The 57,671-nt window shown below is 44.1% G+C and carries 53 protein-coding genes and 1 tRNA gene (1 of these 54 only partly in view); 43 read left to right on the top strand and 11 right to left on the bottom strand.

Annotation, left to right across the window (positions count from 1 at the left end):
• The 4 genes in view from ACYQ0Y_RS04400 to whiA are tightly spaced (at most 50 nt apart) and all read left to right on the top strand, a layout consistent with a single transcriptional unit that may run on beyond the window.
• On the top strand, nt 1-245 hold the 3' end of the coding sequence (locus ACYQ0Y_RS04400) for a YibE/F family protein (RefSeq protein ID WP_407883917.1). The gene continues 559 nt to the left of window position 1, outside the view; 245 of the gene's 804 nt are visible here — the last part of the coding sequence; its start codon lies beyond the left edge, outside the window; its stop codon occupies nt 243-245.
• A gap of 50 nt (nt 246-295) precedes the next feature.
• Nucleotides 296-1,186, top strand: a complete 891-nt coding sequence (gene rapZ, locus ACYQ0Y_RS04395; RefSeq protein ID WP_407883915.1) for an RNase adapter RapZ — start codon at nt 296-298, stop codon at nt 1,184-1,186.
• Nucleotides 1,183-2,190 (top strand): gluconeogenesis factor YvcK family protein, encoded by a 1,008-nt coding sequence (locus ACYQ0Y_RS04390; protein WP_407883913.1) that lies wholly within the window; start codon nt 1,183-1,185, stop codon nt 2,188-2,190. Before rapZ ends, ACYQ0Y_RS04390 begins: the two co-directional genes overlap by 4 nt.
• Nucleotides 2,191-2,206: 16 nt before the next feature.
• Nucleotides 2,207-3,151 (top strand): DNA-binding protein WhiA, encoded by a 945-nt coding sequence (gene whiA, locus ACYQ0Y_RS04385; RefSeq protein ID WP_407883911.1) that lies wholly within the window; start codon nt 2,207-2,209, stop codon nt 3,149-3,151.
• 108 nt (nt 3,152-3,259) lie between these two features.
• Here the strand turns inward: whiA and ACYQ0Y_RS04380 are convergent, their stop codons facing one another.
• The gene (locus tag ACYQ0Y_RS04380) at nt 3,260-4,171 is read right to left on the bottom strand and encodes an SDR family oxidoreductase (RefSeq protein WP_407883909.1); all 912 of its coding nucleotides are present in this window, start codon (nt 4,169-4,171) and stop codon (nt 3,260-3,262) included.
• A gap of 118 nt (nt 4,172-4,289) precedes the next feature.
• Here ACYQ0Y_RS04380 and ACYQ0Y_RS04375 point away from each other — a divergent pair, with 118 nt between their 5' ends.
• Nucleotides 4,290-4,865 carry a TetR/AcrR family transcriptional regulator gene (locus ACYQ0Y_RS04375; RefSeq protein ID WP_407883907.1) on the top strand — a complete coding sequence of 192 codons (576 nt, stop codon included), beginning with the start codon at nt 4,290-4,292 and terminating at the stop codon, nt 4,863-4,865.
• Between the two features lie 214 nt (nt 4,866-5,079).
• Here ACYQ0Y_RS04375 and clpP read toward each other — a convergent pair whose 3' ends face one another.
• Nucleotides 5,080-5,673, bottom strand: a complete 594-nt coding sequence (clpP, locus tag ACYQ0Y_RS04370; protein WP_407883905.1) for an ATP-dependent Clp endopeptidase proteolytic subunit ClpP — start codon at nt 5,671-5,673, stop codon at nt 5,080-5,082.
• Between the two features lie 190 nt (nt 5,674-5,863).
• Here clpP and ACYQ0Y_RS04365 point away from each other — a divergent pair, with 190 nt between their 5' ends.
• Nucleotides 5,864-6,781: a prenyltransferase gene (locus ACYQ0Y_RS04365; RefSeq protein ID WP_407883903.1), complete on the top strand. Its 918-nt coding sequence runs from the start codon at nt 5,864-5,866 to the stop codon at nt 6,779-6,781.
• Between the two features lie 593 nt (nt 6,782-7,374).
• The gene (locus ACYQ0Y_RS04360) at nt 7,375-8,805 is read left to right on the top strand and encodes a Na+/H+ antiporter NhaC family protein (protein ID WP_407883901.1); all 1,431 of its coding nucleotides are present in this window, start codon (nt 7,375-7,377) and stop codon (nt 8,803-8,805) included.
• A 95-nt stretch (nt 8,806-8,900) separates the two neighbouring features.
• On the opposite strand, the gene ACYQ0Y_RS04355 is transcribed toward ACYQ0Y_RS04360, so the two are convergent.
• On the bottom strand, nt 8,901-9,854 hold the full coding sequence (locus tag ACYQ0Y_RS04355; protein WP_407883899.1) for an aldo/keto reductase: 954 nt from the start codon (nt 9,852-9,854) through the stop codon (nt 8,901-8,903).
• A 305-nt stretch (nt 9,855-10,159) separates the two neighbouring features.
• Here ACYQ0Y_RS04355 and ACYQ0Y_RS04350 point away from each other — a divergent pair, with 305 nt between their 5' ends.
• The 5 genes from ACYQ0Y_RS04350 to ACYQ0Y_RS04330 all read left to right on the top strand — a co-directional run bounded on the left by ACYQ0Y_RS04350 (nt 10,160) and on the right by ACYQ0Y_RS04330 (nt 15,152).
• Nucleotides 10,160-10,312 (top strand): hypothetical protein, encoded by a 153-nt coding sequence (locus tag ACYQ0Y_RS04350; RefSeq protein WP_407883897.1) that lies wholly within the window; start codon nt 10,160-10,162, stop codon nt 10,310-10,312.
• 262 nt (nt 10,313-10,574) lie between these two features.
• The gene (locus tag ACYQ0Y_RS04345; RefSeq protein ID WP_407883895.1) at nt 10,575-11,789 is read left to right on the top strand and encodes a YhgE/Pip domain-containing protein; all 1,215 of its coding nucleotides are present in this window, start codon (nt 10,575-10,577) and stop codon (nt 11,787-11,789) included.
• Nucleotides 11,790-11,974: 185 nt separating this feature from the next.
• Nucleotides 11,975-12,163, top strand: coding sequence for a hypothetical protein (locus tag ACYQ0Y_RS04340; protein WP_407883893.1), 189 nt, complete (start codon nt 11,975-11,977; stop codon nt 12,161-12,163).
• Entirely contained in the window at nt 12,163-13,626 is a 1,464-nt protein-coding gene (locus ACYQ0Y_RS04335; protein WP_407883891.1) for a multicopper oxidase family protein, read from the top strand. The genes ACYQ0Y_RS04340 and ACYQ0Y_RS04335 overlap by 1 nt, the downstream gene beginning before the upstream one ends.
• Nucleotides 13,627-13,751: 125 nt before the next feature.
• The gene (locus ACYQ0Y_RS04330; RefSeq protein WP_407884025.1) at nt 13,752-15,152 is read left to right on the top strand and encodes an MFS transporter; all 1,401 of its coding nucleotides are present in this window, start codon (nt 13,752-13,754) and stop codon (nt 15,150-15,152) included.
• Nucleotides 15,153-15,372: 220 nt separating this feature from the next.
• Here ACYQ0Y_RS04330 and ACYQ0Y_RS04325 read toward each other — a convergent pair whose 3' ends face one another.
• The gene (locus ACYQ0Y_RS04325; RefSeq protein ID WP_407883889.1) at nt 15,373-15,831 is read right to left on the bottom strand and encodes a Fur family transcriptional regulator; all 459 of its coding nucleotides are present in this window, start codon (nt 15,829-15,831) and stop codon (nt 15,373-15,375) included.
• Nucleotides 15,832-16,130: 299 nt separating this feature from the next.
• Between ACYQ0Y_RS04325 and ACYQ0Y_RS04320 the strand changes: the two genes are divergently transcribed.
• Entirely contained in the window at nt 16,131-18,446 is a 2,316-nt protein-coding gene (locus tag ACYQ0Y_RS04320; RefSeq protein WP_407883887.1) for a glycoside hydrolase family 65 protein, read from the top strand.
• Between the two features lie 116 nt (nt 18,447-18,562).
• Here ACYQ0Y_RS04320 and pnuC read toward each other — a convergent pair whose 3' ends face one another.
• Together pnuC and ACYQ0Y_RS04310 are read right to left on the bottom strand one after the other, a co-directional pair.
• A complete protein-coding gene (gene pnuC, locus ACYQ0Y_RS04315; RefSeq protein WP_407883885.1) occupies nt 18,563-19,330 on the bottom strand; it encodes a nicotinamide riboside transporter PnuC in 768 nt (255 codons plus the stop codon).
• Nucleotides 19,331-19,664: 334 nt separating this feature from the next.
• Complete coding sequence (locus tag ACYQ0Y_RS04310; protein WP_407883883.1) at nt 19,665-19,886, bottom strand: hypothetical protein; 222 nt, start codon at nt 19,884-19,886, stop codon at nt 19,665-19,667.
• A 167-nt stretch (nt 19,887-20,053) separates the two neighbouring features.
• On the opposite strand from ACYQ0Y_RS04310, the gene ACYQ0Y_RS04305 reads away from it, so the two are divergent.
• The 18 genes from ACYQ0Y_RS04305 to smpB all read left to right on the top strand — a co-directional run bounded on the left by ACYQ0Y_RS04305 (nt 20,054) and on the right by smpB (nt 39,776).
• Nucleotides 20,054-20,125 (top strand) — tRNA-Arg (locus tag ACYQ0Y_RS04305).
• Between the two features lie 342 nt (nt 20,126-20,467).
• Nucleotides 20,468-21,523, top strand: a complete 1,056-nt coding sequence (locus ACYQ0Y_RS04300; RefSeq protein WP_407883881.1) for an aldose epimerase family protein — start codon at nt 20,468-20,470, stop codon at nt 21,521-21,523.
• A gap of 313 nt (nt 21,524-21,836) precedes the next feature.
• A complete protein-coding gene (locus tag ACYQ0Y_RS04295) occupies nt 21,837-22,082 on the top strand; it encodes a hypothetical protein (RefSeq protein ID WP_407883879.1) in 246 nt (81 codons plus the stop codon).
• Between the two features lie 73 nt (nt 22,083-22,155).
• The gene (locus ACYQ0Y_RS04290; protein ID WP_407883877.1) at nt 22,156-23,589 is read left to right on the top strand and encodes a glycoside-pentoside-hexuronide (GPH):cation symporter; all 1,434 of its coding nucleotides are present in this window, start codon (nt 22,156-22,158) and stop codon (nt 23,587-23,589) included.
• An 18-nt stretch (nt 23,590-23,607) separates the two neighbouring features.
• Nucleotides 23,608-24,780: a galactokinase gene (locus ACYQ0Y_RS04285; protein WP_407883875.1), complete on the top strand. Its 1,173-nt coding sequence runs from the start codon at nt 23,608-23,610 to the stop codon at nt 24,778-24,780.
• Nucleotides 24,781-24,801: 21 nt separating this feature from the next.
• Nucleotides 24,802-26,274: a UDP-glucose--hexose-1-phosphate uridylyltransferase gene (locus ACYQ0Y_RS04280; protein ID WP_407883874.1), complete on the top strand. Its 1,473-nt coding sequence runs from the start codon at nt 24,802-24,804 to the stop codon at nt 26,272-26,274.
• A gap of 1 nt (nt 26,275) precedes the next feature.
• The gene (locus ACYQ0Y_RS04275; RefSeq protein WP_407883872.1) at nt 26,276-27,268 is read left to right on the top strand and encodes a LacI family DNA-binding transcriptional regulator; all 993 of its coding nucleotides are present in this window, start codon (nt 26,276-26,278) and stop codon (nt 27,266-27,268) included.
• A 205-nt stretch (nt 27,269-27,473) separates the two neighbouring features.
• Nucleotides 27,474-27,974, top strand: a complete 501-nt coding sequence (locus ACYQ0Y_RS04270) for a phosphatidylglycerophosphatase A family protein (protein ID WP_407883870.1) — start codon at nt 27,474-27,476, stop codon at nt 27,972-27,974.
• A gap of 162 nt (nt 27,975-28,136) precedes the next feature.
• Nucleotides 28,137-29,153, top strand: coding sequence for a type I glyceraldehyde-3-phosphate dehydrogenase (gene gap, locus ACYQ0Y_RS04265; RefSeq protein WP_407883868.1), 1,017 nt, complete (start codon nt 28,137-28,139; stop codon nt 29,151-29,153).
• 193 nt (nt 29,154-29,346) lie between these two features.
• Nucleotides 29,347-30,546: a phosphoglycerate kinase gene (locus ACYQ0Y_RS04260; RefSeq protein ID WP_407883866.1), complete on the top strand. Its 1,200-nt coding sequence runs from the start codon at nt 29,347-29,349 to the stop codon at nt 30,544-30,546.
• 254 nt (nt 30,547-30,800) lie between these two features.
• Nucleotides 30,801-31,562, top strand: coding sequence for a triose-phosphate isomerase (gene tpiA, locus ACYQ0Y_RS04255; RefSeq protein ID WP_407883864.1), 762 nt, complete (start codon nt 30,801-30,803; stop codon nt 31,560-31,562).
• 90 nt (nt 31,563-31,652) lie between these two features.
• Nucleotides 31,653-32,972: a phosphopyruvate hydratase gene (eno, locus tag ACYQ0Y_RS04250; protein ID WP_407883862.1), complete on the top strand. Its 1,320-nt coding sequence runs from the start codon at nt 31,653-31,655 to the stop codon at nt 32,970-32,972.
• Nucleotides 32,973-33,189: 217 nt separating this feature from the next.
• Nucleotides 33,190-33,852, top strand: coding sequence for a TetR/AcrR family transcriptional regulator (locus tag ACYQ0Y_RS04245; RefSeq protein ID WP_407883860.1), 663 nt, complete (start codon nt 33,190-33,192; stop codon nt 33,850-33,852).
• A gap of 21 nt (nt 33,853-33,873) precedes the next feature.
• A complete protein-coding gene (locus ACYQ0Y_RS04240) occupies nt 33,874-35,448 on the top strand; it encodes a ClC family H(+)/Cl(-) exchange transporter (protein WP_407883858.1) in 1,575 nt (524 codons plus the stop codon).
• A gap of 264 nt (nt 35,449-35,712) precedes the next feature.
• On the top strand, nt 35,713-35,955 hold the full coding sequence (secG, locus tag ACYQ0Y_RS04235) for a preprotein translocase subunit SecG (protein WP_407883856.1): 243 nt from the start codon (nt 35,713-35,715) through the stop codon (nt 35,953-35,955).
• 144 nt (nt 35,956-36,099) lie between these two features.
• Entirely contained in the window at nt 36,100-36,864 is a 765-nt protein-coding gene (locus ACYQ0Y_RS04230; RefSeq protein WP_407883854.1) for an alpha/beta hydrolase, read from the top strand.
• Nucleotides 36,865-36,905: 41 nt separating this feature from the next.
• Entirely contained in the window at nt 36,906-39,275 is a 2,370-nt protein-coding gene (gene rnr / locus ACYQ0Y_RS04225; protein WP_407883852.1) for a ribonuclease R, read from the top strand.
• Nucleotides 39,276-39,305: 30 nt separating this feature from the next.
• Nucleotides 39,306-39,776 carry an SsrA-binding protein SmpB gene (gene smpB, locus ACYQ0Y_RS04220; RefSeq protein ID WP_407883850.1) on the top strand — a complete coding sequence of 157 codons (471 nt, stop codon included), beginning with the start codon at nt 39,306-39,308 and terminating at the stop codon, nt 39,774-39,776.
• Nucleotides 39,777-39,863: 87 nt separating this feature from the next.
• On the opposite strand, the gene apf is transcribed toward smpB, so the two are convergent.
• Nucleotides 39,864-40,496 carry an aggregation-promoting factor gene (gene apf, locus ACYQ0Y_RS04215; protein ID WP_407883848.1) on the bottom strand — a complete coding sequence of 211 codons (633 nt, stop codon included), beginning with the start codon at nt 40,494-40,496 and terminating at the stop codon, nt 39,864-39,866.
• A gap of 386 nt (nt 40,497-40,882) precedes the next feature.
• Entirely contained in the window at nt 40,883-41,455 is a 573-nt protein-coding gene (locus ACYQ0Y_RS04210; protein ID WP_407883846.1) for an LURP-one-related/scramblase family protein, read from the bottom strand.
• Nucleotides 41,456-41,587: 132 nt separating this feature from the next.
• Here ACYQ0Y_RS04210 and ACYQ0Y_RS04205 point away from each other — a divergent pair, with 132 nt between their 5' ends.
• The 4 genes from ACYQ0Y_RS04205 to ACYQ0Y_RS04190 all read left to right on the top strand — a co-directional run bounded on the left by ACYQ0Y_RS04205 (nt 41,588) and on the right by ACYQ0Y_RS04190 (nt 44,393).
• Nucleotides 41,588-42,292 (top strand): uracil-DNA glycosylase, encoded by a 705-nt coding sequence (locus ACYQ0Y_RS04205; RefSeq protein WP_407884023.1) that lies wholly within the window; start codon nt 41,588-41,590, stop codon nt 42,290-42,292.
• Between the two features lie 41 nt (nt 42,293-42,333).
• Nucleotides 42,334-43,311, top strand: coding sequence for a phosphate acetyltransferase (gene pta / locus ACYQ0Y_RS04200; protein WP_407883844.1), 978 nt, complete (start codon nt 42,334-42,336; stop codon nt 43,309-43,311).
• Nucleotides 43,312-43,411: 100 nt separating this feature from the next.
• Nucleotides 43,412-43,885 carry a tRNA (adenosine(37)-N6)-threonylcarbamoyltransferase complex ATPase subunit type 1 TsaE gene (gene tsaE / locus ACYQ0Y_RS04195; protein WP_407883842.1) on the top strand — a complete coding sequence of 158 codons (474 nt, stop codon included), beginning with the start codon at nt 43,412-43,414 and terminating at the stop codon, nt 43,883-43,885.
• Nucleotides 43,878-44,393, top strand: a complete 516-nt coding sequence (locus ACYQ0Y_RS04190; RefSeq protein ID WP_407883840.1) for a GNAT family N-acetyltransferase — start codon at nt 43,878-43,880, stop codon at nt 44,391-44,393. The genes tsaE and ACYQ0Y_RS04190 overlap by 8 nt, the downstream gene beginning before the upstream one ends.
• Before the next feature lie 73 nt (nt 44,394-44,466).
• Here ACYQ0Y_RS04190 and ACYQ0Y_RS04185 read toward each other — a convergent pair whose 3' ends face one another.
• The gene (locus ACYQ0Y_RS04185) at nt 44,467-45,000 is read right to left on the bottom strand and encodes a 3'-5' exonuclease (RefSeq protein ID WP_407883838.1); all 534 of its coding nucleotides are present in this window, start codon (nt 44,998-45,000) and stop codon (nt 44,467-44,469) included.
• A 128-nt stretch (nt 45,001-45,128) separates the two neighbouring features.
• A complete protein-coding gene (locus ACYQ0Y_RS04180; protein ID WP_407883836.1) occupies nt 45,129-45,890 on the bottom strand; it encodes an exodeoxyribonuclease III in 762 nt (253 codons plus the stop codon).
• Nucleotides 45,891-46,027: 137 nt separating this feature from the next.
• On the opposite strand from ACYQ0Y_RS04180, the gene murB reads away from it, so the two are divergent.
• From murB to ACYQ0Y_RS04145, 7 genes are all read left to right on the top strand, one after another.
• Complete coding sequence (gene murB, locus ACYQ0Y_RS04175; protein WP_407883834.1) at nt 46,028-46,954, top strand: UDP-N-acetylmuramate dehydrogenase; 927 nt, start codon at nt 46,028-46,030, stop codon at nt 46,952-46,954.
• Nucleotides 46,955-47,052: 98 nt separating this feature from the next.
• Entirely contained in the window at nt 47,053-49,197 is a 2,145-nt protein-coding gene (locus ACYQ0Y_RS04170) for a cation:proton antiporter (RefSeq protein ID WP_407883832.1), read from the top strand.
• Between the two features lie 101 nt (nt 49,198-49,298).
• Nucleotides 49,299-50,138 carry a diadenylate cyclase CdaA gene (gene cdaA / locus ACYQ0Y_RS04165; protein WP_407883831.1) on the top strand — a complete coding sequence of 280 codons (840 nt, stop codon included), beginning with the start codon at nt 49,299-49,301 and terminating at the stop codon, nt 50,136-50,138.
• Nucleotides 50,135-51,247 (top strand): CdaR family protein, encoded by a 1,113-nt coding sequence (locus tag ACYQ0Y_RS04160; protein ID WP_407883829.1) that lies wholly within the window; start codon nt 50,135-50,137, stop codon nt 51,245-51,247. The genes cdaA and ACYQ0Y_RS04160 overlap by 4 nt, the downstream gene beginning before the upstream one ends.
• Before the next feature lie 28 nt (nt 51,248-51,275).
• Complete coding sequence (glmM, locus tag ACYQ0Y_RS04155; RefSeq protein ID WP_407883827.1) at nt 51,276-52,628, top strand: phosphoglucosamine mutase; 1,353 nt, start codon at nt 51,276-51,278, stop codon at nt 52,626-52,628.
• Nucleotides 52,629-52,891: 263 nt separating this feature from the next.
• Nucleotides 52,892-54,709, top strand: coding sequence for a glutamine--fructose-6-phosphate transaminase (isomerizing) (gene glmS, locus ACYQ0Y_RS04150; protein ID WP_407883825.1), 1,818 nt, complete (start codon nt 52,892-52,894; stop codon nt 54,707-54,709).
• A 193-nt stretch (nt 54,710-54,902) separates the two neighbouring features.
• The gene (locus ACYQ0Y_RS04145) at nt 54,903-55,610 is read left to right on the top strand and encodes a glucosamine-6-phosphate deaminase (protein WP_407883823.1); all 708 of its coding nucleotides are present in this window, start codon (nt 54,903-54,905) and stop codon (nt 55,608-55,610) included.
• A gap of 399 nt (nt 55,611-56,009) precedes the next feature.
• On the opposite strand, the gene ACYQ0Y_RS04140 is transcribed toward ACYQ0Y_RS04145, so the two are convergent.
• The gene (locus ACYQ0Y_RS04140; protein ID WP_407883821.1) at nt 56,010-56,345 is read right to left on the bottom strand and encodes a hypothetical protein; all 336 of its coding nucleotides are present in this window, start codon (nt 56,343-56,345) and stop codon (nt 56,010-56,012) included.
• 550 nt (nt 56,346-56,895) lie between these two features.
• Here ACYQ0Y_RS04140 and ACYQ0Y_RS04135 point away from each other — a divergent pair.
• Nucleotides 56,896-57,609 (top strand): nuclear transport factor 2 family protein, encoded by a 714-nt coding sequence (locus tag ACYQ0Y_RS04135; protein WP_407883819.1) that lies wholly within the window; start codon nt 56,896-56,898, stop codon nt 57,607-57,609.
• Nucleotides 57,610-57,671: the final 62 nt, after the last annotated feature.

Here is a 57,671-nt window from a genome sequence, read left to right as displayed (position 1 = left end):
TCTTTGGTTTTTTTGGTGGCTTTCTAGCACTGTTCATCTGGTTTGCGGGTCTGCACTATTCATGGGGCATGATGCTTAATGATAAAGTGTTCGTCGCCCAATTGACGACGGTCTTATTATCATTTGTTGGTGTGTTAGCGACTGTTCCCATTACTGCAGCTGTTGCAGGCTGGCGATGGGATCATCGCTCAGTGGAAGTAAAGCGAACTTTAAGCGTACAGCCCAATCAGGAAAAGGAAAAATGACACACCCGGTATGTTATAATGTTAGAAACAGTGAAAGGGAAGGATAACGCATGGCCCAACAGCTAGACTTAGTGATTATTACAGGAATGAGTGGTGCTGGTAAAACGGTTGCCATGCAAAGCTTTGAAGACTTAGATTATTTTGTGATGGATAATATGCCACCGAAATTGTTGCCAAAATTTTGGGAATTAGTGAGACAATCCGGTAAGGTTAACAAGGTCGCGTTAGTTGTTGATTTACGTTCTCGCGAGTTTTTTGATGACTTACAAGAAATGCTGGCGATTTCGGCCAGCACAGGATCGGTGCGCACTTCGGTTCTGTTTTTGGACGCGTCTGATGGTGAATTAGTGGCCCGTTATAAAGAAACTCGGCGCGCGCATCCACTGGCAATGGAAGGTCGCGTGCTTGATGGCATTCGTCAAGAACGGGCATTATTATCAGAATTAAAAGAACGCGCCGATCTGGTGATTAATACTGATGCTCTGACACCGCGGCAATTACGAGAAGAGATTTTTAGCCAATATGCAGATGAACAGGGACCAGCCAATGAATTTCATATCGAAATTCTGTCTTTTGGTTATAAGTATGGGTTACCAATCGACGCGGATATTGTAATGGATGTACGTTTTTTGCCTAATCCGTATTACGTGGCTGCGCTGAAACCACTAACTGGCCTAGATCAGCCAGTTTATGACTACGTGATGGCTCAACCGGCGACCACGCCTTTTTACCAGCAATGGTTAAGCTTATTACAACTTGTTATGCCAGACTATCAACGGGAAGGCAAGACGAGTTTAACCATTGCGATCGGGTGTACGGGAGGTCAACATCGTTCAGTGGCGATCGCTGCTCGGCTTGGCAAGGATTTGGCCGCGGATCATCGCGTTCACGTCAGTCACCGAGATATCAATAAACGAAAGGAAACGGTGAATCGATCATGACGCAAGCTAATCAACGCCGGCCCCGCGTCGTTGTCATTGGTGGCGGCACAGGTCTACCAGTGGTATTGGATTCCTTACACAAGCAAGATGTTGATGTAACAGCGGTGGTGACAGTTGCTGATGATGGTGGTTCTTCAGGAATTATTCGCAATTATATTAACGTCGTGCCACCTGGTGATATTCGTAATGTGATGGTGTCCTTATCGAGCTTATCTCCGTTAGCCTTGCGGGTTTTTCAATATCGTTTTGAAGCTAATGACAACTTTTTCTCTGGTCACGCGATTGGTAACTTAATTATTGCCGCGCTGACAGAAATGGAGCACGGAGTATTTGGGGCGGTTCAAGAGTTGTCACAGATGATGGCCGTGGATGGTCACGTTTATCCAGTCGCCAATGAGCCGTTAGTGCTGCATGCGGAATTTGCCGACGGGGCAACGGTTGCTGGGGAAGCGGAGATTACGGCGGCTCATCGCCAAATTAAACGCGTCTGGGTGACCCCACAGCCTGACGCTGGTACCACTGTTGCAACAGCAATGCCAGCGGTTGTTGACGCCATTTTGGCTGCGGATTTAATTGTCCTAGGTCCGGGTAGTTTATTTACGAGTATCTTACCGAATCTGATGGTCAGTAACGTCGGCCAAGCCATTAAGACCACGACGGCTGAAGTCGTCTATATTTGTAATATCATGACCCAAAAGGGTGAGACGGATCACTTTACCGACGCTGATCATGTGCGGGTGTTAAATGAACATGTCGGTGCCAATTTTGTGGATACAGTATTAGTGAACACGGCTAAGGTACCAGAAGATTATATGGATTGGAAACGGTGGAACGAGGTTTCCACGCAAGTGACGTCTGACCCGGAGGCGCTGGAAAAGATGGGGACAAAGGCAATACGTGCCAATTTGTTGAAGCTGCGTGATGCGGGAGCCTTTCACGACGGTGCCAAAGTTGTGGCTGAGTTAATGAAGTTATTAAAGCAAAAAGATCTGAGTGAAATTTAGGAGCGGTGGTAGCCAAATGTCATACGCAAGTGATGTCAAAAAGGAACTGACCGGGTTAACGGTGCATGCTGCCAATGGCAAGGCGGAATTGATGGCATTAATTCGCATGAACGGAGCCGTTAACCTAGTGAATCATGCGTTTATCTTAAATGTACAGACAGAAAATCCGGCAATCGCACGGCGAATTTATTCGCTTTTAAAACAATTTTATCGATTAGAAGCAGAATTGATTGTGCGGAAAAATGTCAAGTTGAAGAAGAATAATATGTACGTTGTTCGGTTACGAACGGGAACTCAGCAAGTGTTACATGATTTACATGTGATGGGAACCGCGGGTATTGAAGAAGTGGTGCCTGAGGGGACACTAAATGATGATAGCGAATTTCGTTCATATTTACGTGGCGCCTTTTTGGCCGGTGGGTCTGTCAACAATCCTGACACAAGTCGCTATCATCTAGAGATTTACTCTTTATATGAAGAGCAAAATGAACAAATATGTGATTTTATGAATCGCTATGAACTCAATGCCCGGATGACAAATCGGCGCAGTGGCTTTATCACATACCTTAAAGAAGGCGAGAAAATTTCCGATTTCTTGACTTTAATTGGGGCCACCAACGCGATGTTGAAGTTTGAAGATGTGCGGATCATGCGAGATATGCGCAATTCGGTTAATCGATTAGTGAACTGTGAAACGGCCAACATGGAAAAGGTGGCAACGGCTAGTTCAAAGCAAATCGAGAATATTGAGTACATTCAAGCTCGGGTAGGATTAGGGCAACTTCCTGATAAACTGCAAGTGATGGCCGAAACACGGCTTGCCAATCGAGAAGTGAGTTTAAAGGAATTAGGCGATTTAATTCCGGGAGGCCCGATTTCCAAGTCAGGCGTTAATCACCGACTACGTAAAATAAATGAGTATGCTCAAAAACTACGTGACAACAATGACCTCTCAGCCTAGATTTACTAAGGCAATACTAGTTGCTACCAATCAGAAAAGGCACCATTTCCACAAAATTGGAAATGGTGCCTTTTAATCAATCTGGACAAGTCATTCATGTGTTTTTATTTAGTGCGCAGTCAGATGGGCGACGTTTTCAGGATTATTTAAGAATGTTGCGAGATCAGCTAAGAGACCAGGATGAGTCGGATGCCAATTGAGCGCGTTTTGAGTCCAGTCACTACTAGTTGGATTATCTTGCTGAATTCCATTAGTAAACCAGCCAAAGTAAGCCTCAGCATCGGCTGGTGTTAAAGCGGTAATCGGAAGTTTCAAGGATTGACCAATCGTGGTTGCGATCGCTTTAACCGTAATCCCAGTTTCAGCGGCTGCGTTGTAAACGGCGCCAGCTTCGCCATGTTCTAACGCAGCAACAAATAAATCAGCAGCATCCAATCGATGAACCGATGGCCATCGCGTCGTTCCTTCGCCGACGTAAGCTGCTTGACCGTGTTGGACGGCTAACCCAGCAAGTAATGTGCCAAAGCCCTGCCGATGCTCATCGTGAACCGTTGGCGACAAACGAACAGCCATGCCTCGGACACCTTCCTGAGCTGATTGGCGTGCCAAACTCTCTGACACGGCCCGACCAGTTAACGGAGCAGTGTCCTGTTCTGTTGCACTGCGTCCTAAATCAGTAACCATTAAAGTTCCTGACGTGTTCACAAATGGTTTATTACTGCCAGCTAATGCAGCAAGCATGGCTTTAACTGCAGCAAGATCTTGTGCCACTGCTTCGTCGTAGTGGTTGAAGTCATTATTATAGCCTAGGTGGAGAACGCCATCAGCCTGTTGCGCGGCTTCAGCTAGGGTTGTTAAATCATCCAAAGTTCCGCGTAATGAGGTAGCGCCTAAGCCAGCTAATACTTGATCACCGTGTGTTGATCGAGATAAACCAGTAACCTCATGTCCGTGTGCAATGAGCTTTTTTACAACAGCCGATCCGATAAAGCCTGTACCACCAGTCACAAATAATTTCATTTTCATGTACCTTCTTTGATTTAATTTTAAATGATAAGTTTATCGGCAATGATTATAAACGATAGATCTATCATAATCAAGCATTGACTTTCAAATAAATCCTAATTATATTCAAAACATGAAAAAGAAAAGTCAGAAAAAGTATGAGGCGATTTTGGATGCGACGGCTCAATTAATCCTCAGTAAAGATGTTGGCGATGTTTCCACAACCGCAATTGCGCAGGCCGTGGGAATTCCTCAATCTAGTATTTATACCTACTTTGATAACCGAGCTGCATTATTAGCCGCATTATTTCTTCGAGAAATAAAAGCATTATATCAAGCTGATTATGACGTTGCTTTGAATCAACCAATCGCTTCGTTATTGCAGCATTATTTGACGAACTTATTTAAATTCGCGTTAGAACACCCAGATAGCATGACCGTGATTGAAAAGCTAAAGTCTGAAATGTGGATTGATGTAAAGACAGTTGCACAAGTTGAAGAGTGGGTGAGCCAAACGCCAATTCAGCAGCTACTCGCAGCTAATTTACATAATGGGACTTTTAGATCGGTTGATATTTCATTGGTGCGCAATTTGTTGTTTTCGACGATCAAGATACATGCCGATAATATTTTAAACGGAGTGTACACCCAAAACGAGCGACCGTTTAGTGAAGTGTGCGAGTTATTAATCGCAGCCTTAATGAAATGAAGTTAGCTGTGGAACGCTGATTGACAGCACTGACTAAAGCACAAAACCCGTGTTTCCTGAAAATGGAAACACGGGTTTTGTGCGTGTGGCGAGCTACACCAGCCCGTTACCTGTGCCTAGCCTAGCCCGATCAATTGGCAAAGATCGCCAACTGCTCAGGCTTAGCTAGTGCTCGATAACACCCGGCAGGTTTCGCTCTGAATTATTAAATGAATTACTTCATTTCACTGGAGTTCGTCATGATGTGATCAATCAAGCCGTAGTCTAAAGCCTGTTGAGCCGTCATGTAATTGTCGCGTTCTGTATCACGGTTAATGGTTTCGATGTTCTGACCCGTCTTTTCAGCCAGTAATTCGTTAATCATCTTCCGCGTCTTCAGAATTTCTTCTGCGACGATTTCAATTTCAGTCTGTTGACCTTGTGCACCACCAGAAGGTTGGTGAATTAGGATCTCTGAGTGTGGCAGAGCGAATCGCTTGCCCTTAGTCCCAGAGGTGGCCAGAATGGAAGCCATTGAAGCGGCCATTCCCATGACAATTGTTTGAACGTCGGATTTAACGAAGTTCATTGTGTCATAGATCGCCATCCCAGAAGTAATGACACCACCAGGAGAGTTAATGTACATGTAAATATCTTTATCTGAGTCTTGGGCATCTAGGAACAACAACTGAGCGATAATGGCATTGGCCATGTCGTCTTCAATTGGCCCAGAAACCATGATGATCCGGTCCTTTAACAACCGGGAGTAAATGTCATAGGCGCGTTCACCGCGGCTGGACTGTTCAATAACAGTTGGAATTAAAGCCATGATTGAGGCCTCCTTGTAATTTGCGTTGTGAGTTAGTCAGCGTTAGCACTTGAATGCTTGCTCTGCTAATCAACGTAACTGTAGTTTAAACCTTTGGTCAAAAAAGGTCAAACAAAATGCGAACAAACTAACTAATTTTTTTTGATTAGTTGTGGTAGCCTTAATACATCAAGGGTTGAGGAGTAAATTGATGAATAAAAAATGGTTAACTTGGTCGGTATTTGTCGAATTGACGGAAATTTATACCGCGCCGTTGAATATTGTCTGGTTTGTCTTAGGAGCAGCGATTGCACAATATCATTATGGGGTCGTCAATTGGATTAATGTTTTGTTGTGTCTGATTGATGTCTTTATCTTTGACTTGGCAGTGAATGTTTCGGATAACTATTATGATTATGTCCATGCTACAGATCGAGAAGGATATGCGTTACATACGAATCCGCTAGGCCGGCTTAAATTGCCATTGAAAGGTGTCTGGTGGTTAGGAACCATCCTGTACTTAATCTCAGCGATTCCAGGATTAGTTCTGGTCACGCGCACTGGCTGGCCGGTCCTGATTTTTGGGCTCATTGGTTACACCATTGGTATTTTTTATACAGCCGGACCGTGGCCTTTAAATGCTATGCCAATCTGTGAAGCGGTAGTGGCGTTGTCGATTTCTTATTTGATTCAACTAACCTGTGTCTACGTTAGTATCTTCGGGCAGCGTCCATTTAATTTCAGCGTGATCGCGACGACATTTACTTTATGTCTACCACTGACTCTAATTTTCTTTTTGGTGCAGCTCGCCAATAACACCGCTGATTTAGATGAAGATATTAAAAATCATCGACACACACTAGCTTATTTTATTGGTCGTGGTAACGCGGTTAGTCTGATGCGAGTGTTGTTGGTCCTTGGGTCCATTTGGCCACTTGTTAACTTTTTCGGACACTTGGCACCATGGGAAACATTATTGAGTTTGCTTTTATTACCAGTCATGTGGCGGGGAATGCAACCGTTTTTTGCGGTACAAGATAAACGCAAGACCTATATGAGTGTCATCAAGAGTACTTCATTGTTCTTTTTAGGTTATACGTTGTTGTTTGCTGCCGGAGTCTGGTTATAAATTTTGCAGGAACCCGCCCAATTAGCCTTGTCCGTTGTTGCTCGGCCTCAAAACGGTCTGGTTCACACTCTTTCTTAAACGTGCTCGCCAGACCTGAGTCCTGCGCCCAACCAACAACCACAACCGGGCAAAATACGCCCAATTGCGCTTGTCCGTTGTTGCTCGGGCTCACACTCTGATTAATAAAAAAACATTGACAAGGAATTAAAAAGCTGGTATCTTTCTAATCAACATTTAATCATTTGTTTTCATTCCAAGTAGGGACTCGTCTGGGCGTCAGGAAGTCGGTGGTTGCTGCGAACCGATCAGGGCTAGTTTACGAAATACTTGAAAACCACAATGAACGGGCAACTCTGGACCGTTATCCCAGTGAGAGTGAGGCTTTTTGGTGGCGCCATCAAAGAACCTAAGCTGGGTGGTACCACGGTTAAAAAATCGTCCCTGTTATGCAATTGCATAACAGGGACGATTTTTTTGTGAAAAGGGGGCTGCCAAAATGAATGTTGGGCATTGTGGGGGTAATCCGCGATATTAGCGCTTTACAATCAAAATTAATGGTTGGAAGCTAGTTAGTCAAAAGCGGGGTTAATCAAATGAAAGAACAAACAGCCTTTAAAGTAGGTCGCAACGAAGCACTCATTGTTTTAATCATCATGTTAATTATTATGGGAACTGGGGTCATTGCCTTTGGTTTATCACCACAAGTTCCGGTGATGCTGGTGATGGGATTATTAATGGCTTGGGGGGTAATCCATCGCCTGCCTTGGTCACATATTAACGATGGTATTAAAGATGGTATTCAAACTGGAATCGTGCCGATTTTTATTTTTATTCTTGTCGGTGCCTTAATTAGTACCTGGATCGCAGCAGGAATCATTCCATCATTGATGGTGTTTGGCTTTCATCTGATCAGCGTGCAATGGTTTGTACCCTCGGTTTTTGTGGTATGTGCGTTAGTTGGGAGTGCGGTTGGGAGCGCCTTTACTGTCATTTCTACAGTGGGAATTGCTTTCTTCGGTATGGGGGTCACGATGCACGTTAATCCGGCTTTGGTCGCTGGTGCCATCATTTCTGGAGCGGTTTTTGGTGATAAATCATCACCATTATCTGAATCTACTAATCTAACCGCTGCGGTGGTGGACGCGGATCTGTTCAAACACATTATGAATTTAATGTGGTCCACGATTCCAGCATTTGTGATTTCACTGATTGTTTTTGGCATTATGGGCAGTGGTGAAAAAGGGACGAGTTTGGCCAGTATCAATCGGGTCATTAATGTTTTAGGTGCGCATTTTACCATCTCTGCATGGGCCATTGTCCCGATTGCTTGTATGTTTATCTGTGCTTGGCGTCGGGTACCAGCAATTCCAACGTTATTCTTAAACATTGGCGTTTCACTAGTAATGTTGCTCATTGAACATCCAGGGACGAAACTCACACAGATCGCAGCTATTATTGAGACCGGTTTCGTGTCGCACACTGGCAATAAGGAAGTCGATTTACTGTTATCTCGTGGTGGGATCGCCAGCATGATGGGGACTGTCTCATTAATTGTCCTGACCTTGTCGTTAGGGGGGATGCTCATGGAGTTTGGCTTGATTGATGCAGTAATGATTCCATTTTCTAAGCATCTAAATACGGATGGTAAGCGAATTACAGCAGTTGTCTTATCTGGGATTGGCGTTAACCTGTTCATCGGGGAACAATTTTTATCTGTTATTTTACCTGGTAGAGCCTTTAAAAAGACATTTGAGGATGCAGGTTTAGCTCCGGTGGCCCTAGGCCGAGCACTTGAAGATGGGGGTACCGTGATTAATTACTTAATTCCGTGGGGGGTTGCCGGAGTATTCGCGGCCAATACCCTAGGGGTAGCGACGATGGCTTTTCTGCCTTTTACCTTGTTTAGTTTGCTATCGCCGGTCTTTTCAATCTTAAGCGGCATAACCGGAATTGGACTAAAGCATCAAGTTATCGAACCTTCACCGACAAAGTCCTCGACAGAAGCAACCTCGGCAGCCAACTAATTTTTCTTTCCAAATCAATAATCAACGCCTCAGCAAACTTAGAGTTGAACGTTTGCTGGGGCGTTAAATAATTAGTTGGTAGATTTAATGAAACATTATGGTAAATCGTTACCAGCAGCTAAATAAAGATCATACCATTCTTGAGCCGTGAGCTTAACTTGCTCAGCAGCGACAATTTCCTTGAGCCGATCGGGATTCATAGAACCCACGATGACTTGGATATTGGCCGGGTGCCGCAAAATCCAAGCGGTTGCGATAGCGTTTTTGGTCACTTGGTATCGGTCCGCAACTTTTTGCATCATCGCATTTAATTCAGGAAATTTCGGGTTATCAATAAATACCCCAGCAAACATACCATACTGATAAGGTGACCAAGCCTGAATTGTTATGTTGTGGAGTCGCGTATATTCTAAAATGCCATTGTCGTGATTGATACTCCGGTCATCAGCCATATTAACATGCATGCCAGCATCAATCATGCCTGTGTGCATCAAAGAAAATTGTAGCTGGTTAACCAATAGCCTTTGATGAACGGTATGCTGAAGTAGTTCGATTTGTGCCGAATTTTCATTAGAAACACCGAAATGACGGGCAGTTCCATCTGTTTGTAAGGTATCTAAAGCAGAAGCAACCTGGTCTGGTTCCATCAGCGGGTCAGGTCGATGGAGTAATAAACTATCAAAATAGTCAAGCCCCATTCGATTTAGTTCTTGATGAGCCGCGTCGACTAAATGATCCCGACTAAAGTCATAACGGGCCCCAAATACGAGGCCATCGTGAGAGCGCTGTGGATCAACTACAATGCCGACTTTGCCTTGAACATAAATATCAGCCCGGTTAATGCCGACCTCTTTTAAGGCCTGCCCAAAAATTGTGTCGGACTTGCCTTCTCCGTAAATATCGGCACCATCGAAGAAATTAATGCCTAATTCAATAGCCGTTGATAACACTTTGGCGGCTTGTGAAACGGACAATTGATTCATACGCATAATGCCAAGACCGATGTTCGATGCGTGCAAATCACTGCGGCCTAAGTTAATATAATCCACGCTGATCACTCCTTTTCCTTTAATACCATTAGTGTAGCACGAATTAAGGATGCCTGACTTTGGCGTGATTCTGAAACTTGGTGTGGCCATTTCAAAGGTGGGATGATTTGTGGGAAACATCCGCGAAAGTCACGATTTGTGTGAATTAATCAGTCATTATTGCTGACCAGGCTTACCTGGGCTTGTTCGCACACTGATTTATTGGCGAGTGATTCTTGTGCTGCACTGATTTTTACCTTGCTCACGTCTGATAAAGCTGGTATAGTGTTACGTGTTATGAACACAGTATTGAGAGGAGAAGGACCATGGCAGAAAAGAAACCATTAAATTCATTCGCCGGTACCCGTCCCGTTGCTAAGCGTCAGCGGCGGATTCGTCGCGAAAAAGAAATTGCCGCAATCCAACGTTGGGCTGCTGGCAAGACGGACACGATCGAAGCAGCGCCAAAAGCAAAGTAAGTTCAGTTATGAACGCTTTTCTGATTGGCTCTCATTTTTACATCAAGAAGCAGTTAGTTTCGCAACGTCGTTATGGCGTTGCTTTTTTTGTGCTGGCGTTCTTGACTGAGCTGAGTGAGGCTTCGTAAGCGTTGATGTATTTTTGAGCTAATTTAAGAAATTTGGTACAAAAGGTGCTGATCTGTTTCAACCACGTTTACAATTGGACAGGCTGATGAAATAGTAGTAGTTCATTTTGTTTTGGAAAAAGGAGACTAGGCAAATGCTACTAAAGAAGATGCTGCAAAATCGGTTTGTTTGGGTCGCCGTGATTATGGCGATCATTTACCAGTTGGCAATGGTCGGTTGTTATGTGTGGGGATTTAGCCAAGTCTCAAAAAAGTCAGCGCAAATTAACACACAAATTGTGAATCAAGACGCTGGGCCGTTGGGTCAGCGAGTTGGCCATGAACTAGTTAAGCGTCTATCGGCACAGTTAACGCGGGATAGCTTGACAAAAATTCGGCAACAAATGCGGGATAATCAAGTAGATTTGGCCATTATTATCCCGAAACATTTTTCTAATCAGATTACTCGGGGAAAAGTTATTGAATTAACCGAACTCAAGAATCAAGGGACGCAAATGATTGTCGCTGGGACGGTGCGTGGAATTACGGATACGTTGCCAGAAATCTTAGCCACGACGTTAACTGAACAAAGGACGCAGCGAAGTTTAACCCAATTGGTAACGCCTATTGTCCGGAAACGATTAGCTGATCAAGGGCTGCCCGCATCAGCACAAGTCACAATGGCTCAACCCATTGTTAAAAAACAGGTGCACCATATTTTTAAACAGATAAATGCACAAGTCCAGGTGAAGACTCACCGCCTTGATCGTGGCCGGAATCAAGCTAGTTGGCAAATGGCGCCGATGTTTTTGACAATGGCGGTTTATCTTGGCGGCATGATTGCGACGATGACTTTTGTCAATGTTTTCAATGGATTTCGGGTGCATTATTCGAAATGGCAAACTTTCGCAGCTGTTGTGGGGTGCCAAGTTGTGATGGCTGTGACCTCGACAATTGCTGGCGTGGGATTATTAATGTGGTTGCTCAAGTTTTCATTGCCAATTTTTGCTCAATTATATCTGCAAATGATTCTCTTACAGTTGGTCGCAACCAATTTTGCACTCATTCCTAGTATGTTGTTTCAGCCGGCCGGCTTGTGGATCAACATCCCGTTATTGATGGCAGGGGCAATCACTGGAACAGGGACGTTACCACTGCCAATGTTACCAACCGGATTGAGCTGGTTTCATGCCATCACGCCGTTGTATCCTGCGGTCAAAGCGACGAGGCATGTCTTATTTCAAGCCGGTCCTGTGCTAGACTTTGATCGACAATTGTTGGTGATTGGCCTAGTTTCAATAGGAATTTTACTTTTGATCTTGCTGTATTTACCAGGGGAACCTGAACGGATCGACCCTGAGCATGCTTAAAATTGGCCCGTACTAAGTGAATTTTGTTCAAATTATGGCGGATTTGGGATGGTTACGAGTGCATAGAGCCGTTTTATGATGTTAGGCCGTTTTAACCAGCGGACCATAAAACATGGCTAAATTTTCTGAGAATCGCCGTGACTTTTTAACTTAGAATGAATACAATGTAGCAAGGGGGTGAAGAGATGGGAACTGGGTCAAAGTCAATTTCATTATTCTTTTTAGTCGTATATGGTTTTTTGATTTATTTGGTCTTTACCATGCAAAATATGTTAGCTATGGAAGTTATGGCTGCTGGCATGTTTTTACAAGCATTGATTGATTGTTGGTGTGCGTTTAGAAAACCAAAAGTACATATTGAGGAGGAGTCATAATGGCTGAACAAAAAGTTTACTCCGATTATTTTTTTGATGAGCCCGTTTTTGATTTACATGATGGTGGGTATGTACCGCTATCACTTCCAGATGTCCCGGAAAAGCCGTTAACGATTCCAGCGGTCTTGCAACCAGATCGTGTTGAAGGCAATGACGTCTGGTATACCGTGACCGCTCGCGCCGGTGAAACCCAGATCTTGCCCGGCGTTAAGACCAAGACCTGGGGTTACAATGCTGATTTATTGGGAACAACCATCGTTTTAAAAGACGGTGTACATTATCACGTGCATATTGAAAACCAACTGCCAGAAGTCACCACATTACACTGGCACGGGTTAAACGTTCCTGGACCAATCACGGATGGTGGTCCCCATGCACCGGTTTATCCAGGTAAAAGTCGTGACATTGACTTTACGCTGGATCAACCAGCGCAAACTGACTGGATTCATCCTCATCCTTGTCCAAATACGGCGCGCCAAGTGTGGAATGGGTTGGCCGCTGCGGTGGTCGTCCAAGATGAGATTGAAAGTCAATTGCCATTTCCACGAAACTATGGGGTGGATGATATTCCAGTGATCCTCCAAGATCGTACTTATCACGAGAATCAACTCGATTACGAGGCTGATTACGATGTTGATGGAACCTTAGGAAAATATCCACTGGTTAATGGCACGATCAATGGGGTTTTCCAAGTTACGACACAGCGCGTTCGCTTACGCATTTTAAACGGTGCAGATCGGCGCGAATTTCGGCTCCACTTTGGCGACCAGCATCAATTTACTCAGATTGGCTCTGATGGTGGTATTTTACCAGCCCCAGTGCACTTAACTAAATTGATGTTAACTGCCGCAGAGCGGGCCGAAGTCATCGTTGACTTTGGTGAGTATAAACCTGGCGACCGTGTCCAATTATTCTCTGATGATGTGCCATTGATGACGTTTGAAATCGGGACCTTTGCGCCAGATGATACGGTATTGCCAGAACACTTAGTTGATATTGCCGATTGGCAACCGACATCTGGATTAGCGATCGAAAAGACGGTTATGTCTGGGATGGATGATGAAGTTCGTCTAGATGGCAAGTTGTTTGATATGCAACGAATTGATCGCAAACAAAAGCTCGGTGATGTGGTCGACTGGGAAGTAACGAATACCAATGAAATGGATGGTGGAATGATTCATCCATTCCATATGCATGGTTGTCATTTCTTAGTCTTATCACGTAATGGGCAAGCTCCGTATCCCAATGAGCATGGGTTTAAGGACGTGGTTGGAGTTAATGCGGGTGAAACAGTGAAAATCCGCGTCCTCTTCGATGTACCGGGTGTCTTTATGTATCACTGCCATATTTTGGAACATGAAGACACAGGGATGATGGCCCAAATTGAAGCCTACGATCCGGATCATCCACAGACTTATCATTTATTAAGTATGGATGAGATGAATCATCCGCATCAAGCTTAAACGTTAATGATGGCCAACGAAAACGCGGCGCTCAGAGCATCGTGCTCGGCACCGCGTTTTTACTTGGCGCAAATTTAGAATTGAACGAGAGCGGAAGTGAATGAAAATTGACAGTAAATGCAGTTATGTCCATGGATAATCAGGGACATCCTTACCACAGAACGGCTTTTATGATCACTTTATTGATGGGTACTTTTAGTATGTCGATTAGCCAATCCTCATTATCTACGGCTTATCCAACCTTGATGCGAACCTTTGGCATTAGTGCGTCGGCAGTTCAGTGGATGACGACCGGCTTTATGCTCGTCATGAGCATTATGATTCCAGTTAGTCCATGGTTGTTAAATAACGTTCGTTTCAGCACGTTATTCAGAGCAGTTACCGGGCTGTTTGCTCTAGGAACGTTATTGTGTCTGGTCGCCCCAACGTATCCGCTACTGGTCGCTGGCCGACTAATTGAAGCGTTAGGCGTGGGCATTATTTTTCCATCATTTCAAACAGTTTTACTTACCATTACACCCGAAGCTCAGCGAGGTTCAACCATGGGAACGGCAGGTTTGATTATGGGATCTGCCTTGGCGACTGGACCGATTGTCTCCGGGATTATGTTGCAGTTGACCAGTTGGCGGGGGCTCTTCGCGTTATTCTTAATTTTAGTCGGCGGTGTTTTTGTGGCGTCTTTATGGTTTATTAAAGATGTGATGCCAAAGCACGCCACTAGTATTGATGGCTGGTCGATCGGATTATCGCTAGGTTTTATTGGTCTGTTATTTGGATTAAATCAGTTAGGTATAAATGGTGTTTCTAATTTCGAGTTGGGTTTATTGGTTATTAGCGGGTTGGCGATTATTGGATTTTGTTATCGTCAATTTACACATGCGCAGCCTTTATTAGAATTACGCGTATTTAAAAGTCGTTTGTTTACGGTCGGAGTTTTGCTGACCGGGATCTCATATGTTGCATTGATCGTGACAACGGTTGTGTTGCCATTGTTTTACCAAAATATTTTAGGCCTCTCCGCATTTGCCTCTGGATTGGCTTTAGTGCCAGCAGCGGTAGGGTTAAGCTTATTGAATCCTTGGGCTGGTAAATTAATGGATCAGCTCGGTCCGCGGTTGGTCATTTTAACCGGAATGTGCTTAATTATGCTTGGTTTTGGTTATCTAACATTAGCGGCGCACCATTTAACGTTAATAACTGTGATTTTGGCGTCACTGGTGACTGAAGGAGGAAATGCATTTGTGATGATGCCAGCGGTAACCCTGGGAGCCAATTCATTACCGGACACATTGATTTCTCATGGAACAGCAGTGACAACAACGGCGCGCCAACTACTTGGTTCAGCCGGTGTCGCAGGGGCTACGCTAATTTTGAGTCGGGTAACTGTAGGCAACCAGAACAGGCTGGGGTTTCACCAAGCAAGTCTTGCTGGTTATCAGGCAACCTTTGCGACTTTTCTATTCATTGGTGGGATCGGGTTATTGCTTGCACTTACCTTACCGCACGGGCGGCAAACAAAGGCTTAATTGTGAACTAATGCTGGTAGTGATAGCTAAAAAAGCGCGGGACACAAGTCAATTGCGACTTATGTCCCGTGCTTTCTGCTATTTAGATTGGAACTAAAATTTTGTCGTTCATTTTGTCCAAGTCCGGTTTTAACGAGACAGATTTTATCTCATACTGCCGCGTTCGACTAATTATGCAGACCATGACGGCCAAGTTTGCGGCCAAAAAGATTATAAAATATCAATTAATTGGTGTTTGAGCAGTTAAGCCTAACTTCTTCTGGCAGTCTGGACAGTATCCATACAGTTCAATATGATCTTCTGTGATCAGGTAGCCAGACTGTTTGACGGCGGCTTGTTCTAAATTACTGAAATCATCGTAGAAAATATCCGTAATTTTGCCGCAATTTTGACAGACGGCATGAAAATGTGGCCGGCCAAAATAGTCATAATGAGTACCAGCATCCCCATTTTCCAGTTCAATCACCAGGCCAGTCTCGACAAGTGTATTGAGGGTATTGTAGATGGTGGCGAGACTAAGATCTTGATGAGCAGCCTTGAGATCATTAAAAAGTGTGCCGACATCTGGATGATTGTGGTGGGTCATTAAATAGTGAAGGACAAGTTGCCGCTGTGGCGTCACGCGCAACTTGTTTTGTTTGAGCATCTGAACAGCAGCTTCATCAATAATTTCTGCCATGGCGATTTCCTTTCTTAGATTATTTCTAAACTTATATTAAACCACTTTAAGAGGAAAAAGCCAATAAATCGCTGATAAAACAGGTAGCATTGGGGGAAAACGGCCCGTTGATGAGGAAATAAGAATTAATTGTGCTAATTTGGTCTCGGCCATTTAGTTAAGTCACAATAAGTTGGTGTAAAACTGGCAAGCTAGCTTGGTCATGTCGAACATTAAGTCAGTTCATGTCACATTAAGTTTTGCACTTTAGAAAATTTGCTTTATGATGGGGTCATTAAAATGGTTCGGGAGACATAATCATGGCAATTAGTGAACAAAAACGGACGTTTCAATTACATTTGCAGGATTTAAGCGATCATAATCCAGCCTTTTTGGAAACAATTTACGCATTAGCTAATGGACACTTGGGGGTCAGGGCAAGTGACCCGCTGCAAGGAAACTCGCATGCAGTTACGGGCATGCCAGGTCTATTTGTTAATGGGTTTTATGATCTTAGTCAAATTTCCTATGGCGAAAAGTACGCTGGCTATCCCGAAAATAATCAGACGATCGCTCAGTTACCTGATCCACGATATCTGGTGATTGAAATCGATGGGCAACGTTCTGATGAAGCTACCTTTACCACGCGACTAGTAGATAAAAACCTCGATTTAGAAACGGGGTTATTAAATGAATTATTTGAGATCACTACGCCTGGGGGCAAAATGTTGCAACTTTCATTGTCCACCTTTGCCTCGCAGGCGGATGATGCAATTTTTGGTGAAAGCTACACGGTTCGACCACTGAATTTTAGCGGTTCAGTGAAGCTTTATAAACAACACCCGTATATTGATCAAGTCTTTGATCGAGAAAGCGATCCACGAGCGGTGGTGCGTAAAAATGGGTTAGATCGGCAGTATTTAAGTGCAGATTTTCCAGCGATGCAAATTACCACACAACGTTCGCAACTGGGATTAGTTTTGATGTGGCGCTATTTAGGTGAGGATTCGCTAGTTCATTTTGATCAGAATGATGGGATGCCACGTTACGTGATGGACCTCGATTTAGAACAGGGATTGGCTGAGTCGTTTGATTTTGGCTATTCTGTTGGTGATATTCACAGCTTAATGGACGTTGCGATGAATCATGCGACTTACTTAAAAGAGGCTAATAATCATCTAGAACATCATTCATTTTCCTCGTTGTTCACGGAATCAGCGCGACAGATGCAAGCCTTTTGGCGTGATGCGGATATTCAAATTGAAGGGGACCCAGAATCACAAAAGGGGATTCGCTTTAATCTATTCCATTTGCATCAATCTGCCGGCCACGATGGGCATACAAGCATTCCAGCTAAAGGACTCACTGGCGCTGGATATGAGGGACATTACTTTTGGGATACTGAGATGTTTATGTTGCCGGCATTTATCTATACAGATCCCGATCGTGCCAAACAGATTCTAATGTATCGGTTTCAGACACTGGATTCTGCTCGTCAACAAGCGCGTGATTATGGGTTGGATAGTGGCGCTTTATTTCCGTGGCGAACCATTAATGGATCAGAGGCTTCACCGTACTTTCCGGCCGGTTTAGCCCAGATGCATATTAATGCAGACATTGCTTACGCGGTGGCAGAATACGTTGCCGTAACTGATGATCAAACTTTCTTGGCGGAAGCAGGATTTGAAATAATTTTAGAAACGGCTCGCTTTTGGCAGCGTATGGGAAGTTTCGGTGTTGATGGTCCTCAAGGTGGTCATTTTGTTTTGAATAAAGTCACTGGTCCTGACGAATATACGGCATTGGTGAATAATAACTACTATACTAATCGACTTGCACAACATAATCTGAGACTGGCAGTGATTTTTGCCAAACAATTACAGGCGGTTGGATCAGATAAATTGGAAGCACTAGGCGTCACAGATAAAGAGTTAGCTGACTTTTCCCATAGTGCTGATGAAATGTACTTGCCATTTGACAAGGAGCTCGGTGTGAAAATGCAAGATGATGGCGCATTTAACATGCCGATTTGGCCATTTGACCAAACACCACGGGATGATTATCCACTGCTCTTGCACTATCATCCATTGCGCTTGTACAGTCATCAAGTTAATAAACAAGCAGATACTCTGATGAGTGATTTTCTTTTTCCTGAGGACCAAGACATTGAACAACTCAAACGAGATTTTGATTATTATGAACCAATTACTACCCATGATTCATCGCTATCCCGCGCTATTTTCAGTGTTCTAGCTAACCGAATCCGCGCCCATCATAAAGCCTATCGGTATATTGCTGAATCGATGCTGACGGATCTAAATAACAGTCAAGGTAATTCCCAAGATGGCATTCACGTAGGTAATATGGGAGCTAGTTGGATGGAAATGGTCTTTGGTGTTGCTGGAATGCAGCGAACTAAGAGCGGACTGGTTTTCAGTCCGCATTTACCGACGCAATGGATGGGCCTGGGCTTTAAAATTAAGTATCGTGACGAACAGGTTGAAGTTCACGTTACCCGCAGTCAGACTCAGTTTACGTTAGTGCATGGCAATGGTTTGACCTTAACGTGTGACGATCAGAAGGTGACGTTAAATGAATCGACACCAACCGTTGTTGTGGACTTAGTAGATAAGTAATGTAGAAGAACGATAAATTAAAAAAATGATCCGTTCAGGGTACGCGGCGAAGGTGCGCACAACGCTCTGATTGGATCATTTTTATTGATCAAAATTTATGATTTAAGCCTAGCAAGCTAATTATTATGCAATGCCTTATGTTCAGCAAAGTAGGCAGTTTCAAGCTTGGCTTGAGTAACTTGATTTTTCTTGTTGTACCATGGGGAAATCGTAAAAGCAAGAAAGTCATTGATTAGATAAACTGAACTATTTACAAACATAGCTAATGTTGCATCCCCTTGACGGAATGAAACGGCCCACAGAACCATTTGTGCCAGACCTGATGCCACCCACCACAGGTATTGTTGCTTAAAACGCAAAAAGCAAATCACACCAGCGCAAGCTGAAATGCTAAAAGAGATTGCATCAATCCATGGCCGCGGGTCATTAGTAAAGGTACCGATGAGAAAGCCAGATAAACCGTACGTTAGCAAGGTCGCTAGGATGGCAATAAAGGTTGTTTGCCAAGTGAACGAGCGAATCTTGCTAACCATATTTTGATTCCAAGACGGGCTCATTAAGACGGGTAGATCTAAAGTTAGCATGTAAACCAACTGTTCACCAATAGATAAATAATTCTTGGCCGCAAAACCGACGTAGATAAAACATAGGGCGGACAAGATACCCAACAACCCATTGACGCTTTTAGCCTGATTGATTGCTAAGATGCATAGTACACCAAGCGTTGTCCCAACAAAGGTAACTAAGCTAACCCAACTAAATGGGTTAGAAACAAGGGTCATAACTTGAGCACCTAGCGAAAAGCCAAATAGCCAATATGAAGCTGTGTGCCAGCCCGTTAATTGATGTGCGAGAAACTTGAAATAATTTGTAACCTGTTGCATGAAAAGATCTCCCCTTGTTTTATATTGTGGCGATTACATGAAAATCATGAAATTAAAAACGCACGAGAAGTATCTTAGCATCCCTGATTCTAAAATAAAAATGTGATTAAACTGCTTATTGCATATAGCATTTTCTTAACTAAATAACGCGTTAAAGGACGTCCTGACAAGAGCTGACCACATTATCGGTTGAACACAAGATATTGTGAAAATAAATTTTAAAAATCTATATCTTGTGGTCAAAACGAATTGATAACCTCTTTTATTGCACGTGAAAACCCCCTCAATTGAGTGGGGGGTCAATTGAGGGGGGAGAAACCAAGCTTAATTAGAACTAGATCAGCTGGAAACTGAGTTGTGGTTCGCGTAGTTGTAAAATTTGGCCCAAATGGCTGAAGCGAACTTGGAGCTTTTTTAGGCCAGTCAGATTAGTGTCCAGAATTTCAATCTGGTAAGCGGAGGCGGGATTGGGATGGACTAAGTTAAACGTAATGTACTTCCCTTTAGGGAAATGGACGCGATGATGACCTAGTTCGTTATGAAAAATTGTAATCATAAATTTATCCTCCTTACTATGTGATTTACCATAACAATAAATAAATGAAAATGATAATTATTTGCTTCTAAATGACTGATTTTAATTGAGAAAAGTCGTTATAACGGGTTGTGTTTTCAAAAGTAGTTCGCTAATATAGTAAGGTACTCTTTGAGTTAGTTTGATTTGCGCCTGTAGTGTAATGGATCGCACGTAAGATTCCGGTTCTTGAAATGGGGGTTCGATTCCCTCCAGGCGCATTATTAACACTTCTTTTTACAGCTAGTTTATTTGGCTAATTCCTCATGGTAGTAGGAATTGGCCTTTTTGCTAGACCATTTTTGCCACGGCTGAACTCATTACCAGCAAGTGATGACATTGAAAGAGGCCAACGGACTATAGCCATAGTAGAAAGTTATTTTGTCGAGTTCCGCCAACCAAATCTATGTGTTTAACCCAGCTGGCATTCGCTCTGCGTGTTTCATTTTGGCAAAACTTTGCTCAACAATTTGGAGGGATGTATGCAGACTGTTGTAAACGTTTTCATAAACCTTTATACTGACTTTGGTAAACTTTACTAAAAAAGTGGAGGCCGAAGACAGATGAATTTCGAACAGAAGACGATGGGAACATTGAAGAATGGTGAAACGGTTGACCAGTTGACGTTAACTAATGATCATGGCGTTTCAATTCGCGTTTTAACTTTTGGGGCTACATGGCAGGGCTTTGACGTCCCCAATGGTCACGGTGGACAGGCCAATTTATTGGTCGGCTATGATCAATTAAGCGACTATGAAGCGACACCATTTTATGTTTGTAAGACAGTAGGGCGCGTCGCTGGTCGTATTGGTGGGGCGACCTACGACATTGATGGAACAACCTATCGCAGCGATCAAAATGAAAATAAAAACACGCTCCACGGCGGGTATCACGGTTTTTCTGACCGAGTCTGGGACGTTGTTGACCATCAAACAAATGAGGATGAAATTTCGGTCACCTTGTCATTAATAGTGGATGAGGATGTCGACCACTTTCCTGGCGACATGCAGGTTAAGGTCACTTATACGTTGACCAACGAGGATAAGGTTACTTGGTCGATTACTGGTAATAGTACAGCTACCACTTTGTTTAATCCGACCCTCCATACCTATTTCAATGTGACAGATCAGGATGCGCTTAGCACGCAGCAGTTGTGGATTAACGGTCATCAGCGAGTTCGTCTAGGTAGTGATAAAGTGCCAACCGGGGCCCTGGCAGAAGTTGCTGATACCCCTTATGACTTCACTGAGACTGCAACGATCACAGATCAATTAGCCAAATTAGCTACTGAAAATGGTGGCCGCGAATTCGATGATGCCTACCGGGTTAATGGTGATCAAAAGCAGGCAATTGCCACGGTCAGCGATCCTGCTAGTGGCCGAGCATTGGATGTATTTTCGAACCGTAATGGCCTGGTCATTTTTACTGCAGATCCACTTGGTTATGACCAAGACGAAGCCTACCAGGCAAGCCATCCGTTTACGGCATTAGCGATGGAAGCACAGTGGCTACCTGATGCAATTCACCATGATGGATTTGGTGATATTGTTTTGCCTGCCCAAGCTGATCAGACGTATCAAATTAGTTATCAATATCGGAAATTAGGATCAACTAATTAGTCTCATGATATTAATCAAATAGCGGAAAAAGTGTGGGATATAAGTCAATTGCGACTTATATCCCACATTTTTTGTTATTTAGGGCAGCATTGAAATTTAGTGACTGGTTTTGTTCCCCGTGGATGTTTTTAAGTCAGTTAATGGCAGCCTGCTTATTTTAGTAAAAAATATTTAGACGCTGTTATTGCCTTGAATGCGTAAATACAACCGGTTGCACGATTTTTTTAAAGGAAGTTTTATTTGATAATTTTAGTAAAACTTCGTATAGTAGATTCCGGAAGCGCTTACACTAATCCTACGAGGAGGTAGCAAAATGGCAAAGAAGGATCAGAAGATCCAAATTAATCCGGAAAAATTTGCAATGGCGGTTTTAGGTGGTAATGCACAGCATGAGGGTGAAGAAAACAAGTTATACATCAAGCGTCAGCTAACATTATACCTTGAAACTGTTTTGCTAGTTCAGGATTTCAATGATTTGGAAGAAACCTCATTTGACATGGCAAAAGCGCAACAACGTAATGAGATTTTAGAGAAGGTTATTGAGCGGCGTTACCACTAATTAGCGTCGTTCAACATTAATTCAAGTCACGCGGCAATCGCTCGATGGGCCGCTAGCTAAGGAGATTGCACTTATGAATCAGGTTAAGCAGTACATGTCTTACGCTTTTGGGGCGTTTGGACATGATGCGTTTTATGCAACATTAAGCACTTATTTCGTTATTTTCGTAACGAGTCAGTTATTTGATTCTGGTAACCATGCCGCAGATGCCAAGATGATCAGTATTGTCACAGTAATGATGATGGTTATCCGAATCATAGAAATTGCTTTTGATCCGTTAATCGGTGGGGCGGTGGATAATACCCGTAGTAAGTGGGGCAAATTCAAACCTTGGTTGATGGTTGGGGCGACGATCAGTTCAATCATGCTGATCTTAATTTTTACCAGCTTTGGTGGCATGAACATTAACAAGCCAACCTTATATTTGATTTTATTTGGGATTGCGTTTGTTATTTTGGATATCTTCTATTCATTCAAAGATATTGCTTTTTGGTCCATGCTTCCTGCTTTAACGGTTGACTCTGACAAGCGGGCACGCTTTGGAACGATTGCTCGGTTTGGTTCCACTTTGGGCGCTCAAGGGGTTGCGTTAATTATTATGCCAACGATCACGCTAGTCTCAGGCTGGTTTGGTGGTGCTAAGGGTCAACAAACTCAGGTTGGTTGGCTCGGGTTTGCCATTTTAATTGGGGCAGTTTCGTTCTTAGGTGCTTTATCAACGGCCTTTGGTACCAAAGAAGAAGACAATATCATTCGTGAAAATACTGAAAAGGTTGGGATTGTTGGTATTTTCAAAGTCCTATTTAAGAACGACCAATTGATGTGGTTGGCGCTCTCATACTTCATGTTTGCTTTTGGCTATGTGATTACTAGTTCCTTATTCTTGTACTACTTTAAGTACATCATGGGTAAACCCGGCGAATTTAGTCTGGTGGGTGCGGTAACAGCTATTTTAGGGATTATCTCGGTTGTCTTATTCCCATTCTTAGAAAACTTGATTAAGCGGAAGGCAATTTACGTTGGTGGTATTTGCTTGATGTTGATTGGATACGTGGTCTTTAACTTTGCTGGCACTAACTTGTTTGCTGTCTTATTGGCCATTTCCTTGATCTTCTTCCCATACCCAATGATTTTCTTGGCTGCCTTAATGACGATTACAGATAGCGTGGAATATGGTCAATTACGGTTAGGCAGTCGGAACGAATCGGTTACATTAGCCGTTCGGCCATTACTAGATAAGTTGGCCGGAGCCTTTGCTAATGGGATCGTTGGTTTAGCCGCGATTCATGCAGGGATGATAGGGAATACGAAGCCAAGTGAGATTTCCGCTAGTCAATTATTGAATTTCAAGACGTATATTTTCTACGCACCAATGGTCCTGATGGCCCTAGCCGCCATCGTGTACTTTGCTAAAGTTACGTTAACCGAAGCTAAGCACGCGGAAGTCGTTAAGGAACTGGAAAGAAAATTAGGCGCCAGCAAAGAAGATATCGACAACATTAATTAAGCTGAGGTGGTTAAAGCAATGGATACTGCAAGCATTAAACAAGAATATAAAACGCAATTTGGGAATGAGCCAGCTGCCGTGTTTTTCTCACCAGGTCGAATTAACTTAATTGGTGAGCATACGGACTACAATGGCGGGCATGTGTTTCCCGCGGCAATTAGTTTAGGCACTTACGGGGCAGCTACGCCAAGAACCGACAATACGGTTCGCCTTTACTCAACTAACTTAGCCGATGCCGGTGTGCTAACATTCGACGTAAGTGACGATTTGTCTTTTGATAAGACTTTTGGCTGGGGCAACTATGTAAAAGGTATGATGTATGAGCTTGGCAAAAAGGGCGCCAGCTTTGCTCATGGCTTTGATATGTATGTGCATGGTAATTTGCCTGATGGTGCGGGGATGTCTTCGTCTGCTTCACTTGAACTATTAGCTGGCGTTATGCTGAAAAAGTTCTTTGAATTGGATGTCACCCAGTTAGATTTAGTTTATGCTGGGCAACAAGTGGAAAATGATTATATTGGTTTAAACTCTGGGATTATGGATCAATTTGCCATCGGCATGGGTCAAAAGGATCAAGCCATGTTCTTGGATACCAATACGATGAAATATGAATACTATCCAGTTGAACTGGGCGATAATGTTGTTTTGATTATGAACAGTAACAAACCACATGACCTAGCGAGTTCAAAATATAACGAACGCCGCGCCCAATGTGAAGAAGCTTTGCGACGAATTCAGACGCAAGTCGATGTAGCTAGCTTGGGCGCATTGTCGAAATCTGCATTTGATTTAGTGACGTATCTAATCAATGATGACACGTTGATTCGTCGCGCACGGCATGCAGTATTTGAAAACCAACGGACAATTGATGCCAAACAAGCACTCGATGACCATGATCTCGTTAAATTTGGTCACTTAATTAGTGCATCCCATATTTCGCTTCAGTATGATTATGAAGTCAGTGTTCCAGAACTTGATACGCTGGTTGACACAGCATGGGATCAGGCAGGTGTCTTGGGTGCTCGAATTATCGGTGGTGGTTTTGGTGGCTGTGCGATTGCGATTGTTAATCGTGAACAAGCAGCACATGTCCAAGAAGTTGTCGGCAAAGCATATCAGGAGAAGTTTGGTTATGCGGCAGACTTTTACATTGCCGAAATTGCCGATGGCGCTCATGAAGTAATAGAATAAGGGTTTAGGAGAACAATACAAATGGCAGAAGATGCAGTAGAGAACTTGGTTTCAATGGCCGTTGCAACAGGGGCTATTGAACCGCTTGACCGGGTGTACTTACGAAATCGTGTGTACAGTCTGGTTGGAGATCAACTGCATGTCGACCAAAGCGGCACTGGGGTGGAAGCCATCAGTGCCGCTTTGGTGCAAACGGCAGTTGATCATCATAAAATTGAAGATTCACAGACTGCGCGTGAATTACTGGATGGACAATTGATGGACCTCATCACGCCGAGACCCAGCCAAGTTAACGAACGCTTTTGGCAGGCTTATCAAAATGGACCTGAGGCAGCGACGAAGTATTTTTATCAATTGAGTCAGGCCAATAATTATATTAAAACCAGCGCAATTGCCAAAAATATTGTTTTTAATACTGAGACGACATTTGGCGATCTTGAAATCACAATTAACTTGTCGAAGCCTGAGAAAGATCCCAAAGCAATTGCAGCGGCGGCCACAACTAAGGCCGATGGTTACCCTTTGTGTCAGTTGTGTTTGGAAAACGAAGGCTATCTTGGACGGCTTGGCTATCCGGCGCGGAGCAATCATCGCGTGATTCGAATGACGATTGGCGGCCGTCCTTGGGGCTTCCAGTATTCACCGTATGCTTATTTTGGCGAACACGCGATCTTTTTGGATCAAGCGCACACACCGATGCATATTAACCGGCAGACGTTTACGAATTTATTTGAGATCATTACGCAACTTCCACAATATTTTGTTGGTAGTAATGCCGACTTGCCAATTGTGGGTGGTTCGATGTTAAGCCACGAACACTATCAGGGTGGTCGTCATACCTTTCCGATGATGAAAGCGCCAATTGCCACGGCGTTTACGTTACCTGATTTTCCGTCTGTGAAAGCAGGCGTTGTGAAGTGGGCCATGTCAACAATTCGGCTGATCGGCAATGATCCACAGACACTAGCAGATGCTGCTGAACAAATTCGTGTGAAGTGGCAAGCTTATGATGATCCGGCTGTGTCAATTAAAGCCTACGACGGTGAACTACGCCATCATACGGTGACCCCGATTGCCTATCGTCATGGTGATAACTATATTTTGGATTTAGTCTTACGCGATAATCAAACATCAGCGACTTATCCTGATGGCATTTTTCATCCGCATCAAGATGTGCAACATATCAAAAAAGAGAACATTGGACTAATTGAAGTGATGGGACGGGCCATTTTACCCGCGCGTTTGAAGACGGAAATGCAAGAGGTTGAACAATTCCTATTAGATGAACCTAACGACATGGCCGAGTATCATCGAGTGTGGGCTGAAAATCTCAAGCAAACGAGGACTTTTACCTCAACGAACGTTGCGGAAACGCTCGATCAAGCCGTTGGACAAGTGTTTGGTCGAGTCCTTGAAGATGCTGGTGTCTTTAAGTGGGATGCAGCTGGTCGTGCTGCGCAACAACGCTTTATTGACCGGCTGATGGAACAGTAAGATGGCGACTTTAAAAGATATCGCAGAACGTGCTAACGTTTCTCTGGCAACGGTATCGCGGGTGCTTAACTATGATGCCACAATGGCGGTCAGTGACGCCACGCGCCAACGGATTTTTGAAGCGGCAGAAGCACTTAACTACACTAAACGTGGCCGCGAAGATGGCAGCCATCCGACCAAACAACTTACAATTGTCGAATGGTACTCACAAACCCAAGAAATGGAAGACCTTTACTACATGTCCATTCGAATTAGTGTGGAGCGGGCGGCACGACGGGCGGGATTTCAAGTGACAACTGTTTATGGCGGCGAAGTGGCCGGCTTTGACAACCACCCCGATGTCACAATTGCGTTGGGAAAATATTCACCGGCGCAGATTCGCACATTGGTCGATGTGAGTCAGCATCTAGTGTTTGTCGATTTTGATACGCTGGCGGCGGGTTATGATTGTGTTGTGACGGATTTTGAACATGCGATCGAACACGCCATTTCGCTACTACAACAACATGGAGCTAAGTTAATTGGTCAACTTTCTGGTCGTGAGGTGACTGCTGATCACCAGTTAGTCATTGAAGATCCTAGAGTTGAGCCATTTCGGCGAAAATTAGGATCTCAATATAATCATAAATTAATGGCTGAAGGGGATTATTCGCGACAATCCGGGTATAACCAAATGGCACGTCTGATTCGTCAGTTAGGCGATGAACTACCAGACGCATTTATGATTAGTAATGACGCAATGGCGATCGGTGCTTTAAAAGCCTTATTGGAGGCTAATATTGATGTGCCAGACCGGGTTCAACTGGTGACGTTTGATGACACTTCAATTGCTAGCTACGCCATTCCGGGGTTGACTGCGATTCATGTGGCCATGAACCATATGGGGATGGCGGCAGTTGATTTAGCCATGGAAGCGATTAAAGAAAATCGCCAAGTTGCGAAAAAGGTCGTTTTGGGGACCCGTTTAGTTTCACGAGAAAGTACCCTGTTTTAAGCTAGGTTCGCTGGAGTAGTTAATGGCCCATTAAAATTTAGTAGGCGATCGATCGGCCACACCAAAAGTGGTTCTCCGGTTGATCGCTTTTTGCTGTTGTGGTGATTAAAACGCAGTTACTAATCAATCTTGATGGGGTCAAATCAGCATTTTTGGCGTAAGTAGCGTAGTCTGTAAGTAGTCAATTACGAGGGAGGGTCCGACTATGAATCAACCAACGTTTAAATATCCGGATAAAGAAGCTTATCAATTAGTGACTGAGCAGTTGGCCGAAAAGGGAATTACTTATCATGAAATAGCGGCGATTGCTAAAAAATTGCAACAGCCTTATCTGCCACAAGTCCCACTGACAGAGTTTGAAACTGAAACCGTTGACGTCTTACACAAACGAGAAGTGATGAATAATGTGATGGTTGCCTTGGAACTTGATCGTTTTGCCACGGCTGATCTGTTGAGGGAACCGTTACAAAGTATTATCAGAAATGATGCCGGCGTTTTTGGCGTGGATGAAGGTTTAGCATTAAACATTGCTAATATTTATGGCACGATTGGCGTGACCAACTATGGATACGTGGATAAGGTTAAAGAAGGCGTGATCCAGCAATTGGATGAAGAAAAGGGTGGCGAAGTGAACACCTTTATTGATGATATCGTCGGTGCATTAGCCGCTGCTGTCGCGGCAAAAGTGGCCCATCATTATGCCTAAACTATCTTTGGCTAATGGCGCAGCTTTTGGTTATGAAAATTGCTTGAAAGCTAACTTTTGAGTTTGTGAAGTTCAGTTTAATGATTTGCAGGATTTAGTTGATTGGCATATAATTCTTCCTGTTGTTAATTATATATTTTCCTTAAGGGAGGAAGTTCACCAATGACTGTTAAAATTGGTATCAACGGATTTGGCCGAATTGGCCGTTTGGCTTTGAAGCGGATCCATGAATTGAACACTAGTGACATTGAAGTGGTTGCGATCAATGATTTGACTACACCATCAATGTTGGCTTACTTACTTAAGTACGACTCCACACATGGCAAGTTCAATGGTGAAGTTAGCTCAACGGACAAGGGCATTGTCGTTGATGGTAAGGAAATTCCTGTATACGCAGAACGCGATGCAAAGAACATTCCTTGGGTTGCTAACGACGGCGTTGACTACGTACTTGAATGTACTGGTTTTTATACGTCAGCTGACAAATCACAAGCGCACTTGGATGCCGGTGCAAAGCGTGTCTTGATCTCCGCACCTGCTGGTAGCATCACCACGGTTGTGCCTGGTGTTAACTTGGATGTTTTGAGCAATGATGACAAGATCGTTTCTGCAGGTTCATGCACGACCAACTGTCTTGCACCATTGGCTTACTTCATGAACCAAGAATTTGGCGTTAAAGTTGGGACAATGACGACGGTTCATGCCTTCACTTCAACACAATCTATCCTTGATGGCCCTCGTGGTTCAAAGCCACGTAGTAACCGGACAGCTTCTGTTAACACGATTCCACATTCAACTGGTGCTGCCAAGGCGATTGGCTTGGTTATCCCCGAATTGAATGGTAAGTTACAAGGTCATGCACAACGGGTTGCCGTTGTTGATGGTTCTTTGACGGAATTAGTTACTGTTCTGGACAAGAAGGTAACGGCTGATGAAGTTAATGCAGCCATCAAGAAGCACACTGAAGGTAACGAAGCCTTTGGTTACAATGACGATGAAATCGTTTCAAGTGACATTATTGACGATTCACATGGTTCTGTTTTCGATCCAACCCAAACGGAAGTAACCACTGCTGGCGACACGCAATTGGTTAAGACGGTTGCTTGGTACGATAACGAATGGGGCTTCACTTGCAACATGATCCGGACATTATTAAAGTTCGCGACATTGGAAGCTTAATTTAAGTGTGATGAGTTTGGATAAACTCAAAAAAGGCGGGCGGGAATTTTCCCGCGCGCCTTTTTTTAATCGAATAGTAATTTTATTCACAAATGAGTTAATGAATTTTCTGAAAATGGACTTACAGGTGGTTTTTGCGATGTAAAATCGGTAAACTACTGATGTACACCTAACTCGTTGGGAGGAAGAAACTTTGGCAAAATTAACAGTATCAGATGTAGAACTGAGTGGTAAAAAAGTACTGATGCGGGTCGACTTTAATGTACCCATTAAAGATGGCGTGATTGGCAATGACAATCGGATTGTCGCCGCATTACCAACGATTAACTATGTGATTGATCATGGCGGTCGAGCGATTTTATTCAGCCATTTGGGCCGGATTAAAACAGAAGCGGACAAGCAGGAACTATCCATGCGTCCTGTGGCAGAACGATTGAGTAACTTATTGGGCAAACCGGTTACTTTTGTGCCAGCAACCCGTGGCCCACAACTGGAAACGGCTGTGAATAACTTAAAAGACGGCGAAGTTTTGTTATTTGAAAACACTCGTTTTGAAGATTTAGATGGCAAAAAAGAATCTGGTAATGACCCTGAATTAGGCCAATACTGGGCTTCATTGGGTGATGTATTCATCAATGACGCTTTTGGGACGGCACATCGGTCTCATGCGTCTAATGTGGGTATCGCAACGGCAATGAAGGCCGCTGGTAAACCAGTGGCTGCAGGTTTCTTGATGGAAAAAGAAATCAAGTTCTTAGGCGAGGCCGTGGACAACCCAGTTCACCCATTTGTTGCGATTCTTGGTGGCGCGAAAGTTTCTGACAAGATTGGGGTTATCGATAACTTGCTAAGTAAGGCCGATAAAGTGATTGTCGGTGGTGGAATGGCTTACACCTTCTTTGCTGCACAAGGTTTAACGGTCGGTAATTCATTATTAGAAGCTGACAAGATTGACACTGCTAAGGCAATTATTGAAAAGGCTGGCGATAAGCTAGTCTTGCCGATTGACACCGTGATTGCCAAAGAGTTCAAGAATGATTCACCATCTGAAATTGTTGATGGAGCCATCCCCGATGGTTACATGGGCCTAGATATCGGTCCAAAATCAATTGAATTGTTTGAAAACACATTGCGCGATGCTAAGACGGTGGTTTGGAACGGACCAATGGGCGTGTTTGAAATGCCTAACTTTGCTAAGGGTACATTGGCGATTGGTAAATTCCTTGGTGATTTAGATGCCACAACAATTGTTGGCGGCGGGGATTCAACTGCTGCCGTTCAACAACTCGGCGTTGCTGACAAGCTTACCCACATTTCCACTGGTGGTGGTGCTTCCTTGGAATACCTTGAAGGTAAGACATTACCTGGAATTGCGGCAATTAGTGATAAATAGTTTCAGTGAAGCTCGTTGGTCTAATGACTAGCGAGCTTTTTTTATGGGCTCGTTGGTAGTTGCGTCGAATCAGTAAGTTCACTACAATGTTTTTGACAGTGAGTACGGCGCGTGCCAAGCAAGGTGGCGCGCGGAAACTAGCCGCCCGTAATCTCGCGGAAGCTGTAAATCAATGAAGGACATATAGAACACTGTCAGTTAGGCTGGTTAATTGTTTATTTGCTAGATGACCATGATTTTATAGGAGGATGCTCATGCGAATTCCAATGATCGTTGGGAATTGGAAAATGAATAAAACGGCAGCGACAGTCGCCAAATTTATGGATGGTATACGGGACAACCTACCCGATAGTCGTATGATTGAAACTGCAATCTGTGCACCTGCGTTGTTTTTAGAACGCATGGTGGCACACACTGCTGATATGCCGTTGGAGATTGGTGCTGAAAATTGTTACTTCGAGGATAGTGGTGCGTTTACTGGTGAAACAAGTCCTATGGCATTGAGTCAGGCAGGCGTTGATTTTGTTATTTTAGGTCATTCAGAACGGCGTAAAATTTTTAGAGAAACAGATGAAATGGTGAATTTAAAAGTTCAGGCGGTGTTTCGTAATCACATGCGCCCAATTATCTGTTGCGATGAGACGATGGGACAACGTGAGAATAATGATACGGTGCACTGGGTGGTAGCACAAGTCATCGAGGCGTTAAAAGGGGTTAGTGAAGAAGATGCCAGAACAGCGATTATCGCCTATGAGCCAAGTTGGGCGATTGGTGTAGGAACCCCGGCAACACCTGATCAGATTGAAGAAGGCTGTTATTTAATTCGACAAACAGTTGCTGACGTGTACGACGATACGATTGCTGATGAAGTCCGAGTGCTATATGGTGGTTCCGTCAAACCGGCTAACATTAACGAAATTATGCAAAAAGTTGATGTAGATGGAGTCTTAGTCGGTAATGCAAGTTTAGAGGCGCAATCATTTCTTGAATTAATCAGCAACGATCCAGGAAAATAATGCCGTTGTTTCTTGATAGTGAAGCGACCAACACATATAATGGTGTTGGAGTCGTTACGACTACATTTGCCTATATAAGGAGAGAATAAGATGTCTATTATTACAGATATTTATGCACGTGAAGTTTTAGATTCACGCGGTAACCCAACTGTTGAAGTTGAATTGTACACGGAAAGTGGCGCAATGGGCCGTGGAATTGTTCCTTCAGGTGCCTCAACCGGTGAACATGAAGCCGTTGAGTTGCGTGACGGTGACAAGAGCCGGTTCCAAGGTAAGGGCGTAACGAAGGCTGTTGACAATGTTAACAACATTATTGCAAAGGAAATCGTTGGTTATGATGTCACAGACCAAATCGCGATTGACCAAGCAATGATCAAGTTAGACGGTACCCCAAACAAAGGTAAATTAGGCGCAAATGCAATTTTAGGTGTTTCCTTGGCTGCTGCTCGAGCTGCTGCTGATGAGTTAGAAGTACCGCTTTACAACTACCTCGGTGGTTTCAATGCCCACTTATTGCCAACACCAATGATGAATGTCATCAACGGTGGGAAGCACGCCAACAACAAAGTTGACTTCCAAGAATTTATGATTATGCCTGTTGGTGCCCCAACGGTTAAGGAAGCCATTCGTTATGGTTCAGAGACGTTCCACACTTTAAAGGGCATCTTAAACGATCGTGGTTACTCGACTGCGGTTGGTGACGAAGGTGGCTTTGCTCCGGATTTGAAAAATAACGAAGAACCATTCGAAATTCTGGTGGAAGCGATCACCAAAGCCGGCTATGTTCCTGGTAAGGATATTGCGATTGCTTTTGACTGTGCAGCTTCTGAATTCTACAATACAGATACGAAGAAGTATGACTTAGTCGGTGACGGTAAGAGCTACACAGCTGATGAATTTACTGATTTACTAGAAGGCATTGTTGACAAGTATCCAATCGTTTCCATCGAAGATCCGTTAGATGAAAATGAATGGGACGACTGGGCAACTTTAACGGCTAAGCTAGGTAAAAAAGTTCAACTCGTTGGTGACGACTTATTCGTGACGAATACTGACTACTTAGCTAAGGGGATTAAGATGGGCGTTGCTAACTCCATTTTGATCAAACTTAACCAAATTGGGACTTTGACTGAAACAGTTGCAGCGATCGAAATGGCTAAGGAAGCTGGCTATACAGCAATTGTGTCTCACCGTTCTGGTGAAACTGAAGACACAACGATTGCTGACTTGGTTGTGGCTACCAACGCTGGTCAAATTAAGACAGGTTCAATGAGCCGGACTGAACGGATCGCTAAGTACAACCAATTGATGCGAATTGAAGATCAATTAGGTACGACCGCAGAATACAAGGGTGTTCACTCTTTCTACAACTTAAGTGAACAAGCCCGTAACACGATTTTAAACAAGTAATTTATATTCGGGATTGGGCGTGACTTCCAATTGGAGGTCACGTTTTTTGTGTCATGTCATTATTTTAGGTTAGTAGATAGGCCAACATGGGCTTCGTGCTAGGTTTACGAAATGATAAAGCTATCAAAGAAAAAGTAAAGTTAAACATTAGCACGTAAAATCGTTTACTTTGGTATCGTATACTTAAGCGTTGTTGTATCTTGGGGGGAGGGCAAAAATGACTGGCGAACATGAGGCCGCCAAACGGCAAGAATTATTGAATCGTATCATGGCGGTTGTGACTCGAAATGGGTTTCAACGATTGACGATGAATGATTTGATTAAGATTATGGGTGTTTCTCGACGGACTGCGTATAAGTATTTTGATTCTAAAGGGGCAGTCTTTCATGCGATTGTGCGCGATTATTTGGATTACGTCGAGTCGTTGCCACGGCCACAATTAAGCGGTGACGATCGCAGTTTTCTCAAAGAATGGCAAAGGCTTTTTGACCAATCGTTAACACTGGCGCGAACGATTTCAGATGTTTTTCTAGAAGATTTGCGGATTAGCGATGATGCAGATTATCGCAATTTGCAAGATGCATTAAACCAACAACAGCGACAAGCGATTGATTACTTTGAAGCGGGGGTTAATCGCGGATTGTTTCAACGCTATGATTGGCAAATTTTATTATTACAAGATCAGTTGATGATTCGTGGCTTGATTAATCACGATTTCTTAGTGCGCCACAGCGTCGATTTAACCGTAGTGTTAACGGATTATTATCGTCTTAAAAAGCAACAGCTGTTATTGCCAGACAAGGTAACCTTGCTGAATGATCAACCGGTTCGGCTTATTATCGAATATTTTGTCAATGAATATCAGCGAACCTTCTTATAACATAAAACAGGGGTGATGAGTTTGATTAAAAAGGATCAGCAGTGGCTTAATGTAGACTTCACCCGCGTCGGTACAGTTATTACTGGCATTGGGGTCGGCATACTCGCTGGACTAATCGTTAGCTTATTTAGGCTAACGATTGAACAATTATTGAACATTGTTAAGGTCGTTTATGGATCCCTACATACTAATCCTTGGTGGCTATTCATATGGATTCCTGTCATGGGCGCAATTGGCTGGTTGGTCGGCCAATTGGTCAAAACAAGCCCGCAAATTAGTGGTTCTGGGATTCCTCAGGTTGAAGGACAGCTGGCTGGAGAGTTTGACGAACCCTGGTGGCCAACCCTGTGGAAAAAATGGCTCGGTGGAGTCATCGCAATTGGTTCTGGATTAATGCTCGGCCGTGAGGGGCCTTCGATTCAATTAGGAGCTGCAGTTGGGCAAGGATATGCACAGTTAAACCATCAGCAGGGGACCAAACGGCGAGTCGCAATTGCGAGTGGTGCAGCTGCGGGCCTGTCAGCAGCATTTAATGCGCCGATTGCCAGTACGTTATTTGTTTTGGAAGAGGTCTATCATAACTTTTCACCATTAGTTTGGCTGACATCGCTGACAAGCGCCGTCGTAGCCAATTTTGTTTCGATGGCTTTTTTTGGTCAGACACCGGTGTTACATATTCCTTATTCGACGTCATTGCCATTGAGCTACTATGGTCAATTGCTCGGTTTAGGGTTGGTATTGGGACTGTTAGGCCGATTTTATCAAGCCGTATTGCTTAGATTGCCACAGTGGTATGCAAAGCTTAAAATGCCACGTCATCTGGATGGCATTGTGGCCCTGATCGCGACGATCCCAATTGGTTGGTGGTGGCTAGATGCTTTAGGCGGTGGCAATAGTGTTATTTTAAAACTAGCGAGTGGTCAGCCAGGATTAACAGGATTATTACTTTTACTGGTTGTCCGCTTTGTCTGGTCAATGATTGCATATGGTTCAGGTTTACCCGGTGGGATCTTTTTACCAATTTTAACGATTGGCGCAGTAATTGGTGGTGTTTATGGGCGTTTTATGGTGATGATTGGTTGGTTACCAAGCGTCTATGTCGTTAACTTGGTTATTTTTGCAATGGCCGGTTATTTTGCCGGCATTGGGAAAGCCCCTTTTACCGCAATTTTATTAATCACTGAAATGGTCGGTTCGCTGAAACACTTAATGCCATTGGCAGTCGTCTGTTTAGTCGCGTACTTGACCGTGGATGTCTTAGGCGGTGCACCTATTTATGAGTCGTTATTGAATCGAATGGTTTTACCATTACAAACATGGCGTATGGAACAGGCTGCCGGATATCCTGATCGGATTGAAGTCCCCATTTTTGCTGGGTCAGCACTTTCCGGGCATCAAGTCCGGGAATTCCGTTGGCCGACTAATGCACTTCTGATTGGGGTTACACGTGGCGAACGAGCGATTATTCCACACGGTGATACGATCCTTCGCGCAGGGGATACCCTGCTTATCGAAACGCAACATAATAATCGAGCTTACATTCGTCGCAAAATTGCCGAGATGGCTGAGACTACCAGTGCTCGAACTGAGGACTAAGGCTGCTTAATCAAAGACGATTGCTGCCGCCTTGCTAGTGCTCAGGATCACCCAGCTTGTTGCGCTCTGAGTCATTGTCGAGCTGCGCAAGCCTAATCCTTGTGCCTAGCCTGTCGTCATCAATTGGCCAAGAACGCTAATCGCTGCCGCCTTGCTAGTGCTCAGGATCGCCCAGCTTGTTGCGCTCTGAGTACTAGCAATTATAGTTAAATTATGGTAAATTAGTTGGGACATCTGGCATGAGCCACACGGGAGGAAATCGCTTTGTATAATTTCTTATTAACTGCACTGATTGTTATCGCCATCGTTATCGTTATTGCAGTCATGTTGCAGCCGACGAAAACGGACGATGCGTTGGGCGCCCTATCTGGTGGTGGCGGAGCCAATGATCTTTTTGCTCAACAAAAGTCACGTGGCTTTGAAGGATTTATGCAACGCGTTACTGTTGTTCTTGGGATTCTTTTCTTTGGGATCGCACTGGCGTTAGTGTATTTGTCTTCGCACTAGCTTAATCTAGCTAGCGACCACAAGGAAAATCTCGCAATTCAGGGTGACGTTTCGTCACGGTAATGAATGTGACTCCAGGCTGGGCGCGCCCCAGCCTTTTTTGATGCCTTTTCGCAGTTTGTAAATGGATAAGGAGTGTTCACCATGACAGTTCGTTTTCGGCGGCCAGAGCCGCTTTTGATTGAAGCAGGACCTCATGCAGTATTATTGCTGCATGCTTATTCGGGAAGCAGCAATGACATGGGGTTACTGGGACGTGGCCTAGCACGAGCTGGTTATACAGTTTACGCGCCGATCTTCTCTGGACATGGTACATTAGAGCCGAAAGATATTTTAACGCAAGGCGGTGTGTCGCAATGGTTGGCTGATGCTAAAGCAGCAGTACAGCGATTGCAGACAATGGGATACCAACAGATTGCGGTATTTGGCTTATCTATGGGTGGTTTGTTTGCTACGCGACTGTTGGAAATGGATGATCAATTAGTCGGTGGTGGCACGTTTGCCTCGCCAGTGATTCGTGTTGGTGAAACGAATGTGCCTCAGAGTTTTATTCAATTGAGCCGGAAAATTTATGATCGTGAACCGTTAGACGAGGCAAAAAAACAAGCGAATTTAGATTGGTTAGCCCAACATAATCCGCAACAGCTGGCTGAGATCGAAGCTTTCGTTCGAGATGAAATAGATCCGCGTCTTGATCAAATCAAGCAACCATTTTTTATTGGACAAGGGGATGCTGATGAGATGATTGATGCGCGCAGTGGAGCGGCCTTTTACGACATCATGATTAAACTGGGTAAACAAGTATCCTTTCATGTTTATCCAGGGGCTGGTCACGTCTTAACGGTTAATCAAGCGCATCACCAATTACAAGACGATGTTGAAACATTTTTAGCAAATTTATTTAATTAGAACAAATTACATGCTTGATGCATAAGAAAAATGAGGTAACTATGGCAGATCATAATTTACAGGAGCAGATTTTAACGTTTTTGGACCGACATCAGGACCGGACGTTTACTGCGGCGGAAATTGGCACCGCTTTAAAACAGCCAGAAAAAGAATTCACACTCTCTGTGCAGGCTCTCGCAAGTCTTGAACGAGCGGGTCGAGTACGGGTGACCGACGATGGCAAATGGGCCTTGGTGAAACCAGAAGCTCAATTAGTTGGTACCTTTCATGGCAACGATAAGGGCTTTGGCTTTGTCAGTTATGGCGAAGAATTACCTGATGCCTACATTAATCCAGACCATACCAAGCACGCGATGACTGGTGATACGGTTGAAATTAAAATTTTGCGTCCGGCTGACAAGGGTTCTGACCGCGGCCCAGAAGGGGAAGTCACAAAGATTACGGAGCATCACTACACACAAATTGTGGGGGAATTTCGATCAAAACGAGATCCTAAACTACCAAGTGTCATTGGTGAAGTGCTTTTAAAAGATAAAAAACTGGGGTCGTTTTCATTTGATGTGACTGATGGTGGGATTCATCCCGTCGACGGTGAAGTTGTGACGGCTGATGTTACAGCCTATCCGAGCGATCTGAATCCACAATTACTCACTGGTGTGGCGACCAAGGTCATTGGGAATGCTGATGAGCCTGGTATCGATATTTTACAAATTGTTTATGCGCATGATGTTCCGTCAGAATTTCCCCAAGAAGTCCTAGATGAAGCTAATGCAATTCCGGATACTGTTCAAGAGGCAGACAAGATTGGTCGCGTAGATATTACCGACCAGCCCTTAGTGACAATTGATAGTATTGAAAGTAAGGACCTGGATGATGCCGTGGTTGTTTGGAAGCTGGACAATGGCAACTATCATCTGGGTGTATCGATTGCCGATGTGAGTTACTATGTCAAAGAAGGCTCGGTTTTAGATCAAGAGGCTTATAAGCGAGGAACATCGGTCTATCTAACAGATCGGGTAATTCCAATGTTGCCGAAACGCCTATCTAACGGAATCTGCTCGTTAAATGAAGGTGTTGAACGACTTTCAATGACCTGTGATATGGAAATAGACTCAACCGGGAAGATCGTTAATCATAAAATTTATCCTAGTTTGATGCGTAGTCATGCGCGGATGACCTATAAAGCGGTTAACAAAATTTTAGAGGCTCACGATGCAAAAACGATGGCCCGGTATGACGAGTTAGTCGGCATGTTTGAAGACATGGCTGAGTTGCACAAGGTCTTGGTGAAGAAACGCCATCAACGGGGAGCCATTGATTTTGATGCACCGGAAGCAAAAATCATCGTTGATGAAAACGGTCATCCAACGGACATTGAATTGCGTGATCGTGGACTGGCAGAACGAATGATCGAATCGTTTATGTTAGCTGCTAATGAGACGGTTGCTGAACACTATGATCGATTACACGTGCCATTTTTGTATCGTGTTCACGAAACGCCGGATGGCGATCGAGTAAAGAGTTTCTTTGACTTACTAAATGTTTTTGGCATTAACGTCAAAGGGGATCCTAACAATCTGAAGCCTAAAATGCTTCAAAGTGTCTTGAAAGAGGTTGCTGGGACACCTGAAGAGCAGATGGTGCAAACAATGATGTTACGCTCAATGAAGCAGGCCAAGTATTCGGATGAACCGCTGGGTCACTTTGGCTTGGGTGCGGAATACTACACTCACTTCACGTCACCAATTCGTCGGTACCCTGATGACATGGTTCACCGAATGATTCGCTGGTACGCAGCTTCGGGGACTACTGATGAGGCAAAGGCTCGGTATGCGGACGAATTACCACAGATCGCCAAAGATACCTCTGAACGTGAACGTCGCTCTATTGACACGGAACGAGCAACGGATGATATGAAGAAAGCCGAATATATGGCTGATCATGTGGGTGAAGATTTCGATGCGGTGGTTAGTTCCGTGCTGAAATTTGGGATGTTTGTGGAATTGCCCAATACGGTTGAGGGACTTGTGCATATTTCCAATATGAAGGATGATTTCTATGGATTTGATGAAAGCCACCTTGCATTAATTGGTGAACGCCACCACCACATTTTTCAAATTGGTCAACCAATTAAAGTTCATTTGGAAAAGGTGGACAAAGATGCGGCGGCCGTCGACTTCACGATTGTCGAGCCACAAACAGCGCCGACCACGGATATTCGGGTTCCTCATGATAATCGAGGTAACGGGGGCCGTCGAAATGGTGGTAACAACCGTGGTAATCGTAATTTCCACAACAATTCGTCACGGGACGAAAAAAATGGCGTGAAAAAAGTGAATCATTATCAAAGTAACCGCAATCGAGCGGGTCGCAGTGGCAAGACAAATTTTCACGGTGATCATAAAAAGTAACGCCCTTGAACCTGAAAGGTAGGTGTAAAAATGGCTAAAAGAAAGTCTGCTGGAAATGATGCACTGGCAAATAATCGAAAAGCCCGTCATGACTACACCATTTTGGAAACCTACGAGGCGGGAATCGAACTAACTGGTACGGAAATTAAATCGGTGCGTGCAGCGCGGATTACGATTGGCGATGGTTTTATCTCCATCAAAAACGGACAAGCCTATTTAATGAATGTTAATATTGCCGAGTTTACTCAAGGTAATCGGTTCAACCATGATCCGCTGCGTACGCGACGTCTATTGTTGCATAAACAAGAGATTAAAAAGTTACAAGCGGCAGTGGCTCAAAAGGGGCGGACAATTGTGCCTTTACGTGTGTATATTAAACATGGATATGCTAAGGTACTGATTGGTGTTGCTCAGGGAAAACGGGAGTATGATAAGCGTCAAACCTTGAAGCAACGGGATCAGCAACGAGAAATTGATCGTGAGTTGGCCCGTCGACAGTAACACAAAAAAAGCTTCAGCCCGTTCGTCGGGCTGAAGCTTTTTTTGTGTTACTTATTTAAAAATAATCGTCACTGATTAAAGTTTAGCTTACCATGAATGGTGAGCTGACCAGTAGGCAGCTGCGGCAGTCCAAGAGCCGTAACGTGATACTGCATATTGGGTTGCAACTGCTTCTTGGTTGGCAGCAGAGTAGTCACCATGCAAGTAACTAGAAGTCAATTGGTATTTACCAATGTACTGGCCGTTTGTTGCTGTATAGGAACCGCCTGATTCACCGGCTGCAATGTAGGCTTTGGCTGCTTCATCAGAAGAACTAGCAGCAGGAGTCGTAGTCGCAGCGGTAGTGGTAGCCGCTGGTGCTGGGGTTACCGTAGTTGTTGTTGTTTGAGTTTGGGCCTGATTGGTAGTAGCAGGCGCAACCGGGGTTGTAACTTGAGCAACAGGTGCAGCCGTAGTGGTTGCGCTGGTTGCTGCTGGCGCAGCCGTTGTGTTGCCATCAGGGATAACCAATGTTTGACCAACATAGATTAAATTACCGTCGTTAGTCAATTGGTTAGCATTCACGATCGCATCGATCGTTGAGCCATTGGCTGTTGCTAATTCAGAAACTGTATCGCCGGTTTGAACCGTTACATTAGTGTCGGCGTTGGCAGCAATTGTACCGGCAGTCAATAAAGCACCAGCACTTAAAGTTGAAGCTAAGATTTGTTTGAATGTCATGTAGAAATTTTCACTCCTATTTTCTGTGTGGCACCGTTGTTTTAAACAACGGGCTAAGGGAACTCAACATCAAGTTAATGAGTCAAGCTGTTGTTTTCCTCTAAACAACGATGCTTACTATACAGGGTGTAAATAACATACCAATACCGTGGGCATTACAAAAACAGGTTGGTTTGTCATAAAATTCGGTTTTTGCAACATTCTGTAACATTGTAGCGACGAAAATAGTTTTGACATCCAATTAATTCTATTCTGACAGCAATGGAGGGGCTTTCAAAAAAGAGCGAAGTGGATTAAAGCCTACCATGAAGGCATTTCAGCACAAAAAAAACGACCAAACAGGGGTGAAGATCAGGTTAAACCGCTGAATGATCGAATTATAATGATTAATTTTTTCTTAACGAAGTCGGTAATTTATGGTATTCGGGTCCTAGTAATTTGGGCTCTCTAGCCAAACGACTCGCGCGTTGATGGTTAAGACGACGTGATTTTTGTTTAGCCCAGCGATCCATAATGGCTGCAATCAATAAACAGACTGGTTCCGCAGAATGATTGGTAACACTGACTTGTTGATAGTCACCGTCAGTACCTGCAACGGTGCTCATGGCCGCGACGACATGGGTGCCGTGATAAATCTTATACTTACCTGCCACCAAATTGCCCATTATCAACCAGTTGAGGCCGCGAATATAGACGACTTCTCGCCAAAAACCAAGTGAGCGACTGACTGCCCCAACTTCCTTATTGTTATAAAGTAACGCAAATTTGGGCATAATACCTAATGAAAGCTGCTTTGCTTCGGCCAAGATTTTTCCTGCTGGTGTCGAGGCGATCATTTGAGCTCGCGACCAGCCAAATTGACCTGACAAGAGGTAAACAGACTGGTGGTGATGATCTAAGACTGGTCTTACGCCGTTAAGTAAGCCCGGCGTTTGACGAATAAATAATTGGCGCATCATAGCCTCCTTTGGCCACTCACGTGAGCATAGCTGTATTGTACCACGTGATTCAATGAATTCGCTTTCAAAAAGAGCGCGATCCAATTTATTTTGTTGAATGAGTCTGCTACAATGAAATTCGAGGTGCCAAGTATGAAACCGTTTATTCATAACGATTGGTGGCAGGTACTGCAGCCAGAATTTGAGCAAGCCTACTATCAAGAGCTACATCGTTTTTTGAAACATGAATATCAGACGCAAACGATCTACCCTGATATGAATCATATCTTTACTGCTTTTGAGTGGACCCCTTTTAATGAAGTTAAAGTCGTTATTTTAGGGCAGGATCCATATCATGGACCAAGTCAGGCGTTTGGTTTGAGTTTTGCTGTGATGCCAGGCGTGCAAGTACCACCATCGCTGCAGAATATTTATAAGGAACTCGACAGTGATTTGGGCATCAAACCGGTGAATCACGGGTTCCTGAAAGCTTGGGCTCAACAGGGCGTTTTGTTACTGAACTCTGTTTTAACGGTTCGTGACGGCGTTGCCTTCTCTCATGCTGGCAAAGGGTGGGAGCAATTGACGGATGCGGCAATCAAAAAATTGTCAGAGCGTGAGCGTCCAGTGGTCTTCATTCTTTGGGGACGGGCAGCGCGGGATAAGATTAAGTTGATTGATACAAGTCGTAACGTTGTTTTGCAATCACCACATCCCAGTCCGTTGTCAGCGCACCGCGGTTTTTTCGGTTCAAAGCCATTTTCGAAAACCAATGAAGCTTTAATTGCGATGGGTGAACAACCCATTGATTGGCAATTACCAACTTCGGTTTCAATGGCGGATCTCAACGAAGCATAAGCTAGAGAAAATTCATACTCATTATATTGGAGGAACGCACGATGGATTTATTTGATAGTTTGAAGAATAAAATTAGTGGCCAAGATAAGACGATTGTTTTTCCTGAAGGGGAAGATCCTCGCATCTTAGGTGCTGCAGTCCGTTTAGCTAAAGAGGGTCTTTTAAAACCAATTCTGTTGGGGCACGTTGATGCAATTGAACAAGCAGCCGCAACGGCAGGCTTAAGCACGGATGATGTTTTAATCATTGATCCAGAGACGTATCCAAGTGATAAGTTAAGCTTAATGCTGGATGCATTGGAAGAGCGCCGGGCTGGCAAGAATACCCGTGAGCAATTAGCTGAATGGTTAAAAGACGTCAACTACTTTGGCACGATGCTCGTTTACATGGATCAGGCCGACGGGATGGTTTCTGGTGCAGTTCATCCAACTGGAGATACGGTTCGTCCAGCTTTACAAATCATCAAAACTAAACCAGGAGTCAAACGAATTTCCGGTGCTTTTGTGATGCAAAAGGGCGATGAACGCTACTTGTTCGCAGACTGTGCCATCAATATTGAATTAGATGCTGCCGGAATGGCCGAAGTTGCGTTAGAATCTGCTCAAACAGCACAAGTGTTTGACATTGATCCTAAAGTTGCCATGTTGAGTTTCTCCACTAAGGGTTCAGCGAAAGGGGAGATGGTGACTAAGGTCCAAGAAGCCACGAAGTTAGCCAATGAACAACAACCGGACTTAGCGCTTGATGGCGAGTTGCAATTTGACGCGGCCTTTGTCCCAAGCGTCGGTGCAGCTAAGGCGCCTGGTTCCAAGGTAGCTGGTCATGCAACGGTGTTCGTCTTCCCTGAGCTGCAATCGGGGAATATCGGCTACAAGATTGCGCAACGCTTTGGTGGATTTGAGGCAATTGGACCAATTCTGCAAGGTTTGAATAAGCCAGTATCTGACCTATCTCGAGGTGCAAACGAAGAAGATGTTTACAAAGTTGCCATTATTACAGCGGCTCAATCGGTTAAATAAATCTAGGTAAATGGAGGCAGACAACTTTGATCCACCCAGCGGCGGAGGGTTGTCTGTTTGCTTTTAAACGGCTTAATATTTAGCGGTAGGAGAAAGTAGGATGTTTTCATTAACGACGACAACAGCAGAACAAACCCAGGGCCTCGGTCGCCAAGTTGGTTCCTTGGTGACTAGTGGGGATGTAATCTTGCTAGATGGTGATCTTGGCGCAGGAAAGACCACCTTCACTAAGGGATTAGCTTTAGGGTTAGGGATCAAGCGACCAATCAAAAGTCCAACATTTACCATTATTCGTGAGTATCAGGAGGGACGATTGCCGCTTTATCATATGGATGTTTATCGACTTGAAGCCGGTGGTGGTGATGAATTAGGTCTAGAAGAGTATTTCACCGGTGACGGAGTGAGCGTCATTGAATGGTCTCAATTTGTGGAAGATGAACTCCCAGCTGATTATCTAATGATTCAGTTACGTCGGATGGCAACAAATGAAAATGTTCGCCAGTTGAGTTTCGTTGCTCATGGTGAACATTACCAGAAAATCATCGAACAGTTGGAGGATTTAAATCATGAGTGAAGCAACCGTTGATATTCGCCCAGCAACTGAAAGTGACGCTGCTGCGCTTTTAGCTTTATTGACCACGTTACAGCGTGAATCAACGACGTTTACCGCTGATCCCCAGTTAGGCCATTTGAATGTAACGGAAGAAGCACAACAAATTTCGCTCATGATGGCCTCGCCCAAAAACCATCTCATGGTTGCTGATTATGCTGGTCAACTGATTGGGATCGGCAGCATCGTTGCTATTGACGATGCACGGGGAGAAATTGGGGTTGCCATATCAAAGGCCTTTTGGAATGAAGGCCTTGGCTCTGCCTTGATGGAGGAAATGCTGTATTGGGCAAAAACAGCTAGTCAATTGACTGAAATTGTGCTTACTGTTCAGCTTGAAAATACTTATGCCAAACGACTTTATCGCAATCTGGGTTTTCAAGTAAGCAAATCAGTTAGCGTACAAAATGCGATTGGTGAAGCTGTTCCGGCACAGACAATGGTCTTAACAGTGCGTCATCCAGCAGTTTAAGGGAATATGAAGCTGTTAAACCAATAAAACCACCCGACAATTTTTTCATTTGCGGGTGGTTTTATTAAGTGGTTTAAAGTAATTTCATAAATGGTTTGATGGCCGATGCACCAAAATGTTGATCTTGGTAAATGAGGATATTAGCGCAAGCTAAGCTATCATCTAATGCATTATGGTGATGGTCAAGTTCAATGTTGAGTCGCTCACTAACAGTGTTGAGCCGGTGATTGGGAAAATCTGGGAAAAAGCGGCGACTTGTTTTAACGGTATCTAATGTTAAATAGTGGGTCGGCGCGAGTTCATAATGAGCCAGTGTACTTTTCAAAACACCATTATCAAAGGGGGCATTGTGTGCCACGACAAGCTGATTATTCGTGTAAAATTGGTTGATATGTGGCCAAACCTCAGGAAAAGTTGGTGCGTCGGCAACGTCGCGCTCGTGAATGCCATGAATCTGGACATTACGCCACGAAAATTCAGTGTCGGGTTTAATTAAGGTATAAAACTCATCCACCACTTGGTTGTGGCGAACGACAGTTAGCGCCAATGAACAGGCACTATGTCGCTGAGAGCTAGCTGTTTCAAAATCCATTGCGACAAAGTTCACGGCTGCAACCTCCATAATATAGCTGAGTGTTCTAAAAATCGAATGCAAATAGTTTAGATCGAGCTGTTTAAAAAGTAAAGTGAAAACGGGTTGCAGCTAATTATTTGAATGAATCGGGGCAAGCTTATTTAGACAAGTTCATCAGTATCCAGTTCAACCGGACAATGATCGGACCCCATGACGTTACTTAGAATTTTAGCGCCCTGAATTTGTGACATTAGCGGATTAGAGACAACGAAATAATCAATTCGCCAACCTGCGTTATTTTGACGTGCATTGAAACGATAACTCCACCAGGAATATTGTCCGGTTGCGTCTGGGTAGAAATGACGAAAGCTGTCAGTAAAGCCTGACTTCAGTAACGTTGTGAAGTTCGCTCGTTCCGTATCTGTGAAGCCGGCGCGCTGATGATTCGTCTTCGGATTCTTCAAATCGATTTCTTCATGGGCAACATTTAAATCACCACAGAAGATCACCGGTTTATTAGTGGCGAGTTGTTTTACATATTCTCGGAAGACTTGATCCCAATCATTCCGGAAGGCTAAACGTTTTAGCTCTTGCCCAGAGTTTGGCGTATAGCTAGTGATTAAATAGTAATTTTGGTATTCGAGTGTAATTACTCGGCCTTCATGATCGAATTCGGGTTCGTTTAGGCCATAGGTCACCTGTATCGGTTCGTGTTTAGTAAAAATGGCGGTACCAGCGTACCCCGGGCGTTCAGAATAATTCCAGAACTGATGATAGCCTGGCAGTGAGACCGTTGCTTGGCCTGCTTGTAATTTGGTCTCTTGTAAACAAATTGCATCCGCCTCAAAATCGAGCAAGGTTTGTTCTAAGCCACGTTTTAAAATGGCTCGCAGACCGTTTATATTCCACGAAATAAATTTCATCTTAATGGTCGTCCTTTGAGTTTAATTGCCTTGATTTTAACATAAGCGGTTTGGAAAAGTCTTTCATCACCCAGTTCCCGGTGCTGATGAATTTCGTGGTAAAATAAAAGAACGGCATTTATGTAGGAGTTAATTAAATGGGTGAGAACATGCAAAAAGTGGATTTGCAATCAATTTTTACAGATTTTGACATCATGGAAAATGAGTCATTGAGTCATTTTACGAATACAAAAACAGGTGGACCAGCGGATTGGCTGGCCTTTCCACAAACTCGTGAACAGGTGGCAGCTTTAGTTACATTTGCTCGGACCATGGCATTACCGCTGACGATTATTGGAAATGCTAGTAATTTGATTGTTAAGGATGGCGGTATTCGTGGCTTGGTTGTTATTTTAACGGCCATGAAAACGATTAGTGTTGTGGGACAACAAGTTAAAGCAGATGCTGGTGCACCGCTCATTGCTGCTACAGAGGCTGCTTACGCAGCTAGTTTAACGGGACTAGAATTTGCTGCTGGCATCCCGGGCAGTGTGGGCGGCGGGGTCTTTATGAATGCCGGTGCCTATGGTGGCGAAGTTAAGGATGTCGTTAGCGAGGTCGAAGTAATTACGCGTGATGGGAACTTCAAAACTTATTCAAACGAGCAGATGGCCTTTGGTTATCGGCATAGTTTGGTTCAAGAGACTGGTGATATTGTCATCAGTGCGACATTTACGCTCGCGCCAGGTAATGGTCCTCAAATTCGTGCGCTGATGGATGACCTTAATGCACGGCGAGCAGCCAAGCAACCGCTAGAATATCCGTCTTGTGGGTCTGTTTTTAAACGACCAACGGGTTATTTTGCTGGGAAATTGATCACTGATGCGGACTTACGAGGATATACCTCCGGGGGCGCACAAGTCTCCAAAAAACATGCCGGGTTTATCATTAATATTGGTCACGCAACTGCTAGCGATTATTTGGCGGTGATTAAACATGTTCAAGAGACGGTGGCTGCCAAGTTTGGCGTACATTTAGATACAGAAGTTCGGATCATTGGTGAAGATGTGGTCAGACATAAGTAGAGCCTGGAACTGGCGTGGATGACGGGAAATTAACCGGAGCCACGCCATTTTCTTTAACATAAAAAACGACAAGCTCACCAAAAAGGGGGGATGATAACATGAATATTATTGAAGCCGTCATCGTTTTAGTCTTACTTGTTCTATTATCGAATGTCTTAGATCATTTTTTAGAAAACATCCCCGTTAGCTTAATTCAAGTGGTGTTGGGTCTCCTATGGTCGGTCATTTTTCATATTACCATCCCATTGGAGACGGATTGGTTCTTACTACTTTTTATTGCGCCATTGCTTTTTAATGATGGGCGGCGGTTTCCTAAAAGTGAGTTATGGACATTACGCGGACCGATTTTAGCGAATGCTGTGTTACTCGTCTTTTTAACCACTATTTTTGGAGGCTGGTTATTTCACTTGCTAATTCCGGGCTTACCGCTAGCGGTGGGATTTGCTTTAGCAGCGATTTTATCGCCGACAGACCCAGTAGCGGTGACCTCGATTGCTGAACAAGTCAGTTTGCCACCAGCAATTATTCACCTAGTGAGTGGTGAAAGTTTGATTAACGATGCCAGCGGTCTGATTGGCTTCAAGTATGCTTTAGCGGCGGCAGTGACGGGCACATTTTCAATTTGGACCGCCACCGGTGACTTTCTGTACACTAGTTTGGCCGGGTTCTTAATTGGTTTTGCTGGTATGACGCTTTTGCAGATGTTACGAGAAACGTTGCGAAGGTCGGGAATCAATGATCCAGTCTTTAATACGGTCCTACAACTTGTGAGTCCGTTTGTTGTCTACATTGGTGCAGAGATGATCCATGCATCTGGTGTGATTGCAGTGGTTACAGCCGGCGTTTTAGCTCACTTGAATGAAAGCCGGTTGGTTGAAGATGTTCCTGAGCAGCGTTTACTGGTGGAACGAACCTGGGATATTATCGTGTATGTTTTAAATGGGATTGTGTTTATTATTCTGGGGGACGAGTTACCAAGCGCCACTAAGGCGACAATTGCTGATCCAGCGACAGGAACCCTTGGCGCGATCGGGTATGTGGTGTTAGCTTGGGCCATCTTATTTTTAACGCGGGTGATTTGGATTTATCTGTACGCAGGCGTACGGCGAATTAGTCAGCGAGAACGCAATGCGCCACCGGTGACGTTGAAAACGGCTGTTATTTCTGGCTTAACTGGTGTGCGTGGCGCGATCACCTTAGCTGGTGTATTAACCATTCCCACAACCATTGCTGGCGGTGCGCCGTTTCCTGAACGTTCACTTATTTTATTCGTTGCTGCCGGCGTTATTGTGGTGAGTTTAGTGGTAGCAGCGGTGACATTGCCGTTGCTGAGTCGGCATGGCGCTTTATTGGTTACCCGAGGCAGCCAGGTGGATTTGCTAGAGGAAATGGTTGGCACCGACGATCATAACCCGACAGAGCGGACCTTGCTGAGTTTGGATGAAGCAAAAACATACCTTGCTAAGACCGCCGTCGCAGCGATTGAAGTTCAACGGCGACCAGAAAATCAACGAGCTGCTTATGACCTGATGCTGGATTACCAGTTTATCATTCGCCGCTTTGAATTACGGACTAAGCCTTCCACTGAAGTGGCAAAAATGGTTGAATTTGAGGTGGAAATTCGACGCGTGGCTTTGCGTGGTGAATTGGCTCAATTGAATGAGTTACGTGAGGCTGGTCGTACTGGTGGGTGGATCTATCGATATTATCAACAGCAAATTAATCGGCGACTATTGAACGCTGACGCGCGCCAACGCCATGAACCACTACCAGCGTGGCGAACTGCCCGTCAATTAATTCGGCATGGGATTCGCCGCCTGACAATTCTGTTGACTGGTAATGATATGGCCGGTTTTCGTGCCCAACAAGTCTTGATTGAAACGGAAACGGCTAAGGCAGCCATTCGTCAGTTATCGCGTTTTTTTAAGCAAGATCACCACAAGAAAAATGTGCAACAACGGCAAAGCGTCTATCATTTGATTGTTCATTATCGTTATCGAATTGAACGACGTAAATCCAGTACTGCCACTAAAATTGCACAACAGGAACAATATGATTTGGCTCGTCAGGCCTTACGGATTAAGGCCTTGGCAGCAGAACGTTCTGCCGTTTCAGAGCTTTTGGAGGCCGGCCGTGTCAATGCGGTTATGGCGGCAAATTTGCGCCAGTATGTCAACTATTCGGAGAATGTTTTAATGCTGGGTGAAGACATGCAAACGGAAGCCAATCGCCCGGTAGACTAGTCGTGTGGAATCGTTAAATCTGCTATAATGTAGCCTGGATAAGTTGTATCGCGAAATTCATGGCAATATAACTGAGATTTGTTAAGTATAGGAGGATCGCTATGGTATTCGATCCCATCGGTTGGATCACTTGGGGCAATGCAGCCCGGTTGCTTGATGTATTGGTGATTTGGTTTGTGATTTATGAACTAATTATGTTACTACGAGGGACTCGCGCTGTGATGCTTTTTCGTGGCATTTTAGTGATTATTGTCATTAAAATTGCGAGTTGGTATTTAGGCTTGGAGACAGTTTCTTGGGTAATGGATCAAGTGATTAATTGGGGTGTCATTGCCTTAGTCATCGTTTTCCAACCTGAAATTCGGCAAGGACTTGAACGTCTGGGTCGCGGATCATTTATTCAACGCGGTCGGACTGTTTACGATGATGAAGAGAATTTAATTGAATCATTGGACAAAGCAATTCAATACATGAGTAAACGGCGAATTGGCGCACTGATTGCGATTCAAATGGAAACTGGTCTGGAGGAGTACATCGAGACTGGCATTGACTTGGACGCGGATGTGACAGGTGAATTGCTCATTAATATTTTTATTCCGAACACGCCATTACACGACGGGGCGGTGATTATTAAGAATAATCGAATTGCTTCTGCTACCGCTTACTTGCCATTGTCTGACAGCAACTTAATTCCTAAAGAATTGGGGACACGTCACCGTGCGGCTGTCGGGATTAGTGAGGTGACCGATGCGTTGACCATCGTGGTTTCCGAAGAGACCGGTGAAGTGATGTTTACCCGAAACAACGAAATGATGCGCAACCTGTCGCAAAAGGACTATTTGAATTACCTGCGCAAACAACTGATTCCTGCTGAGCCGGAACGCCATAATTGGTTCCTAGATGCGGTGAATCAATTATTTCGAGGGGGTGGCCGTCAATGAAACCTTTTAATCGGTTTTTAAACAGCGCCTGGTTTTATCGGCTGATGGCACTGGTACTCGCGATTTTAATGGTAATTTATGTCACGAATACTGCTGCCAATGACACGCGTTTAGCGCGTCCGACCAATGATAGCCGCATATCTTCGCTAACCTCGACTAAAACAGCAACGATTTCGGTTCCACTTCAGCTCAATGTTAATTCCAATAAGTATTTCGTTACGGGGTACCCGGAACGCGTTAAAGTTAAGGTGACCGGTCCAGCAGCCTTAGTGACAGCAACCACTAATACTCAGAATTTTACGATTAGTGCAAATTTACGTGGCTTATCAATGGGTAAACATAAAGTGAAATTGGTCGCGACCGGTTTGAACAAGGAATTAACTTATCAAATTCAACCGCAAAATATTAATGTTACCATTGCTCGTCGTGCCACGGTAACGTTGCCAGTTCATGTCAAATATGATGCCAGCAACTTAGCGAGCGGTTACCAAATCGGTACACCTTCCAGTTCTGTGGCTAAGGTAACTGTTACCGGCGCGAGTGATCAAGTTGAGCAGGTTGCTCAGATTGTTGCTCCGGTTAACCTGACTAAAAACAGTACGTCTACTTTGAGTGTGACGGCTCAGTTAGAAGCACAAGATAGCAACGGACGGACAGTTAACGTGGTCATTACGCCAGCGACGACCACCGTGAAGATTCCGATTACTTCTGACGAGAGTTCGAAAAAGGTAACGGTTAAGTACAGTGCAGTTAATGGTGCTGGTGATCGAAACTATGACTTGTCAGGAGACGTGGATAGTCTGGTTGTATATGGGACCAAGTCTGCTATCGATAAGCTTAAGGATACGATTACTGTTCCTGTTGACGTGTCTGGGTTGCCCCTTGGCACATCGAAGCAACAAATTAATTTAACCCCGAACGCCTCTGGACTTCGCAGTTATTCAATCACCAGCGCGGCGGTCACGATTAAGGTGACGGCCGTTAGCACGGATGCGGGCGCTCAGGGTGGCACATCTAGCGCAACGTCGAGTAGCGAATCGAGCGCGACACCTTCAACTGCTAGCGATGCCACAACCGATGGATCTAGCAGTGCGTCAAGTGGGTCATAAGTCAATATTGAAATGAGGAATTTTTAAGATGAAGTATTTTGGAACAGATGGTGTACGTGGGATTGCCAATCAAGATTTGAGCCCTGAATTAGCGTTCCGTTTGGGTCGGGCCGGCGGGTATGTCTTGACACAACATGCCGAAGGTGATCGCCAGCCCCAAGTATTGGTGGCTCACGACACACGGATTTCTGGGCAGATGTTAGAAGAGGCTTTGGTTGCCGGTTTATTGTCCGTCGGGATTGAGGTCTTGAAACTAGGCGTTATTACGACCCCTGGGGTAGCTTACCTCGTGCGTGTTCAACAGGCCGATGCAGGGGTTATGATCACTGCTTCCCATAATCCGGTGGCTGATAATGGGATTAAGTTCTTTGGTAATGATGGTTTCAAATTGTCGGATGCCATGGAAGAAGAGATTGAGGCTTTGTTGGACGCAACAGTGGATGAATTACCACGTCCTTCTGCAGCTGGATTAGGGACCGTAGAGGATTATCAAGAAGGTGTGGCTAAATACACACAGTTTCTTGGACAGACGATTCCTGACGAGTTGTCTGGCTTGCACATTGCGATCGATGCCGCTAATGGAGCAACCAGTAAATTAGTGTCGCGCTTATTCGCGGATGTAGATGCTGATTTTGAGACGATGGCCACTTCACCTAACGGCTTAAACATTAACGATGGCGTTGGTTCAACCCATCCAGAGGCGTTGCAAAAGTTTGTCGTTGAACAGGGCGCTGAGCTTGGGGTAGCCTTTGACGGTGATGGCGATCGTTGTATCGCGGTTGATGAAAATGGTCAAGTCGTTGATGGCGATAAAATCATGTATATCTGTGGTAAGTACATGAGTGAGCATGGACGTTTGAAAAAAGATACGGTTGTTACTACCGTGATGAGTAACATCGGCTTATACAAAGCGCTAGAGGCCAATGGGATGCACAGTGTTCAGACGCAAGTGGGCGATCGCTATGTCGTTGAAGAAATGCTTAAAGATGGCTACAACGTTGGTGGCGAGCAGTCTGGACATGTTGTCTTCTTAGATTTCAACACCACTGGTGATGGTATGCTAACGGCTTTACAGTTGATGTATATCGTCAAGGTCACCGGCAAGAAGCTTTCCGAATTGGCGAGTGAAGTGACTAAATATCCGCAAAAATTGGTTAACGTGAAAGTTCGAGATAAAAAGGCGGCATTGGATAATCCTGAAATTCAGGCCGCTATCGATAAAGTCGAAGCTAAGATGGCTGGCGATGGGCGGGTGCTGGTACGCCCAAGTGGGACAGAACCATTGTTGCGGGTCATGGCTGAGGCACCGACGCAAATAGCTGTCGATGGCTATGTTGACGAAATTGCTGAGGTTGTCCGCGAGCAGGAAGGTATCGAATAATATCGTCAGGATGCTTTACCAAAGCTAGTGACGCCAACCTCCTTGTCATAGAAATTAAGCGTTAAATCATAAAAACGGTCTGCTCAGAAACTGGGCGGACCGTTTTTATGGGTAAGTAAGTCGCATAGATGGCCTTGCATTCGTATAGACCAATGATAATAACTGTTGACGATAGAGTGCTAAAACAGTAGTATTGATTTGTTTTCAAAAACAAAAAGAATTATTTTTATGTCTATACCAATTAACGAGAGTAGGAGAACGCTATGTGTGGAATTGTTGGAGTTACCGGAAACGAAAATGCGGTCGCAATGTTGATGGAAGGTTTGCGTCGCTTGGAGTATCGCGGCTATGATTCAGCCGGTATATATGTGAACGATCAGAATGGACACGACTTTTTGGTCAAGGAGAAAGGACGCGTTGCAGATCTGGCCAACGCTTTAACGCCTGAAGTTCAAGGAACAACTGGCATTGCACACACCCGCTGGGCAACCCATGGGCAGCCGAGTATTGAGAATGCACATCCACAAATTTCGGCTGATGACCGCTTTTATCTCGTTCATAACGGGGTCATTGAAAATTATCTGGAATTGAAAAATAAATATTTAGCTGATGTCGAATTTAAGAGCGAAACCGACACTGAGGTTGTTGTACAGTTGATCGATTACTTCGTTTTACATGATAACTTGACCACCTTAGAAGCATTTCGTAAGGTTTTGTACCTTGTGGGGGACTCCGCATATGGCTTTCTTTTAATGGATCGTGAGCAACCGAATACGTTATTTGTGGCTAAGAACAAGAGCCCGTTGTTAGTTGGTGTTGGTAATGGCTTTAACGTCGTCTGCTCTGATGCAATTGCTATGCTGAATTACACCCATGATTTTATCGAAATGCAAGATGGCGAGATTATGATTTTGACGCCAGACAAAGTAGACATTGAGGACGAAGAAGGACACCATATCACGCGGTTGCCTTTCCACGTGAATATGGATGCTAGTGAAGCAGACAAAGGCACTTATCCCCATTACATGTTGAAAGAAATCGATGATCAACCAGCAGTGATGCGCAAGTTAGTTCAGACTTATTTCAATGATGCGGGTGAGATTGACCTTGATTCAGATTTACTAGCTGATCTAAAAGCAGCTGATCGTTTGTATATTATCGCGGCTGGAACCAGTTATCATGCCGGATTAGTGGGTGAACGACTCTTTGAACGATTGGCTAAAATTCCAACGGAGGCCCATGTGGCATCTGAGTTTGCCTACAACACGCCAATTTTATCGGCCAAACCATTTTTTATTTTTCTCAGTCAAAGTGGTGAGACCGCAGACTCGCGGGAAGTTTTGACAAACATTGGTGAAGCTGGTTATCACAGTTTAACCATCACGAATGTTCAAAATTCAACATTATCGCGAGAAGCGACATACACGATGTTACTGGAAGCCGGTCCTGAAATTGCCGTTGCCTCGACAAAGGCTTATACGGCGCAGATCGCAGTCGAGGCGATTGTTGCTAAAGCGTTAGGAGAAGCAAACGGGACCGACGCTGCTAGTCAATTCGAGTTAGCTAATCAACTTGGATTAGTGGCTAATGGCATTCAAGCATTGGTTGACCAAAAAGAGGTTTTTGAGAAAATTGCGCAAGACAATTTTGTCGATCAACATGATGCGTTTTATATCGGTCGTGGCATTGACTACGCTGTTTCGCTTGAAGCCTCATTGAAGTTGAAAGAAATTACCTATATTCATTCAGAAGGCGTGGCTGCTGGTGAATTAAAACACGGTCCAATTGCCCTAATCGAAGCTGGCACGCCTGTGATTGGCTTGATTACTCAGTCCAAGACGGCTAGCCTCACTCGTAGTAATTTGGCAGAAACCGCCGCTCGTGGTAGTCATATTATGACGATTGTTTCTAAGTCCTTAGCCAATGTTCATGACGATATTATCTTGGAAGATGTGGATGAAACACTGGCGCCGCTGTTGACCATTATTCCGGCACAACTGATTTCGTATTACACCAGTTTACTGAAGGGTTTGGACGTCGATAAACCACGTAACCTAGCAAAAAGCGTGACTGTTCAATAAATCGAATAAAAAACGTTCCTGGTAAAGGAACGTTTTTTATTGAACACATTGGCGATGAACCGAAATTGACTCCTTGTAATTAGTGCGCGAGGAAACGACGGCTTATTCCACGACGTTTTTCATCCTTGTAAAAGTTAAGAATCCTGTTATAATTGGACTATACCAATAAACGATAACGATAAGGAGATTCAACATGAAAGTAATTGTGGTGAAGGATGCAGTTGAGGGCGGCAAGCAAGGGTTCCAAGTGTTTAAAGATGCTCTTGATAGTGGTGCTAAGGTATTTGGTTTGGCAACGGGTAGCACGCCGGTGTCAACATATGATGAAATTACGAGTTCAGACTTAGATTTTAGTCAGTTGACTTCAGTTAATCTTGATGAATATGTTGGCTTAGGACCAGATCATCCACAAAGCTACAACTATTTCATGCATGAGCATTTCTTTAACAAGAAACCATTTGCACAGTCTTATCTGCCAGATGGCCTGAACAAAGATGCCGCTGCTGAAACAAAACGTTATGACCAAGTTATCGCTGACAATCCGATTGATTTAGGTATCTTAGGATTAGGCCGCAATGGACATATCGGGTTTAATGAACCAGGCACGCCGTTTGATTCAACAACGCACGAAGTCAAATTGACGGAATCAACCATTGAGGCTAATGCTCGCTTCTTTGACAATGAAGAAGAAGTGCCAAAGTATGCTTACTCGATGGGCATTGGCTCCATCTTGAAAGACAAACAAATTTTGTTAGAAGCTTATGGCGCAGAAAAAGCTGATGCGGTTAAAGGCATGATTGAAGGTCCAGTGACAACGGATTTGCCAGCTAGTGCTTTGCAGAATCATGATGATGTCATTGTCATTATTGATGAAGCGGCAGCATCCAAATTAAGCAAGTAATAGATAATAAAAAGAGCGGGGCATAAGTTGGTAAGTGACGAGCGCTAAGGGCTAACTGCGAATGATGATGATTTATTCATTGGCGGCAGTTTGCTTTTAGGCGGAGTCACTTGACTTATGTCCCGCTTTTTGGCTATTCAAATTGAAAACGACATTTATCGTTTGATTTGACACCCGTAGGGATTTCGAATAGTTGGTTTAATATGAAAAAACGATTAAAAAATGAATAGACTTTTTTTAGAATTCATGATATTTTAAAACTACCATTTATTACTTCCTCTTCCAAAGCGTTCACCCCAATGACGTTTTGAAATGAAACATCATCAATGATGTTCCTAATCTAAATGGCCCTTAAAGGGAACCGATGCCCGTCGGTTCCCTTTTTGGTGGGATAAATAATTAACTGACTTGGTTCTCTTTTAGAATCGCATCCACAAGCGCCTGTGCAGTGTCAGTTTTAATCCATTCTTCCCAGTGATCCATATCCCATCCTTGCATTAAAAAGTGATGGTTAATGTAGTCCTCATATTTAATGACGTTGGCTGATTCAGGGATATTTAGTTTGAGAATGCGAACTTCTTTGATGAAATGATGCTCTGCTGCAAACTCTGCCCGGCCATTATGAACCATGTTACCAATTTCCATATATTTGGAACCATCCGTACGGGTGATTTCTTCAATCATATCGAGCGATTCGTGTCCGGGATCTGCCAGCTGTATTGGTGCATTTGCCATTTTGAAACCTCCAATTTTTACCTATCAACATTATGCCATGAATTAGCAAAGATACACGGCTTATTTTAATTTGGCAAAGTAAATGGCAATGGATTTGATGACAAAACAAAAACCACCATCTGACGATGGTGGCCGGCATAAGAGAGAAAGAGAATTGATTAGAAGGTAATTACTAAATACCTTACACAAGCAGTGTAACGAAAAATGTAAGCGCTGTCAATGCTTATTTATTGGGTTCGAGTTAATCGGATGAAGGTTTAGTTGGCTCGTTAATTTTTACTTGGGGAATGATGAGGTAGGAGACAATTGAAATGTGCGACTTCACAAGTGTAAACGATTACAAAGCTAAGACAAACGGTTAAAATGGAGGTGGAGTAAAAGATTTTAAATTAACCAATCAAATGTGAGGAGGGAATCTCATGGGATTTCAACCAGAACTCGCGATTATTGCCATAACTGTCATTGTCATTATGATTGCTTTAGGCATTGCTGGCATTCGAGGCGGTCGTCGTATTCACTCGTAGGCCTTTGATAGATGGGAGACTAGCTAATGACTAATGAATTAATTGGGCGGCGATGGCTCATCAAACAAGCGAACCGACGACAGTGGCTTGGACAACTGATTGATGATCGACATTTAAGCTGTTCAATGCTTGGTGAGTCTGATCAAAAGGAACATGATGCAGTTGTTCAATTACAAATTATTGCAAATGGCGTTTATTATTTAACGTGGTTTGACGCCGATCATTGGACGACCTTGATGCTCAACTTTAATGCTGGGACGATGAGTCAAGTTAGTGGTGGTGAGCGGGGAGATGCAACACTCGATTATGTCACAGGGACAGTTCAATTATTAAATGACAACGGCACACCTAACCTGCAGCCGTTTACAAACCGCCAGATTGTGATCGCTTTTTGGAATGCCTTTTTTAACCGTCATGATATTACTGCGGTTCAACAGTATGTCGCTGCCGATCTTGTTCAACATAATCCTAGTATTGCTGATGGTGCAGAAGCAATGGTGCATTATTATCGACCGCTGTTTGGTCCCCAAGGCAGTCTGCGACAGGCTTACCGGACGATTGTTAGCGTGGCGGATAATGATGATTTAGTTTACTTGCATGTGATTCGACGGGATCAACCAGAGGCCATTGAAATGGCTGAAGTTGATGTCTTTCGGGTGCGCGAAGGCCAGATAGTTGAACACTGGATGGTCAAACAACCATTTCCTAATCACAGTGCCAATGGGCATCCAATGTTTTAGCGACAAGGCGTGAGGACTCAAGTGCCCCTCATCGTCGTGGCTATGATATACTGGCTTTACCG

The sequence above is a fragment of the Furfurilactobacillus curtus genome (genome assembly GCF_054657915.1).
This window is presented reverse-complemented; position numbering and strand designations above follow the sequence as displayed.

What these genes read in the sequence shown, in the direction of transcription:
- ACYQ0Y_RS04190 (WP_407883840.1), top strand. Translation starts at nt 43,878, where the DNA reads ATGAGTGAAGCAACCGTTGATATTCGCCCAGCAACTGAAAGTGACGCT.
- ACYQ0Y_RS04365 (WP_407883903.1), top strand. Translation starts at nt 5,864, where the DNA reads ATGAATAAAAAATGGTTAACTTGGTCGGTATTTGTCGAATTGACGGAA.
- ACYQ0Y_RS04320 (WP_407883887.1), top strand. Translation starts at nt 16,131, where the DNA reads ATGGCAATTAGTGAACAAAAACGGACGTTTCAATTACATTTGCAGGAT.
- ACYQ0Y_RS04230 (WP_407883854.1), top strand. Translation starts at nt 36,100, where the DNA reads ATGACAGTTCGTTTTCGGCGGCCAGAGCCGCTTTTGATTGAAGCAGGA.
- ACYQ0Y_RS04295 (WP_407883879.1), top strand. Translation starts at nt 21,837, where the DNA reads ATGGCAAAGAAGGATCAGAAGATCCAAATTAATCCGGAAAAATTTGCA.
- ACYQ0Y_RS04210 (WP_407883846.1), bottom strand. Translation starts at nt 41,455, where the DNA reads ATGATGCGCCAATTATTTATTCGTCAAACGCCGGGCTTACTTAACGGC.
- tpiA (WP_407883864.1), top strand. Translation starts at nt 30,801, where the DNA reads ATGCGAATTCCAATGATCGTTGGGAATTGGAAAATGAATAAAACGGCA.
- ACYQ0Y_RS04160 (WP_407883829.1), top strand. Translation starts at nt 50,135, where the DNA reads ATGAAACCTTTTAATCGGTTTTTAAACAGCGCCTGGTTTTATCGGCTG.
- ACYQ0Y_RS04375 (WP_407883907.1), top strand. Translation starts at nt 4,290, where the DNA reads ATGAAAAAGAAAAGTCAGAAAAAGTATGAGGCGATTTTGGATGCGACG.
- ACYQ0Y_RS04350 (WP_407883897.1), top strand. Translation starts at nt 10,160, where the DNA reads ATGGCAGAAAAGAAACCATTAAATTCATTCGCCGGTACCCGTCCCGTT.
- ACYQ0Y_RS04310 (WP_407883883.1), bottom strand. Translation starts at nt 19,886, where the DNA reads ATGATTACAATTTTTCATAACGAACTAGGTCATCATCGCGTCCATTTC.
- apf (WP_407883848.1), bottom strand. Translation starts at nt 40,496, where the DNA reads ATGACATTCAAACAAATCTTAGCTTCAACTTTAAGTGCTGGTGCTTTA.
- ACYQ0Y_RS04390 (WP_407883913.1), top strand. Translation starts at nt 1,183, where the DNA reads ATGACGCAAGCTAATCAACGCCGGCCCCGCGTCGTTGTCATTGGTGGC.
- glmM (WP_407883827.1), top strand. Translation starts at nt 51,276, where the DNA reads ATGAAGTATTTTGGAACAGATGGTGTACGTGGGATTGCCAATCAAGAT.
- murB (WP_407883834.1), top strand. Translation starts at nt 46,028, where the DNA reads ATGGGTGAGAACATGCAAAAAGTGGATTTGCAATCAATTTTTACAGAT.
- clpP (WP_407883905.1), bottom strand. Translation starts at nt 5,673, where the DNA reads ATGGCTTTAATTCCAACTGTTATTGAACAGTCCAGCCGCGGTGAACGC.
- pta (WP_407883844.1), top strand. Translation starts at nt 42,334, where the DNA reads ATGGATTTATTTGATAGTTTGAAGAATAAAATTAGTGGCCAAGATAAG.
- ACYQ0Y_RS04275 (WP_407883872.1), top strand. Translation starts at nt 26,276, where the DNA reads ATGGCGACTTTAAAAGATATCGCAGAACGTGCTAACGTTTCTCTGGCA.
- rapZ (WP_407883915.1), top strand. Translation starts at nt 296, where the DNA reads ATGGCCCAACAGCTAGACTTAGTGATTATTACAGGAATGAGTGGTGCT.
- tsaE (WP_407883842.1), top strand. Translation starts at nt 43,412, where the DNA reads ATGTTTTCATTAACGACGACAACAGCAGAACAAACCCAGGGCCTCGGT.
- ACYQ0Y_RS04170 (WP_407883832.1), top strand. Translation starts at nt 47,053, where the DNA reads ATGAATATTATTGAAGCCGTCATCGTTTTAGTCTTACTTGTTCTATTA.
- whiA (WP_407883911.1), top strand. Translation starts at nt 2,207, where the DNA reads ATGTCATACGCAAGTGATGTCAAAAAGGAACTGACCGGGTTAACGGTG.
- ACYQ0Y_RS04360 (WP_407883901.1), top strand. Translation starts at nt 7,375, where the DNA reads ATGAAAGAACAAACAGCCTTTAAAGTAGGTCGCAACGAAGCACTCATT.
- ACYQ0Y_RS04140 (WP_407883821.1), bottom strand. Translation starts at nt 56,345, where the DNA reads ATGGCAAATGCACCAATACAGCTGGCAGATCCCGGACACGAATCGCTC.
- ACYQ0Y_RS04325 (WP_407883889.1), bottom strand. Translation starts at nt 15,831, where the DNA reads ATGGCAGAAATTATTGATGAAGCTGCTGTTCAGATGCTCAAACAAAAC.
- ACYQ0Y_RS04335 (WP_407883891.1), top strand. Translation starts at nt 12,163, where the DNA reads ATGGCTGAACAAAAAGTTTACTCCGATTATTTTTTTGATGAGCCCGTT.
- ACYQ0Y_RS04380 (WP_407883909.1), bottom strand. Translation starts at nt 4,171, where the DNA reads ATGAAATTATTTGTGACTGGTGGTACAGGCTTTATCGGATCGGCTGTT.
- ACYQ0Y_RS04285 (WP_407883875.1), top strand. Translation starts at nt 23,608, where the DNA reads ATGGATACTGCAAGCATTAAACAAGAATATAAAACGCAATTTGGGAAT.
- ACYQ0Y_RS04245 (WP_407883860.1), top strand. Translation starts at nt 33,190, where the DNA reads ATGACTGGCGAACATGAGGCCGCCAAACGGCAAGAATTATTGAATCGT.
- glmS (WP_407883825.1), top strand. Translation starts at nt 52,892, where the DNA reads ATGTGTGGAATTGTTGGAGTTACCGGAAACGAAAATGCGGTCGCAATG.
- rnr (WP_407883852.1), top strand. Translation starts at nt 36,906, where the DNA reads ATGGCAGATCATAATTTACAGGAGCAGATTTTAACGTTTTTGGACCGA.
- ACYQ0Y_RS04340 (WP_407883893.1), top strand. Translation starts at nt 11,975, where the DNA reads ATGGGAACTGGGTCAAAGTCAATTTCATTATTCTTTTTAGTCGTATAT.
- ACYQ0Y_RS04270 (WP_407883870.1), top strand. Translation starts at nt 27,474, where the DNA reads ATGAATCAACCAACGTTTAAATATCCGGATAAAGAAGCTTATCAATTA.
- ACYQ0Y_RS04145 (WP_407883823.1), top strand. Translation starts at nt 54,903, where the DNA reads ATGAAAGTAATTGTGGTGAAGGATGCAGTTGAGGGCGGCAAGCAAGGG.
- cdaA (WP_407883831.1), top strand. Translation starts at nt 49,299, where the DNA reads ATGGTATTCGATCCCATCGGTTGGATCACTTGGGGCAATGCAGCCCGG.
- eno (WP_407883862.1), top strand. Translation starts at nt 31,653, where the DNA reads ATGTCTATTATTACAGATATTTATGCACGTGAAGTTTTAGATTCACGC.
- gap (WP_407883868.1), top strand. Translation starts at nt 28,137, where the DNA reads ATGACTGTTAAAATTGGTATCAACGGATTTGGCCGAATTGGCCGTTTG.
- ACYQ0Y_RS04290 (WP_407883877.1), top strand. Translation starts at nt 22,156, where the DNA reads ATGAATCAGGTTAAGCAGTACATGTCTTACGCTTTTGGGGCGTTTGGA.
- ACYQ0Y_RS04300 (WP_407883881.1), top strand. Translation starts at nt 20,468, where the DNA reads ATGAATTTCGAACAGAAGACGATGGGAACATTGAAGAATGGTGAAACG.
- ACYQ0Y_RS04135 (WP_407883819.1), top strand. Translation starts at nt 56,896, where the DNA reads ATGACTAATGAATTAATTGGGCGGCGATGGCTCATCAAACAAGCGAAC.
- smpB (WP_407883850.1), top strand. Translation starts at nt 39,306, where the DNA reads ATGGCTAAAAGAAAGTCTGCTGGAAATGATGCACTGGCAAATAATCGA.
- ACYQ0Y_RS04345 (WP_407883895.1), top strand. Translation starts at nt 10,575, where the DNA reads ATGCTACTAAAGAAGATGCTGCAAAATCGGTTTGTTTGGGTCGCCGTG.
- ACYQ0Y_RS04180 (WP_407883836.1), bottom strand. Translation starts at nt 45,890, where the DNA reads ATGAAATTTATTTCGTGGAATATAAACGGTCTGCGAGCCATTTTAAAA.
- ACYQ0Y_RS04280 (WP_407883874.1), top strand. Translation starts at nt 24,802, where the DNA reads ATGGCAGAAGATGCAGTAGAGAACTTGGTTTCAATGGCCGTTGCAACA.
- ACYQ0Y_RS04205 (WP_407884023.1), top strand. Translation starts at nt 41,588, where the DNA reads ATGAAACCGTTTATTCATAACGATTGGTGGCAGGTACTGCAGCCAGAA.
- ACYQ0Y_RS04330 (WP_407884025.1), top strand. Translation starts at nt 13,752, where the DNA reads ATGTCCATGGATAATCAGGGACATCCTTACCACAGAACGGCTTTTATG.
- pnuC (WP_407883885.1), bottom strand. Translation starts at nt 19,330, where the DNA reads ATGCAACAGGTTACAAATTATTTCAAGTTTCTCGCACATCAATTAACG.